Here is a 57,040-nt window from a genome sequence, read left to right on the forward strand (position 1 = left end):
CGCGCCAGCAGAATCGCGCCTCGCTCGATGCCGAGATGCTGCGCCTGGGCGATGCCGTGGGCTTCGGCTTCGTCGGCGGCGACCTGTCGAGGCTGCTCGAGGTTCCTGCCCCCGCCTGATCCAAAGACCGTTCAAGACATCGTAGGCCTGACTCACAAGCAGGCCTACGAAGCGATCTACCTGCTGGCTGTGGTGACGCCGATCCTCACCAACGTGCTGGCCATCGTCGTCGCCATGGCGATCAACTGACCAAGGACCATCATGACCCACGCCTTCATCTGTGACGCCATCCGCACGCCCATCGGGCGCTATGGCGGTTCCCTGTCGTCGGTGCCGTACCCATTCGGTCGCTGATGGCGCGCAACCCCGGTGTCGACTGGGCGGCGGTGGACGACCTGATCTACGGCTGCGCCAACCAGGCCGGCGAGGACAACCGCAACGTCGCTCGCATGAGCGCGCTGCTCGCCGGACTGCCGGAGGACGTGCCCGGGGCGACGATCAACCGCCTGTGCGGCTCAGGGATGGATGCGGTTGGTACGGCCGCACGTGCGATCAGGAGCGGCGAAGCCGAATTGATGATCGCCGGCGGGGTCGAGAGCATGAGCCGGGCGCCCTTCGTGATGCCGAAGGCCGATTCGGCCTTCAGCCGCAGCAACGCCGTCTACGACACCACGATCGGCTGGCGCTTCGTCAACCGGCTGATGAAGGAGCAGTACGGCGTCGACTCGATGCCGGAGACAGCTGAGAACGTCGCCACGGACTATCGCATTGAACGGACGGCGCAGGATCGCATGGCGCTGGCCTCGCAGCTCAAGGCGGTCGCGGCACAAGAGTGCGGGTTCTTCGACGCGGAGATCACGCCTGTGACGATCGCGCAGAAGAAGGGCGACCCGCTCGTGGTCTCGCACGACGAACATCCGCGCGAGACATCGTTGGAGGTGCTGGCAAAGCTCAAGGGCATCGTTCGTCCTGATGGCACGGTGACCGCCGGCAATGCCAGCGGCGTCAACGACGGCGCCTGCGCGCTCCTGCTGGCGAGCGACAAGGCCGCTTCCCGCCATGGCCTGACCCCTCGGGCACGCATCGTCGGCATGGCCACTGCTGGGGTCGCGCCGCGCATCATGGGTATCGGCCCGGCACCCGCGACGCGCAAGGTGCTCGCGCTGACCGGCCTGACGCTTCAACAGATGGACGTGATCGAGCTGAACGAAGCCTTCGCGGCGCAAGGCCTCGCCGTATTGCGCGAACTGGGGCTGGCTGACGACGACCCGCGCGTCAACCCCAACGGCGGCGCGATTGCGCTCGGTCATCCGCTGGGCATGAGCGGCGCGCGTCTGGTCACGACTGCGATCAATCAGTTGCACCGCATCTCCGGCCGCTATGCCCTGTGCACGATGTGCATCGGCGTCGGTCAGGGCATCGCCATCGTCGTCGAGCGTGTCTGACGCGTGTCTGTGCCAGCGCACAGGCGGTCTACGATCCGGACTTCAGCATTTCAGGTTACTTCACGATGGCAGGCAGCGCGCCCTGGGTGTTGAGTCAGGTTCAGGTGGTCGCTGAGGCCATTGCCACCGTCGCCTTTGCACTCTCGGGCGTCATCGAGGGAGCGCGAAAGCGGCTTGATGCAGTCGGCATCTGCGTGGTCGGCGGCCTGGCCGCATTCGGTGGCGGCACGGTTCGCGACGTGATCCTGGACCGTCGCCCCCTATTCTGGGTCCAGCATGCCGGCTGGCTGTGGGCTTTGCTGGCCTTGTGCATTGCCGCGATGATCTTCATGCGGGCACGCCATCTCGAACCGACAGAACGTGCGATGCAGTGGCCTGACGCGATCGGCCTGGGTCTCTTCACCGCGAGTGGTACCCAAATAGCGCTTGACGGTGGAATGCCCACAATCGTCGCCGTTCTTCTTGGCATGGTGACTGCTGTGTTCGGAGGGGTGTTGCGCGATGTCGTCTGTAACGAGATACCGCGCGCCTTCAATGATCATCGGCCCTATGCGATTTGTTCCTTTGCCGGTGGATGGGTGTTGGTTGCGGCGCAATCAGTTGCCATGCCCGGTTGGGTCGCGCTCACCGTCGCTGCCTTGGTGACGACTGGTTTGCGCGCCGCTGCGGTCAGGTGGAATTGGCACCTGCCGGCATGGCAGGCATCTCGAGGTCGCTGAGCGTTGCTCGGAGGACATGGTTCCGCTTTGGGCTTGCACGAAGGACTGCGTTGGGTCGCGAAGAGCCGATCGCCTTGGCGGGTAGGAGTCGTTCGGCCCCTCGCCTGGGCCATCGTTATTGAGTGGCCGCTGCTGAGGGTGCAGCGGTCGGTCGCCTCGCAAGACGACGAATGGCAGGTTCCGACGGCGGCTGTCATTGGGCCGCAAAACCTGACCGGCTGCAGTCAGTCTCTACCGGGCGCACTGACTCTTAGCCAGTTTTCCTTAGCCCGGCTGGTCCTGGGGCCCCGACGTACCAATCAGAGCCACGGGCAGGGGCGGCACAACTGCAGTCTTGGAAGCGTCTGTTCTATATGGGGTGGGTAAGGGGTTTCGGCAACGTGGTTCCCGTAAGTTGTTGTCGGAATTTGAATCTCGGAAGACTCCTTCTCCGCCAGCAGGCGCCCGGTTCGCAGGACGTTCGCGGATCGGGGTGCACAGACAAAGGCCACCCTCGGGTGGCCTTTTTCCTGGGTGGTGCGTTGTCCGATGCTGGGAGCTTGGCCCCGGTGCGGCACCGGCGACACGCGGCCGGCGCTTCACGGCGCCAGCACCGCCCGGATCTCGCGCAGCAGCAGGTCCGAATCGATCGGCCGCCGAACGTAGCGCACGGCACCGAGGGCCAGGCCGCGCGTGCGCGACTCGGTGTCCCAGTGGGTGGACGACAGGAACAGCACCGGGATGTGCCGCAGGGCCGGGTCGGCCTTCAGCGCGGTGATGAACTCGAAGCCGTCGCCTTGCGCCATGCCCACGTCGGAGAGGATGAGCTGAGGCAGGCGTTCGCGCGCCAGCGCCAGGGCATCATCCATCGTGGTGGCCGTCAGCACCTCGTAGCCATGCGGTTCGAGCAACCCGCGTTTCAGCTCGAGGTTGATCCGCGTGTCGTCGAGCGCCAGCACCGTGGCCAGCCGCGGGCGAGGCACGGTGGCGGCCGGCACCGCGGGCGGTACCGATGTCTGGCCGACCCGGTCGCCATCGGGCAAGTGGCGCCGGATCAGCGCGATGAAGCCCGTCGGGTCGATCGGTTTGGAGATGTAGCCGTCGAACCCGCGGCCGAGGATGCGGTCGTCGTCGCCGGTCATGGCAGATGCGGTCAGCGCCACCAGCGGCACGCCCCGCAGTGCGTCCACCTCGCGCAACTGACGCACCACCTCGAAGCCATCGATGCCGGGCAATTGAAGGTCGCACAACACCAGATCCGGCCGCTCGGCGCAGGCCATCGCCACGCCGGATTCGCCGTCGAACGCGGTCAGTGCGCGGCAGCCGGATGATTTCAACAGGTACACCACCAACTCGGCGTTGGCCAGGTTGTCCTCGATGACCAGCACGCACGGCTTCATGGCGCCAGGCATGCCCCCGCCCACGCTCGGCCGGACCGCGCGACGGCGGCCCTGCGGGGCGTCCAGGGCGTCATGGCCGGGGCTCCCGGTGCAACACCAGCGTGAACCGGCTGCCTTCGCCGAAACGGCTGTCGAACTCGATGCGGCCGCCCATCAGTTCGGCCAGCCGGCTGCACAGGTACAGCCCGAGGCCGGTGCCTTCGACCCTTGGCCGCCCGGCCGGTGCAACGATCTGCGAGAAGGCCTGGAACAGCCGGTCCTGGTCTTCAGCGCGGATGCCGGTGCCGGTGTCGATGACCGAGAGGCGAACCTCCCCCGACGATCCGCTCCCATCGGCCTCGAGCACCAGCGTCACCCGGCCCTGGTCGGTGAACTTGATGGCGTTGTTGGCCAGGTTGATCATGATCTGCTGCACCGCGCGACGATCGGACCACACGGTCACTTCCCTGGAGGGCACCTCGAGTCCGAGCACCAGGCCTTTGGACTCGGCAGACAGTCGCAACGTGGACGCCACCTCGTCGAGCAGCGGCTGCAGCGCCAAGGGCGCGAGTTGCATGTCCACCTTGCCCGACTCGATCTTTGCGACGTCGAGCAGGTCATTGATGAGCGACAGCAGGTGCTTGCCGCTGGACTGCACCATGCCCAGCTGGTGCTCTTGCTCGGGCGTCAGCGGGCCGGGCAATTTCATCAGCAGCACGCCGGTGAATCCGATGATCGCGTTCAGGGGCGTGCGCAGTTCGTGGCTCATCGTGGCCAGGAAATGGTCCTTGGCGCGGTTGGCGCGCTCGAGTTCGATGTTCTTGTCGTGCAGGGCGCGCTCGACGCGGCGCCGCTCGGTGATGTCGCGGATCGAACTGCTGACCAGGGTACCGCCTTCGTTGCGCAACGGGCTCAGGCTGATCTCCACCGGAAACTCGGAGCCGTCCTTGCGCCGGCCCAGCAGTTCACGTCCCGCGCCCATCGGCCGCACCCGGGGATCGTCGAAGAAGCCGGCCCGATACTCGGGGTGGCGACCCCGAAAGCGCTCGGGCACCAGGATCTCGATCGGATGCCCCAGCAGTTCGTCCCGCGGATAGCCGAACAGCCGCTCGGTCTGCACGTTGACGAGCACGATGCGCCCGGCGGGGTCGGCGATCACCATCGCGTCGGGGGCGGATTCGAGCAGGCTGCGGAACTTCTCTTCGGCGCGGCGCCGTTCGGTGATGTCGCGCACGGCCGACATCACCAGCGGACCGACCTCGGTCTGCAGCGGACACAGGCTGATCTCGACCGGGAACTCGCGCCCGTCGCGGTGCCGGCCGTGCAGTTCGAGGCCGTTGGCCATGGCCCGGATGTGCGGCTTGGACACGTACTTCAGGCGATGCTCGACGTGACGCTGGCGCAAGGCGCCCGGCAGCAGCATTTCCACCTGCTCGGCCAGCAGTTCGTCGCGGCCGTAGCCGAACAACGCCTCCGTCTGGCCGTTCACCAGCACGATGCGGCCGGTGTGGTTGACGATGACCACGGCATCGGGCGTGGGCTCGAGCAGTTCACCGTAGCGCGACTCGATCAGCCGCGCGTCGCGCGACAGCTTGAAGTGCGTCACCTCGGTCAGGCTGATCGCGATGCGCGGTTCGCCATCGTGCGGGCCGGGCACTTCGCGCGACGCCATGTTGACGTAGATGAGTGCGCCATCCTTGCGCCTGCGCACCACCTCGTGGCGCAGCAGGCTGCCGTCGTAGTGGTTGCGGCGCGGCTCGGGTTCGCGCTCGAACTGGCCCGGCGCGCCGATCACGTCGTCGAGCCGGCGCCCGACGGTCTCGGCGTCGGTGTGGCCGAAGGTGGCTTGTGCCGCCTGGCTCCAGCCGAGGATGTCGCCGTGGCGCGACACGACGATGAGCACGCCAGGGGCTTCGGCCAGCAGCAGCCTGGACAGCTCGGTGTTCATTCAGGGGGCGCGGCCGGCCAGTCAGGTCAGACCAGGCCGCTCGCCGAGCATCGAGGTGCACTCGTCGGCCGGCAGCGGGTGGCTGAACAGGAAGCCCTGGATCTCGCAGCCGCCCGGGCCGGCGTCGACGGCGTGCTCGCGCAGGAAGGTCACCTGCTCCTCGGTTTCGACGCCCTCGGCCAGCACCTGGATGCCCAGGTCGTGCGACAGGGTCAGCACCGCCGCTGCAATGGCGCGGTTGGTGGGGTCGCTGCCGATGTCGCGCATGAACGACTGGTCGACCTTGATGCGGTCGAACTGGAACGTCTTCAGGAAGCTCAGGCTCGAGTACCCGGTGCCGAAGTCGTCGATCGAGATGCTCACGCCGATGGCCTTGAGCCGGCGCATGCGCTCGATGCAGTCCTCGTCTTCGAGCACGGCGGACGACTCGGTGATCTCGAGCTCCAGCCGCTGCGGATCGAGCCCGCTGCGGTCCAGCGCGTCCTGCACCGCCGTGACGATGGCGTCGCTCTTGAGCTGCCGTGGCGACACATTGACCGCCATGGTCTTGCATTCCAGACCGGCCTCGAGCCACTGCTTCGCCTGATGGCAGGCACGCTGCAACACCCATTCGCCGATGGGCACGATCAGGCCGGTGTCCTCGGCCAGCGGGATGAATTCGGTCGGGCCGACCAGCCCCAGTTGGGGGCTGCACCAGCGCAGCAGGGCCTCGAAGCCGCACAGGCCGCAGTTCGGCAGCACCACGCGCGGCTGATAGTGCAGCACGAACTCGTCGCGCTCCAGGGCATGGCGCAGGCCGTGCTCGAGCGCGAAGCGACGCTGGCTGCGGGCCGCCAGGTCGGCGGTGCAGAAGCGGTGGCCACTGACGCCGTCGCTCTTCACCTGCGCCAGGGCCATCGTGGCCGCCTTGATCAGGCTGGCCGGGTCCTTGCCGTCGTGCGGCGAGGCGGCAATGCCCACACGCGGCGACACCACCACCTCGTGGCCCGCCACGGCGAAGGGTTCCGACAGCGCACCGATGGCCTCGCCGACCGCGCCCACGGCATCGGCCGCGTCGACCAGGTCGGGCAGCACCAGGATGAATTCGTCGCCGTCCAGTCGCGCAATCAGCTCGTTGTCGCGCGACACGCGGCGCAGCCGGGCCGCTGCCTCGCGCAGCAGGGCATCGCCAACCATGTGGCCCAGGGTGTCGACGACGTTGCGGAAGCCTTCGAGGTGCACCATCGCCACCGCCGTGCTGCGGCCGCGGTGCTGGGCGGCGGCCACGGCGTCGGCAACGCGGTGCTCCATCGCCAGGCGGTTGGGCAGGCCGGTGAGCAGGTCGTGCTGGGTCAGATGGGCCAGCTGCTCGGCCAGTTCGGCCTGGGTCAGAAGATCTTGCTCGAGCTGCCGGTTGGCGGCCTCCATGGCCGCCGCCTCGGCGCGCAGCTCGGCGTTGCGGAACAGCGCGACGAAGACCTCGACCTTGGAACGCAGCACCGTGGTGTCGATGGGCTTGAAGAGGTAGTCGACCGCACCGGCCTGATAACCTTTGAGCAGCATGGCACCGTCGGGCGAGTGGGCGGTGACGAAGATGATCGGCGTGCGGCTCGAGCGCTCGCGCTGGCGGATGAGCCTGGCGGTCTCGAAGCCGTCCATGCCGGGCATCTGCACGTCCATCAGGATCAGTGCGAAGTCGCGCTGCAGCGTCTGCCGCAGCGCCTCGGCGCCCGAGCCAGCACGCACCAACTCGACCCCGGTGTGGTCGAGCATGGCCTTCAGCAGGTACAGGTTGGTGGGGTTGTCGTCCACCATCAGGATCGCGGGAAGCGGGTTCATGCGGCAAGGATCCTAAGCGAACGCAACTTCCGGCGGTGCAGTTGGGCGCAAATCGATCGGCTGGAACCTGTGTGCATGACCGCCAGACCGTGGGCGACTCGCCAGCCCTTGCTTGTACCCGTTGCATCCATCGCCTGCAACGGTCGACGGGCCGAACCTGACCCGTCGCAGGGGACTTGGTCGCAGGCGGCCAGGCCGATCAGGCCCACGCTTGGTGACCCCGCCGAACATGGGTCGGCGCGAGCCGCCTGGCGCGATCGGCAGACAGATCGAACAGGGCTGCCGCCACCGAATGCCGGCCGCGTTGCCAGAAGTTCGTCAGCAGGTCGCGCGCGCCGAAGCCCGGCTGCTCCATGCGGGCCAGGCTGTCCATGACCAGCGCATCCTGCCCGCTGGTCTGGGACTGGCCGCACTCGTCCACCACGCGCATGGCCATGGCCCAGTGGCCGAACTGGCGCTGGCCGATCGGCTGGCGGAGCAGGTCGATCACGCCGTAGTGCAGCGGATCGGACTTGATGACCCCATACACCGTGGACAGTCCGGCCGCCGTCCCTTCGATGTACTGCATGAAGGCGCCGCCGGCGTACAGCAGCAGGCCGGTCACCTGCTCGTCGTGGTTGCGCGCCTGGGCGCGCGCCTGCAGGTGCCTCAACTCTGCCAGGGACAGCAGGCGTGCGGCCGTCGAGACATAGAGGATGGCGTACAGGTCCACCGGAGGGGGCGCCTGCCCCCTCGTCGTGTCGTCGTTCTCGGCGTCGGTCATGTCGGTCGGTGTTCGATCGAGTGCAGCGCCTCGAACATCGGTTGGAACAACGGCCGCGCGCGCGGCCTGGCGATCGCGCCCGGGACTACAGCGATTCGGCGTACATGCGGATCTTGTCCGCACGGCTCGGGTGCTTGAGCTTGCGCATCGCCTTGGCCTCGATCTGGCGGATGCGTTCACGGGTCACGTCGAACTGGTTGCCCACTTCCTCGAGCGTGTGGTCGCTGCTCATGTCGATGCCGAAGCGCATGCGCAGCACCTTGGCTTCGCGAGGCGTCAGGCCATCGAGCAGTTCGCCGACCACCGCGCGCAGGTTGGACTGCATCGCCGCGTCCATCGGTGCCACGTTGTGCTGGTCTTCGATGAAGTCGCCCAGCGTGGTGTCGCCGTCTTCGCCCACCGGCACTTCCAGCGACACCGGCTCGCGCGCGATCTTCATGATCTGGCGGACCTTCTCTTCGGTCAGTTCGAGCTTCTGCGCGATGGTGGCCGCATCGGGCTCGTGGCCGAACTCCTGCAGGTGGGCTCGGCTGACGCGGTTGATCTTGTTGATCGACTCGATCATGTGCACCGGCACCCGGATGGTGCGGGCCTGGTCGGCGATCGACCGCGTGATGGCCTGGCGGATCCACCACGTGGCGTAGGTCGAGAACTTGAAGCCGCGGCGGTATTCGAACTTCTCCACCGCCTTCATCAGGCCGACGTTGCCTTCCTGGATGAGGTCGAGGAACTGCAGGCCGCGGTTGGTGTACTTCTTGGCGATGGAGATCACCAGCCGGAGATTGGCCTCGATCATCTCGCGCTTGGCGTCGAGCGACACGCGGTCGCCCTCGTTCATGCGCTTGTGGATGGCCTTGAGCTCGTCGAGCGGGATCACCGCAGCGGTCTGCAGGCCGATGAGCTTGGTCTGCCATTCCTGGATCGCCGGCACATTGCGGCCGAGGACCGCGCTGTAGGGCTTGCCGGCGGCCACTTCGCCCTCGACCCAGGCCAGGTTCAGCAGGTTCGGCGGGAACTGCTCGATGAAGCGCTGCTGCGGCATACCGCACTTGTCGACGACGATCTTGCGGATCTCGCGCTCGCAGCGGCGCACGTGCTCGACCTGCGCGCGCAGCATGTCGCACAGCCGGTCGCTGGTCTTGACCGTGAAGCGCAGCGTCATCATCTGCTCGCTCAGCGCCTGCTGGGCCTTGCGGTAGGCGGGCGAGCCGTGGCCGGTCTTTTCGTGCGCGTGGCGCAGCTTGTCGAAACTCTGGCGCATGGCCGCGAAGCGCTCGAGCGCTGCGGTCTGCATCTCGTCCAGGCGGCGGGTCATGGCCTTGCTGCCGCCACTGCCGTCGTCGTCGTCCTCGGAGTCGTCGAACGAGTCGACGTCTTCCTCGGCCACGTAGTCGTCCGCTTCACCGGCCACGACGAAGCCGTCGACCAGATCGGAGATCTGGATGGTGCCCTTGGCCACCTTGTCGGCGTCGGACAGCACCTCGGCCACGATGGACGGCAGCGCCGACACCGCCAGCATCATGGCCTGGCGGCCGCCTTCGATGCGCTTGGCGATCTCGATCTCGCCCTCGCGGGTGAGCAGGTCGAACGAGCCCATCTCGCGCATGTACATGCGCACCGGATCGGTGGTGCGGCCGAACTCGGAATCGACCGTGGACAGCGCGGCCTCGGCGGCCTCCTCGGCTTCTTCATCGCTCGCAGCCGTACCCGTGCCGCCGGCCACCAGCAGCGTGGCGGTGTCGGGGGCCTGCTCGTACACCGCGATGCCCATGTCGTTGAGCATCTTGATGATCGCCTCGATCACCTCGGCGTCGACGAGTTTCTCGGGCAGGTGGTCGTTGATCTCCTGCTGCGTCAGGAAGCCGCGGGTCTTGCCCATCTTGACCAGCGCGGTCAACTCGCGCCGGCGCTTTTCGATCTCTGCCTCGGTGAGCAGGGTGACGTCGAGGCCGAACTCGCGGATCAGCGCGCGGGCCTTGGACTTGGGCACCTTCACCCGCAGCGGCTTGACCTTGGCCTCGGGGACGTCGGCCTCGGGGATGTCCACCACGTCGGCGGCGATGGCGTCGATGTCGTCGCCCAGCAGGTCGTCGTCACCGATCAGTTCGGGTTCGGCGTCCGGCAGCGCGACCACCGGCTTTGCGCGCGTGGCCGCTGCGCCGCGCTTGGCGGACGCCTTGGCGTCAGGGACCTTGGTGCTGGGGGCCTTCGCAGCGCTGGTCGACGGCTTCACGTTGGCCGCCGCAGCCGGCGCCTTGGCGGACGCCCGCGCGGCCTTCTTGGGTGGCACCACCGCCTGGGGAGCGATGGCCACCTCGGCAACGGACTCAGTGGTTCGACGAACAGGCTTCTTGGTGGTCATGCGGATCCTGAAGGGTGGTGCTGGCCTGGTCGGGACGGTCCGCAAGGCTGGGTGACAGCGGGGCTGTCGGGTGAAGAAGACAAGAGACTGAACGTCAGGATTCACCGTCGGAATCCCACGCTGGCACATGGGGGCTGAAGCCCGGAAGAAAAGGCCGCCATCTCGGCAGCCGAGGCTGCGTTGGAGTCGGAGGACACGGGCCTCGCGACCGGGCCGACCGCGGCTGGCTTCGAACGTCCGGATGGCCCCACCGGACCTCACAGCCTGGCCCGCGGCGCTCGAGGTTGGCCGAACGGTCTGTTCGGATTCCCGCGCGCGCGGAAAACCGACAATCATACGGCAGTTGCGATCCTGGATGTTGCCCTTGTCGCCGTCCGCGCGGCAAATGACCGGGGTGTTCGCGCAAATCAGGGTGCTGCCGCACGGGGCCGTCGGCGTGCCCCCTTGGCTGTTTACGGATCTTTACCGCGGTGACCCAGCCCCGATACGGGGGCTGCCCAGAATCCTCCTTACCCTGTTTCCCTTCCGAGGACATCATGACCAAGACACCCTACGCCCACACCTGGATTTCCCTTCGCCGCACCGCCGTGGCCTGCGCAGTGTTGCTGGGCGCGGTGACCGCGGTCCAGGCGCAGCCTGGCATGCACGGCGGCCCTGGCATGCACGGCGGTCCCGGAATGCATGGTGGCCCGGGCATGCGCGAGCCCGGCATGATGGGCATGGCCGGCCCTGGCCGGCACCTCGAACGCATGCTGTCGGGCGCGGGTGCCAGCGCAGAGCAGCGCGCCAAGGTGCGCGACATCATGGCCGCCGCCCGCGACGAGGTGCAGCGCCAGCGCGAGGTCGGCCGCGATGCCCGCCAGCAGATGATGCAGTTGATGCTGGCGCCGCAGGTCGATCCGGCAGCGGTTGAGGCCGCGCGGCAACGCATGTCGGTGGCGCACGATGCGACGAGCAAGCGCATGGCACAAGCCATGCTCGACGCGGGCGGGGTGCTCACCCCCGACCAACGGGCGAAGCTGGCCGAGCGCATGAAGGCCCGTGGTGAAATGATGGAACGCCACCAGCGCGAGCGTGAAGCGCTGCAACCGAAGGGCTGACGGCCCGGGTGGCGCTGGTCCCTGCGGCGTCGGCCGCAGGGCAGATCTCAACGACACACGGATGACATGAGCGCTCGACTGCTGTTGATCGACGACGACGCCCGGCTGGTGGCCATGATCGGTGACTACCTGCGTGCCAATGGCTACGACGTCGACACGGCCGGCACGCTGGCAGCCGGCCGGGACAGCCTGAGAGTGGGCAGCTACGACGCCTTGCTGCTCGACCTGATGCTGCCCGATGGCGACGGGCTCGACCTGACGCGCGAACTGCGCTCCGACCACCGCCTGCGCCGCCTGCCGCTGCTGATGCTCACGGCGCGCGGCGAGCCGCTCGACAGGGTGGTGGGGCTCGAACTGGGGGCCGACGACTACCTGCCCAAACCCTTCGAGCCGCGCGAACTGCTGGCCCGAGTCAAGGCCTTGCTTCGGCGCGCCCACCCGTCGCCGTTGGCCGACGACGTGCTGCAGTTCGGCCGCCTCGAGATCGACCTCGCGGCTCGCCAGGCCCGAATCGACGGCAAGGTCTGCGACCTCACCAGCCACCAGTTCGAGTTGCTGGTGGTGCTGGCGCAGAGCGCTGGTCGGGTGCTCACCCGAGACCAGATCATGGACACGCTCAAGGGCCATCCGATGGAGGCCTTCGACCGCAGCATCGACGTGCACGTCTCGCGCATCCGCGCCTGCATCGAGGATGACCCCAAGAACCCGCAGCGGGTGCTCACGGTGCGCGGTTCCGGCTACGTCTTTGCCCGAAAGCAGGACGCCGAGTGACCAGCGGCGGCCTTGCCACCGTGCACTGCCGGCCGTCACGCGGGGCAGCGCTCGAGTCAACGAAGGGGCGTCCCCGAGTCGACTCACCCGCCCGGCCTGCGGGCGCACTGCACGGGCACTGAGTGCGTTCGCTCTACCTGCGCATTTGGTTGACCGTGGTGCTGGCGCTGGCGGCCTTCGCGCTGGCGTCGGGTTGGCTGTGGCAACAGCACCTCGACCAGGAGCGCGCACGCTTCGAGGTCTCCGCCGGCGAACGCATCGCCGCCTGGGCCGAACTGGTGCAGCGCTCGATGCCCTCGGCCGATGCGCCCGCGGACGAGCAGGCCGATGCGCTGCGCGACTGGTCGGTGAGGCTGCGTGTGCCGCTGGCCCTGGACGACCGGCAGGGGCAGCGTGTGGTGGCTTCGGACAGTTTCCTTCGGCGCGAAAGCGATGGTGGCCCGCCGGCGATGTCGGTCAAGCTCGATGACGGCCGCACCCTCTGGATTGCACGTCGCGTGCCGCGGCGTGGGCCCGGCATGGTCGGTGGTGCGCCGCCGCGCGACGGGGGTGGCCCGCCGGGCGTGATGCCGGCGCCCATGATGCCGATGCTGGGCTTCGGCCTGCCCTCGGCCGTCGGCCCGGTGCTGCTGATGCTGTTGGTCTTCGTGGCGGTGGCGGCCGGCGCCTACCCGGTGGTGCGGCGGCTGACCAGCCGGCTCGAGGCGCTGAAGAAGGGCGTCGAGGTCTTCGGTGGTGGCGCGCTCGGGCACCGGGTCGACGCGTCGGGCCGCGACGAGGTGGCCGCCGTGGCCTCCACCTTCAACCGCGCTGCCGACCGCATCGAGACGCTGGTGCGCTCGCACCAGAGCCTGCTGGCCAATGCCAGCCACGAACTTCGCTCGCCGCTGGCGCGGTTGAAGATGGCCGTGTCGATGTACCCCGACGCCACCGGCGCCCAGCGCGACAGCCTGCGCCACGAGATCGAGACCAACGTCGGCGAACTCGATGCCCTGGTCGAAGAGGTGCTGCTGGCCAGCCGGCTCGATGCCGCGCAGGCGCTCGACACGGACGAGCCGGTCGACCTGCTGGTGCTGGCCGCCGAGGAGGCTGCCCGTGTGGGTGCCGAGGCTGGTGGCGTCGCCCTGGTGGTGCAGGGCAGCGAACGCCTGCTGCGCCGCGCGATGCGCAACCTGCTCGAGAACGCCCGCCGCTACGGCCAGAAGGACGTGGAGATCACCGTGGCGCGAGAGGCCGACGGCCGCGCCGGCTGGCGTGTGTGCGACCGCGGGCCGGGCGTGCCCGAGGCCCACCGCGAGCGCATCTTCGAGCCTTTCTTCCGCCTGCCCGGCCATGCCGAGCGCGAGGGCGGCGTGGGCCTGGGTCTGAGCCTGGTGCGCCAGATTGTCGAGCGCCACGGTGGGCAGGTGCAGTGCCAGCCGCGCGCCGGCGGTGGCACCTGCTTCGTTGTGTCGCTGCCCGGCGATCGCGTGCGCTGAACCGCGGTCAGCGCGCCTCGGCAGCCGATTCGTTTGCCTGTTGCCGCAGCACCCAGGCCAGGAACAGCGTCAGTCCGGCGGCCGCGCAGACCAGGCCGACGGTGGAGGCGGTCCAGAACCCGACCGCGCCACGCCAGGCCAGTGGCACGGCCTCGAAGCCGCCGAAGGCCATCGCGTAGCCACCACCCAGCCCGACGCCCCACAGCGCCACCGCGTAGATGACCAGTGGCACGGTTGCGATGTGCCAGGCCCGCAGCACGAAGGCCGACAGCGTCTGCGCCGCATCGGCGGCATGGAACAGCGCCACCCAGGCCAGCAGCGGCATGGCCGCGCCGATGACCGCCGGGTTGTCGGTGTACAGCCGCAGCACCGGCTCGCGCGCCAGGTACACCGCGGCTCCCAGGGCCGTGGCCAGCCCCACGGTGAACTGCCAGCCGTGCCAGCACAGCCGGCGCGCATCGGCCAGGTCGCCCGCACCGATGCGCTGGGCCACCAGCGTGCTGGTGGCATTGGACAGGCCCAGCGGCATCATGAACAGCAGCGACACCAGGTTGGCCGCCAGCTGATGGCCGGCCACGGGCGTCTCGCCCAGGCGGGCGATGAAGATCGCCATGAAGGCAAAGCCCGTCACCTCGACCAGCACCGAGGCACCGATCGGCAGGCCCAGGCCCAGCAGGGCCTTCAGCGAGCCCAGGTGCAGGGGCCGCAGGCGTGGCAGGCCCAGTTCGAAGCGGGCATAGAACGGGTCGCGCCACAGCAGCACGCCGCCGGCCAGCACCTGTGCCCACATCGCCACCAGCGTGGCGATGCCACAGCCCACCACCCCGAGCGCCGGGATGCCCAGCAGCGGCACGCCGCCGACCAGCGCGAAAGACAACGGCACCTTCAGTGCCAGCGCGGCCACCTGGATCACCATCACCGCCTTGGGCCGCGACACCGCGGTGTTGAAGGCGCGGAACACCGTGAACAGCAGCGAGCCCGGCAGCGAAAAGGCCAGGGCCAGCAGGTAGCCGCTCACCTTGTCGGCGACCTCCGGGCTGGCCCTCGACAGCGACAGGAACGGCGCCGGGAACGCCAGCAGGCCGCTGCCGACGAGCGTCAGCCCCAGCGCCAGCCACAGGCCCTGGTGGAACTGCTCGCCAGCCTCGGCATGGCGGTGCGCACCGTGCAGGCGGCCGACGATCGGCCCGATGGCCAGCACGATGCCCATCAAGCCGATGAACACGGTGATGTAGGCCGCCGAGCCGACGGCCAGCGCCGCCAGGTCGGTGGCCGAATGGCGCGCCACCAGCATCGTGTCGACGGTGGCGAAGGCCAACACTGCGATCTGCCCGACGAACACCGGCCAGGCCAGCGGCACGATGCGGCGCACGCTGTGCGAGAGGCTGCCGGCGCTCATCGGCGGCTCATGGGTCCGGGCCCCAGGCTGTCCGGCGGGGGGTGGTCTTCGCCGCTGGCCTGACGGGCGCGTTCGGCATAGCGGTTGAAGCGCCAGGCCGTGGCCTCCAGCGTGATGCGGCGCCACACCAGCCGCTTTTCGCCGGGGCTCATGCGCGGCCAGTGCTGCACCTCGTCTTCGGTGCGGCCACAGCCCTTGCACAGCGCATCGCCCTGGGCGGTGGAGCAGATCGCGATGCAGGGGGCGTCGGGGGTGTGCGCATACCAGGCCAGCCAGGCCGCCCGGGCGGCGGCGGGCAGTGTGTCCTCGTCGGCCAGCGGTTCACGGTAGTACACCATCAGCGCGTACACCTCGGCCAGCGCCAGCACCTCGGCGCAGGCGGTGATGCCGTCGATGGACGGTGATCGAGTGCGCCACCAGTTGATGGCGGACTCGATGTCGGTGATGTGGAGGCCGGCCATTGGGGCGGGGCAGGGCGGGGCTGCACCGTGGAAGGGCCGCAAGGATAGCGCGACGGCGGCCGGCGGCGCGGCAAGAGGTCGGGTTCAGCGCTGCGGTGGACGCGCCAGGCGGACCTGCACGGCGCCGCCGAGCAGTTCGCGGCGCGCGTCGGCCGCGATCCACCGGGCCGACGGCGTGCCGCGTGCCGCGATGCGCCCGGCCGCTGCCAACGCTTCGGCGTTGAGGGCGGCATTGCGTTTGCCGATTCCGCGCAGCGCCCAGTTGACCGCCTTGCGGACGAGGTTGCGCCCATCGTCGCTGGCCGCCTCGACAAGTGCCAGTGCCGCGACGAAGCGGGCGTCGTCGGTCGACTTGTCGTGCACCGCCAGGCAGGCCAGCAGCGCGAAGGCGGCGCGGCGCACGAACTCGTCGCGGCGGTCGGCCCACGCGTCGACCCGTCCCCAGGCCAGTGGCGACCGCCGGTAGGCGTTGTTGCAGGCCTGGTCGCACACGTCCCAACTGCGCGCGGTGCGTGCCCAGGCGTCCATCTGGCGCACGGCGAAACGCGCGGGTTCGGCCACCATCGAGGCCAGGATTTGCGCATCCGGCACGCCGGTGTCCCACAACGCGCCGGCCAACGCGTGGTCGGGGCCGAACCGCCGGCCCAGGCGACGCAGTTCTGGCACCGACACCCCCAGGCGGTTGTCGCCGGCCATGCCGAAGCGGGCCATCGCCGGCAGTTGATCGGGGCGGGCATGCTGATGCAACGCAGCCAGTGCATCGTCGAGGCGGGCCATGGACCGCATTCTGCGGGAGCCGACAGGGCGTCGACCGGGCGCCGTCGATGCCGCGGCCGGGTCCCGGAAACGGCGAAGGCGGACATCGAGTCCGCCTTCGGGTGCTTCAGTGGGTGCCGGTGTGACCGAGGCGGTCACCGGGCACCGCCGCAGGCCGTGTCATCGGCCCGCGGTGCGCTACGCGCAGGTCAGCGCGGCGTGCGGCGCGGGCCGAACGCCGGCTTGCCGGCGAATGCGCGCGCGGGCCGGGGGGCACCGCCGCCATGGCCGCGCTCGTACGGCGCACCGGCCGAACGGCTGTCGTCGCGGAAGGCGCCCTGGCCACCGCCGAAGCCGCCGGGGGCACGGTCGCCGTGCGGGCGGTCACCCACCGGGCGGTCGTTGAAGCTGCGCTCGCCGAACTGGCGCTCGCCACCATGGCGATCACCGCCATTGCGATCACCCTGGTAGCCGCCCTTGAAGCCACCCTGCGGGCCGTGGCCGCCACGGCCACCGAAGCTCGGCTTGCCGCGGCCGAAGGCCGGGCGGCTTTCGGTCGGCGTGGGCATCTTCGGCTCGAAGCCGGCCACCACCGCGATGGCGATCGGCTGCGTGGTGAATCGCTCGATGCGGCGGATCATGCCGACGTCGCGGCGCTCGGCCAGCGTGATGGCCAGGCCGGTGCGACCGGCGCGGCCGGTGCGGCCGATGCGGTGCACGTAGTCCTCGGCCTTCATCGGCAGGCCGTAGTTGATGACGTGCGAGATGGTGGGCACGTCGATGCCGCGCGCGGCCACGTCGGTGGCCACCAGGACGCGCAACTGGCCTTGGCGCAGGCCCTGCAGCACGCGATTGCGTCGGCCTTGCGGCATGCCGCCATGCAGCGCCGCGACCGAGTGGCCGATCTCGCCCAGCTTCCAGGCCAGGTCGTCGGCATCGCGCTGGGTGCTGGTGAAGACCAGCGCCTGGTCGACGCCGCGGTCGGTCAGCAATTGCTCGAGCATCGCATGCTTGTGGTGCTGGCTGTCGGCCCAGTGCAGGCGCTGCTCGATCGAGGCGTGGGTGTCGGTGTGGGCGTCGACGCTGACCCGTTGCGGGTCACGCGTCAACTGCTTGGCCAGCTGGCCGACATTGCCGGCGAAGGTGGCCGAGAACATCAGCGTCTGGCGCTTCTCGGGCAGGGCCTTGGCGATGAGGGTGATGTCGTCGATGAAGCCCATGTCGAGCATGCGGTCGGCTTCGTCGAGCACCAGCATCTCGGCCTGCGCCACGATGGCGGCGCCCGAGCCCATCAGGTCGAGCAGGCGGCCGGGGGTGGCGATCAGCACGTCGAGCGGGCCGCGCAGGGCCTTGAGCTGGGCGTGGTACGGCACGCCGCCGACGACGTGCGCCACCCGCAGGCCGGCGACGCCATGGCCGTACACCGTGAAGGCGCGCGAGACCTGCATCGCCAGTTCACGCGTCGGGGCCAGCACCAGCACGCGGGGGCCGGCGACCTGGCCCTTGGCGCGGCGCTTCTCGGGGTCGTTGCGGGCATCGATGATGCGTTGCAGCGCGGGCCACACGAAGGCGGCGGTCTTGCCGCTGCCGGTCTGCGACGAGACCAGCAGGTCCTGGCCGGTGAGGGCCAGCGGCACGGCGCGGGCCTGCACGTCGGTGGGGCTGGGGTAGCCGGTGTGCGTGATGGCGCGCACGATCTCGGGCGCCAGGCCCAGGCTGTCGAAGGACGAGCCGGCAGGGATCTGCTCGGGGGATTGCGCCGGCATCTGGTCGGCGTGGGTATCGAAGCTCATGAAAGTCTTTCACTCGAACGCGCTGCGCCTCGCGGCCCGCATGGGGGCACGACAAGACACAACCGCGGCGCCACGGAACGCGGCCACCGCAGGTGGAGTCGCCATAGGGAGCGGATGACAGCGCGCGAGGAAGGCGCCGACGGGCCCGAACGTCTGGAGCGACGGCATCGCCGCCAACCAGGTGCCGAAACGCGGTGGGTGCCCTGCACTGTGGCAAGGCCCGGCTCGACGAGGGTCAGAGGGGATGAACGAAAACGCTGAGCTACCGGCACACCGGCAGTTCAGCGTTAACCCGGATCATAGCAGAGGACGGCCGAGCGTGCCGGGCGAGAAGTGCGCGTTGTCACGCCGCGCGTGCGGCGGTGCGGACCAGGTCGGCCGCCTTCTCGCCGATCATGATCACCGGCGCGTTGGTGTTGCCGCCCACGATGCGCGGCATGATCGAGGCGTCGACCACGCGCAGCCCCTGCACCCCGTGCACGCGCAACTCGGCATCCACCACGTCGTCGGGGCCAGGCCCCATGCGGCACGACCCCACCGGGTGGTAGATCGTGTCGGCGTACTGACGGATGAACTGGGCGATCTCGGCGTCGCTCCTGGCCTGGGCCGAGGCGCTGAATTCGCGACCACGCAGGCCGTCCAAGGCCGGCTGGCCAAGCACCTGGCGCATCTTCTTGACGCCGACGACCATGCGCTCGAGGTCCTCGGGAGCGCCGAGGAAGTTGGGGTCGATGCGCGGCGCAGCCATCGGATCGGCACTGGCCAGTTGCAGGCTGCCGCGGCTGCGCGGGTGCAACAGGCACACGTGGCACGAGTAGCCGTGGCCGAACACCGTCTTGCGGCCATGGTCCACCAACTTGCCGATGACGAAGTGCAACTGCAGGTCGGGCACCGGCTCGTCGGCGCTGCTGCGCAGGAAGGCCCCGGCCTCGGCGAAGTTGGTCGTCAGCATGCCGCTGCGGCTGCGTCGCCATTCGGCGATGCCGTGGAGCGCCCGCCACGCGCCCGCCAGCGACAGGCCGAACAGGTCTTTCAAGTGCGGGGCATCCACCACCTGCACCACGTCGACGTGGTCGTGCAGGTGCTGGCCGACGCCGGGCAGATCGTGGACGATGGCAATGCCGTGCTGCTTCAGGTGGGCGCCCGGCCCGATGCCGCTGAGCATCAGCAACTGTGGTGATTGCAGCGCGCCGGCGCTGAGCAGCACTTCGCGGCGGGCGCGCACCTGGCGCAGTTCGCCGCCCTGGCGGTATTCGACGCCGACCGCGCGGCGGCCTTCCAACAGCACGCGGGTGGCTTGCGCGTCGGTGATGACCTGCAGGTTCGGTCGCGCCAGTGCGGGCGTCAGGTAGGCCTTGGCAGCACTGCAGCGCTCGCCGTTGCGGTGGGTGACCTGGTAGAGGCCGGCGCCTTCCTGGTCGGGGCCATTGAAGTCGGCGTTCCTCGGCAGGCCGGCCTGCACCGCGGCGTCGACGAACACCGAGGCGAAGCGGTTGGGGCTGCGCAGGTCCATCACGTTCAAGGGCCCACCCACACCATGCAGTGCATCTGCGCCGCGCTCGTTGTGCTCGGAGCGCTTGAAGTAGGGCAGCACCTCGTCGAATGACCAGCCCGGGTTGCCGGCCGCGGCCCAGCCATCGTAGTCGCTGCGTTGGCCGCGCACGTAGATCATCGCGTTGATCGAGCTCGATCCGCCCAGCACCCGCCCGCGGGGCTGGTAGCCGCGGCGCCCGTTCAGGCCCGGCTGCGGTTCGGTCTGGAATCGCCAGTTCATCGCGGCGCCGGCCTTGGCCATCAATGCCAGACCGGCGGGGCAGTGGATCAGCACGCTGTCGTCGCGGCCGCCGGCCTCGATCAGGGCCACGCGCACGGCGGTGTCCTCGCTCAGTCGGGCAGCGAGCACGCAACCCGCCGATCCGCCGCCGATCACCACATAGTCGAACATGCCAGTCTCCAACGATGGCTGCCCGCCGCATGCATGGCGTCCGGGCTCGAAAGCCATCTTATCGACGGGGCCGCCGCGCAGGCGTGAGGCGAAGGGCGCTTAGGTTCGGCGCCCGCCTCTAATCGATCCTGCCGCCGCGGCAACGGCCTGCTGCAGAGGGGCCGAGGGGCCCATGGCGCAGCGGCCGCGGTGCGAATGAGGAGATCTCCCCACGCACGGCCAGCATCTTTGCGCCACGCGAAGACGCGAATGCTGCTACATTCGCATCACAGACATGCACGAGGCCGTTTCCACAAGGTCTTACTCCCGATCCGCCAGAGAGCGCCTTGCGCCCGAAGGCCGGCCTGGTTTGAACTCCCGGTTCGACGTTTCTTGAGTGTCTCTGTCCGCCTGCGGCATGGTGCCGCGTGCGGGTTCATTACTTTTTTCGACAGGGACTCTCAATATGAGCACCACCCAAACTGGCACCGTCAAATGGTTCAACGATGGCAAGGGCTTCGGCTTCATCACCCCCGATGACGGCGCCAAGGACCTCTTCGCCCACTTCAGCGAAATCCGCAACAACGGCGGTTTCCGCAGCCTGGCCGAAAACCAGAAGGTCGAATTCGAAGTGAAGCAAGGCCCGAAGGGCCTGCAAGCCTCGAACATCCGCCCGCTGTAAAGCGCACGGTTCGACAAGAAGCCGCAGCCCGCAAGGGTTGCGGCTTTTTTCATGGCCGCGCACTGGCGATCGCGTGTCCTTGGTCGCTCAGAATGCGGTGTAGCGACCCGGCTTGTGGTTCACGGCCAGTGCGAAGTTCATGGCCAGGGCGCCGGCGATCGACAAGGCCAGGTGGCGCACGTCCAGCCAGGGCACCGAGGCCAGCAGGATGGTCACATCGATGCCCATCTGCATCCAGCCGGCGCGCCAGCCGAAGCGGTCCTGCAGCCACAGCACCAGCACGTTCAGGCCGCCCAGACTGGCGCGGTGCCGGAACAGGATGATGAAGCCGGCCCCAAGGAGCAGACCGCCTCCCAGCGCGGCGAACAGTGGCTCGATGTGGCTCAGGCCGATCCAGCGCGGCATCCATTCGGACAGCAGTGCCAGCAGTGACACCGCGGCAAAGGTCTTGAGCGTGAAGCGCGCGCCCATGCGGCGCCAGGCCAGCCAGTAGAACGGCAGGTTGATCGCGAAGAACAGCGCGCCGAACGGCAGGCCCATCGCGTAGTGCAGCACGAGCGCAATCCCGGCCGTGCCGCCCGTCAGCAGACCCGCCTGGCGGAACAACATCAGTCCGAAGGCCACGAACAAGGTGCCGGTGGCCAGCCCCTGCACATCGTCGAACAGGCTGTGGCGCTGCGGCTCCAGCGCCTGCGCCGCGGGCCCCGGGCTCATTCGACGATGCCGCCGATGAAGTACTTGATCAGGCCCTTCGCGGCGAAGCCGACGAGGCCGAAGCCCAGCGCAAGGAACAGCACGAAGGCGCCGAACTTGCCAGCCTTGGATTCACGCGCCAGCTGGAAGATGATGAAGACCATGTAGAGCATGAACGCGCTGACGCCGAACGTCAGCCCGAACCACGCCACCTGTTCTTCGGTGAATCCGAACATGCGTCAGTCCAGTTCGGCCATCGCCGAGGTGTCCACCAGGTCGCGATAGGCATGCCAGCTGGCGTGCGACAGCCAGGGCGCGATGATCACCAGGCCGAGCAGCGCGGTGGCCATGCCCAACACGGTGAGCACCATCAACAGGCCGGCCCAGAGCGCCAGCGGCAGCGGATGGGCCTGAACCACGCGCCAGCTCGTCAGCACGGCCGCCAGCACGCTGACTCGACGGTCGAGCAGCAGCGGGATGGCCACCACGCTGCTGGCGAACACCGGCGCGGCCAGGAATGCGCCCAGCGCCAGCCAGATCTCGAACAGGTGACCGGTCTCGGCCAGCACCACGACGCGCAGGAAGTCCATCGGACCGCGCACCGGCGCAGGTGCGAAGCCGGTGATCAGGGAAGCCGAGGTCAGCACCCAGCCGGTGCCGGCCAGCGCCAGCAGCAGGCCGAAGACGACCAGCCGGCCATCCCGCGGCTTCCAGGCCGCCAGGGCCACGGCCAGGTCGGCGCGCTGCTGGCGTTCCAGCGCGCGGCTCACGGCGTACAGGCCGGTGGCCAGGATGGGGGCCACCAGCAGGAAGCCGGTGAAGGCACCGGCCAGCAGCCAGAAGTGCTGGTGTGCCACGGCGATCAGCAGGGCGCCAAAGGCCGCCAGCGCCAGGCCATGCAGCAGCCCCGGCAACGGGCAGCGCATCAGATCGGTCCAGCCGCGGGCGAGCCAGCCCAGGGGCCGCAGCATGGGGATGTGTCGCACGCCGAAGCGGCGTGATTCGATCAGGGCAGGGCTTTCGCGCATGAGTCGTCCATGTTGCCCGTTGAGGTGGGCGGTGTGCTTGACAAAGAGCAAGGCCGCTATCCTATGGGGTGCAGCGCCTGCAGGGCCCATGGGGAGGCCGGTTGGATGGCCGGTTCGATGGCCAGCCAGGTGCGTCGGGCGCGGTCGGTGCGTCGGGCCTGGTCGGTTGGGGCCGGCCGGTCAGGCCCCGGGGTGTCATGCCATCAGCGCCCGGGCCGCGGCCAATACCGTGGCCGGCTCGCCATCGGCCAGCGGCACCACGCCCGCCTGGGCATAACCGCTGTAGTGACGGTCCATCGAGCGCTGGTACAGCGGATCGTAGTGATCGCGCATCAGTTGGCCGAAGACGGTGGCCCAGTCGCCCGCCCGGGCCAGCGCCTGCCAGCGGCCGACCGCCTCCTTGCCGCGCAGCACCACCAGCCCGTCGAGCAGGTCGCAGAAGCGTTCGGGCTCGTCCGCGAAGAAGCCGTACTCCTGCAGCAGCAGCGCCACACGCGCCTCGTCGGGCATCTGCACATGCAGCACGCGGCCCTTCGCATGCATGTGCTCGATCAGTGCCTCGGGCACCTGCAGCCGGCCGATCTTGCGGCTCTCGCTCTCGACATAGACCGGGCGCGCCGGGTCCAGCCGCTGCAGCGCGCTCCACAGCAGCGTGTCGAAGCGCTTCTGCGTGGGTTGCGGGTGCCCAGGCACGCCACCGAGGATGGAGCCGCGGTGGCTGGCCAGCGCCTCGAGGTCGAGCACCTGCGCGCCGGCGGTGGCCAGCGCCTGCAGCAGGCGCGTCTTGCCGCTGCCGGTGCGCCCGGCCAGCACGCAGAAGTCGAAGCGGGCCGGCCACTCGCCCAGGTCGGCGCGCACCACCGTGCGGAAGCCCTTGTAGCCGCCCGCCAACCGGGTGCAGCGAAAGCCGATCTGATCGAGGAACCAGGCCAGCGAGCCCGAGCGTTGCCCACCGCGCCAGCAGTACACCAGCGGCTGCCACTCGCGCGGCTTGTCGGCGATCCAGCGGTCGAGGTGGTCGGCGATGTTGCGCCCCACCATCGCGGCACCCACCTTGCGCGCGGCCAGCGGCGAGTCCTGCACATACAGCGTGCCGACGATGCGGCGCTGCTCGTCGTCGAGCACGGGCCAGTTGATGGCGCCGGGCAGGTGGTCGTCGGCGAACTCGGCCGGCGAGCGCGCATCGATGATGGCGTCGTATTGGTCGAGCTCGCGCGCGATGGCCGGGCCGTCGGTGGAGCGCAGGGCCATGGTCGATGTTCAGCGCGGCGCGGCCGCGTCGAGCAGTTCGCTTTCGATCTGCAACTGCGCCCGGGTCTGCTGCAGGGCGGGGCCATCGACGAGGAAGGTGTCCTCCACGCGCTCGCCCAGCGTCGTGACCTTGGCCAGTTGCAGGTTGACGTGGTGACTGGCCAGCACGCGGGCGATGGCGTAGAGCAGGCCGGAGCGGTCGCTGGTGCTCACCGACAGCAGCCAGCGCTGCGCGCGCTCGTCGGGGCGCAGCGAGACGCGGGGCGTGACCGGGAAGGACTTGACCCGGCGCGAGAGGCGGCCGCGGCTGGGCTCGGGCAGCGGGCCGGTGCTGTCCAGCGCCAGCGCCAGCTGCGTTTCGATCAGCGAGATCAGGTCGCGGTAGCCGCTGCTGTCGCCGGCCTCGCAGCTGGGGTGCACCACCTGGAACGTGTCGAGCGCGTAGCCGCTGCGGCTGGTGTGGATCTTGGCGTCCTGGATGGAGAATCCTGCGCCGTCGAAATAGCCGCAGATGCGGGCGAACAGGTCGGGCCGGTCGGGCGAATACACCAGCACTTGCAGGCCATCGCCGACGGGCGATGGGCGGGCACTCACGACCGGCTCGGAGGTCTCGATGTGGCGCCACAGCGAGCGGGCGTGCCAGGCGATCTCGGTGGCGTCGTGGCGGGCGAAGTAGCTCACCTCGAGCGTCTTCCACAGCGGGCCCTCAGTGCCGGGCAGCGCCGAGTGCAGCGCAAGGATCTGGATCGCCTCCTGCTTGCGGGCCTCGAGGTCGGCGACCATGTTGGGCTGGGCGCCGCCCAGCGCGCGCAGCGTGACGCGGTACAGGTCTTCGAGCAGCTTGCCCTTCCAGGCATTCCAGACCTTGGGGCTGGTGCCGCGGATGTCGGCCACGGTGAGCAGGTACAGCGCGGTCAGGCGACGCGGCGTGCCCACCTTGTCGGCAAAGGCGCGCACGACGTCGGCGTCGGACAGGTCTTCCTTCTGCGCGACGGTGCTCATCGTCAGGTGCTGGCGCACCAGGAACTCGATCAGCGATGCGTCGTCGCGATCGATACCATGGTCGCGGCAGAAGTGGCGCACCTCGCGGGCACCGAGCTCGGAATGGTCGCCGCCGCGGCCCTTGGCCACGTCGTGGAACAGTGCCGCCACGTACAGCACCCAGGGCTTGTCCCAGCCGCTGGCCAGTTGCGAGCAGAACGGGTATTCGTGCGCATGCTCGGGGATGAAGAAGCGGCGCACGTTGCGCAGCACCATCAGGATGTGCTGGTCGACCGTGTAGACGTGGAACAGGTCGTGCTGCATGCGCCCGACGATGCGGCGGAACACCCACAGGTAGCGGCCCAGCACCGAGGTCTGGTTGAGCAGCCGCATCGCGTGCGTGATGCCCTGCGGCTGGCGCAGGATGTCCATGAAGGTGGCGCGATTCACCGGGTCGCGGCGGAAGCCGGCGTCCATCAGGTTGCGGGCGTTGTACAGGGCACGCAGCGTGCGCGCCGAAAAGCCCTGGATGCCCGGCGATTGCTCGAAGATCACGAAGGTCTCGAGGATGGCGTGCGGGTCCTGGGTGTACAGATCGTCGCGCGCCACTTCGAGCATGCCGCCACGGTCGAGGAAGCGGTCGTTGATCGGACGCATCGGCGCGGTTTCGCTGGCGTTGATGCGCTCCTCGATGTTGAGCATCAGGATCTGGTTGAGCTGCGTCACCGCCTTGGCCGCCCAGTAGTAGCGGTGCATCAGCACCTCGGACGAACGCTGGGTGCGGCTCGAGGTGTAGCCGATGCTCTCGGCCACCGCGGTCTGCAGGTCGAACACCAGGCGGTCCTCGCGGCGGCCCGCCACGGCATGCAGGCGGGCGCGGATGAGCTGCAGCGTGCCCTCGTTGCGCTGCAGCTGCTTCACCTCGAAGGGCGTGATCAGCCCGGTGGCGGCCAGTTCGCTCCAGCTGCGGCCCAGGCCCGCGGCGCGGGACACCCAGATCACCACCTGCAGGTCGCGCAGGCCGCCCGGGCTTTCCTTGCAGTTGGGCTCGAGGGAGTAGGGCGTGTCCTCGTACTTGGTGTGGCGCTGCCGCATCTCCAGCGTCTTGGCGCGCAGGAAGGCGGCGGGTTCGATGGCGTCTTCCGCGGCGCGGCGAAAGGTGGCGAACAGCCGCTTGGTGCCGCAGACGAAGCGCGCTTCGAGCAGTGCAGTCTGCACGGTGACGTCGGCCCGCGCCTCGGCCACGCATTCGTCCACGGTGCGCACCGACGAGCCCGGTTCCAGGCCGATGTCCCAGCAGGCCGTGATGAAGCCCTCGACCGTGGCGCGCATCGCGTCGTTCGGGGCGCCGTCGGGCAGCAGCACCAGCACGTCGACGTCGCTGTGCGGGTAGAGCTCGCCGCGGCCATAGCCGCCCACGGCCACCAGCGCCGCAGCCGGCGGCATGCCGGCGTTGCGCCACAGTTCGGCCAGCGTGGCATCGACATGCCGGGTGAGCGCACGGATCAGCCGCGTGGCCGCCGGCGCCGAGGCGCGCGACTGCAGGAAATGATCGATCAGCGCGCGCTTGCCGTCGCGGAAGCGTGCCCTCAGCGCTGCAACACTGCCGCCGGCGGTGGCGTCGGGCTGCGTCTGCGCCAACATCGGCTCATGCCCCGGCGAAGGCCGGTGGCTTCGGCGTGCCATCCGACACCGTGAGCACCTCGTAGCCGGTGTCGGTGACGAGCACCGTGTGCTCCCACTGCGCCGACAGCGACCGGTCCTTCGTGACGATGGTCCAGCCATCGCCCAGTTCGCGGATCTCGCGGCGGCCGGCATTGATCATCGGCTCGATGGTGAAGATCATGCCCGGCTGCAACTCTTCCAGCGTGCCGGGCCGGCCGTAGTGCAGCACCTGCGGCTCTTCGTGGAACTTGCGGCCGATGCCATGGCCGCAGAACTCGCGCACGATCGAGAAGCCCTGGGTCTCGGCGAAGGTCTGGATGGCGTGGCCGATGTCGCCGAGGCGGGCCCCCGGCTTCACCTTGACGATGCCCTTCCACATGGCCTCGAAGGTGAGGTTGCACAGCCGGTTGGCGGCGATCGAGCCCTCGCCGACCACGAACATCCGGCTGGAATCGCCGTGCCAGCCGTCCTTGATGACGGTGACATCGATGTTCACGATGTCGCCGTTCTTCAAAGGCCGGTCGTTCGGGATGCCGTGGCAGACCTGGTGGTTGATCGACGTGCAGATCGACTTGGGGTAGGGCGTGTAGCCGGGCGGGGCATAGTTCAGCGGCGCCGGGATGGCCTTCTGCACGTGCACGATGTGGTCGTGGCAGAGCTTGTCCAGGTGGTCGGTGGTGACGCCCGGCTTGACGTGCTCGGCCAGCATGTCCAGCACCTCGGACGTGAGGCGGCCGGCGATGCGCATGCCGTCGATGTCGGCGGCGGTCTTGAGGGAGATCGGCATGGGGCGAAATTATCCCACCTCAACCTAAAATCCCTGGTTTGCCCTCGGAACGTGTCGCCCATGCCGCCTGTCGCCCCACATCTGATGCATTTCGAGGGTGGCCGAGCGCTGTCCGATTTCCGTGCCCGCGCGCTGCTGCCGGCCCTGCAGGCGGTGAGCCCGCGCATCGTCGGCCTCAGCGCGCGCCATGTGCACTGGGTGTGGACCGACCAGGCCCCCGACGTCGACAAGCTGGCCGGGCTGCTGCGCTATGGCGAGCCCTTCACGGGCGGCGACGAGGGCACGCTGGTGGTGGTGATGCCCCGGCTGGGCACCGTGTCACCCTGGGCCAGCAAGGCGACCGACATTGCCCGCAACTGCGGCGCCGCGGTGCACCGCGTCGAACGCGTCACCGAGTACCGCCTGCAGCTCAAGACCGGCCTGCTCGGCGGCGCCGGCAAGCCGCTGGCGGCCGACGAATGGCAGGCCTGCGCGGCGCTGCTGCACGACCGCATGACCGAGAGCGTGGCGGCCGAGCGCGAGGCCGCGCGCCACCTCTTCGATGCGCAGCAGGCGCCGCCGCTCGAGCATGTCGACGTGCTGGGCCAGGGCCGTGACGCGCTGCGGCGCGCCGACGCCGAGTTCGGCCTCGCGCTGTCGGACGACGAGATCGACTACCTGGTGGACGCCTTCACCCGGCTCGGGCGCAACCCCAGCGACGTCGAGCTGATGATGTTCGCCCAGGCCAACAGCGAGCATTGCCGCCACAAGATCTTCAATGCCGACTTCACGATCGACGGCGAGCGCCAGCCGCTGTCGATGTTCGGCATGATCCGCCACACCGAGAAGACCTCGCCACAGCACAGCATCGTGGCCTACAGCGACAACTCGGCGGTGATGGAGGGCGGCCCGATCGAGCGCTGGCTGCCCCAGGGCTTCACCAACGCGCCGGCCTACGGCGCCCGCGCCGAGGTGGCGCACGTGCTGATGAAGGTGGAGACGCACAACCACCCCACGGCCATCTCGCCGTTTGCCGGCGCGGCCACCGGCGCCGGCGGCGAGATCCGCGACGAGGGCGCCACCGGCCGCGGCGCGCGGCCCAAGGCGGGGCTCACGGGCTTTTCGGTGTCCAGCCTGCAACTGCCCGGCCTGGCCGCCCCCTGGGAGGCCCAGGCCGCCGGCCGGCCCGGCCACATCGCCAGCCCGCTGCAGATCATGATCGACGGGCCCCTCGGCGGCGCGGCATTCAACAACGAGTTCGGCCGGCCCAACCTGGGCGGCTACTTCCGCGTCTTCGAGCAACCGGTGGCGGGCGTGCACCGCGGCTACCACAAGCCGATCATGATCGCCGGCGGCATGGGCACCATCAGCGCCGGCCAGACCCACAAGCTGCCCTTCGGCGCCGGCACGCTGCTGGTGCAGTTGGGCGGGCCGGGCATGCGCATCGGCATGGGCGGCGGCGCGGCCAGTTCGATGGCCGCCGGCACCAACACCGCGGCGCTCGACTTCGACTCGGTGCAGCGCGGCAACCCCGAGATCCAACGCCGCGCGCAGGAGGTCATCAACCACTGCTGGGCGCTGGGCGGGGCCAACCCGGTGCTGGCCATCCACGACGTGGGTGCAGGCGGCATCAGCAACGCCTTCCCCGAACTGGTGGACGGGGCCGGCAAGGGCGCCCGCTTCGACCTGCGCAAGGTGCCGCTGGAGGAAACCGGCCTGGCGCCGAAGGAGGCCTGGTGCAACGAGAGCCAGGAGCGCTACGTGCTGGCCGTGAACCCCGATCTGCTGCCCTTGTTCGAGCAGATGTGCGCCCGCGAGCGCTGCCCCTTCGCCATCGTCGGCGTGACCACCGACGAGCGTGAGCTGATCCTCGAGGACGGCCCCGGCGGCGACCGCCCGATCGACATGCCGATGGACGTGCTGCTGGGCAAGCCGCCGAAGATGCACCGCGACGTCAGGCGCGTGGCGCGCACCGAGAAGCCGCTCGATCTCAACGGCGTGCGACTCGACACCGTGGCCTTCGACGTGCTGCGCCACCCCACCGTGGCCAGCAAGCGCTTCCTGCTGACCATCGGCGACCGCACCGTGGGTGGCCTGAGCCACCGCGACCCGATGGTTGGCCCCTGGCAGGTGCCGGTGGCCGACTGCGCGGTGACGCTGGCCGACCACCGCGGCTTCCGTGGCGAGGCGATGGCCATGGGCGAGCGCACGCCGCTGGCCGCGCTGGATGCGCCGGCCTCGGGCCGCATGGCGGTGGGCGAGGCCGTGACCAACCTGCTGGCCGCGCCCATCGAGCTGTCGCGCATCAAGCTCAGCGCCAACTGGATGGCCGCCTGCGGCGAGCCCGGCGAGGACGCCGCGCTGTACGACACCGTGCGCGCGGTCGGCCTCGAGCTGTGCCCGGCGCTGGGCATCGGCATCCCGGTGGGCAAGGACAGCCTGTCGATGCGCACCCGGTGGACCGAGGGCGGGCAGAGCCGCCAGGTTACCGCGCCGGTGAGCCTGATCGTCACCGCCTTTGCCAGCCTGGACGACGTGCGCGGCACGCTGACGCCGCAACTGCAGCCTGGCGATACCAGCCTGATCCTGGTCGACCTGGGCCAGGGCCGGCACCGCATGGCCGGCTCGATGCTGGCGCAGGTGCTGGGCCAGTTTGGCGACGTGGTGCCCGACCTGGACGAGCCGGCACAGCTGAAGGCGCTGGCCGCGGCGCTGCAGCAGTTGCGCGCCGACGGCCACCTGCTGGCCTACCACGACCGCAGCGACGGCGGTCTGTGGGCCGCGGTGTGCGAGATGGCTTTCGCCGGGCATGTGGGCGTGAGCCTCAACGTCGACCTGCTGGTGACCGAGGGCGACGGCATCGCCGACAGCCGCGCCGAATATGGCGACACCAAGAACTGGGCCACGCAGGTGAGCGAGCGGCGCAACCAGCTGATGCTCGAGGCGCTGTTCAACGAGGAACTCGGCGTGGTGCTGCAGGTGCCGCGCGGCGCCCGCGACGCCACGATGGCGGTGCTGCGCCAGCATGGGCTCAGCCGCCACAGCCACGTGGTCGGCCGCACCAACGACAAGGCGCTGGTCGAGGTGTGGCGCGATGCGAAGCCGCAGTTCAGCGCGCCGCTGCGCGATCTGCAGCAGGCCTGGGACGAGGTCAGCTGGCGCATCGCGCGCCTGCGCGACAACCCCGACGGGGCCGACAGCGAGCATGCCGCCGCGGGCGCCGAGGCCGACCCCGGCCTGCACGTGCACCTGAGCTTCGACCCCGTCGACGACGTGGCCGCGCCCTTCGTCCACACCGCCCGACCGCGGGTGGCGATCTTGCGCGAGCAAGGCGTCAACTCGCACGTCGAGATGAGCTACGCGCTGGCCCAGGCCGGCTTCGAGACCTTCGACGTGCACATGACCGACCTGCAGTCGGGGCGCACCAGGCTCGACCAGTTCACCGGCCTGGTGGCCTGCGGGGGCTTCAGCTACGGCGACACGCTGGGCGCCGGCGAAGGCTGGGCCCGCTCGATCCTGTTCAACCCGGCGCTGGCCGAGCAGTTCTCGGCCTACTTTGCCCGGCCGGGCAGCTTCGCACTGGGCGTGTGCAACGGTTGCCAGATGATGGCGGCGCTGGCCCCGATCATCCCGGGGGCGCAGGCCTGGCCGCGCTTCGTCACCAACCGCAGCGAGCGCTTCGAGGCGCGTCTGAGCCTGGTCGAGGTGCTCGACTCGCCGTCGATCTTCTTCCAGGGCATGGCCGGCAGCCGCCTGCCGATCGCGGTGGCCCACGGCGAAGGCTTTGCCGACTTCTCGCAGCGCGGCGATGCGGCCACGGTGCACCGGGCGATGCGCTTCGTCGACCACCACGGCCAGGCCACCGAGGCCTACCCGCTCAACCCCAACGGCAGCCCCGGCGGCCTGACGGCGGTGACCACGGCCGACGGCCGCTTCACCGCACTCATGCCGCACCCCGAGCGGGTGTTCCGCAACATCCAGATGAGCTGGACCTCGGGCGATGCCTCGGCGCACAGCCCTTGGATGCGCATGTTCGGCAACGCTCGGCGTTGGGTGGGCTGATCCTCAGGACGCCCCGGCCAGCTGCGACAGCAGTTCGTAGGAGCGCAGCCGCGCGGCGTGGGAATGCACGGCGCAGGCGACGATCAGTTCGTCGGCCTGCGTGGCCTGGACGATGTCGGCCAGCTGCCGGTGCACCGTGTCGGGCGAGCCCACGGCGGTGGCGGTGAGCATGCGCTGCACGGCGGCCTTCTCGTGCGGGCTCCACATCGCGTCCATCTCGGCGGGCGTCACCGGCCTCGGCAGCGGCCCGCGCACGCCGCGCTGCATGCCCAGGAAGCGCTGCTGCAGCGAGGTGAAGGCCTGGGCGGCCGCGTCGTCGTTGTCGGCGACGATGACGTTCACGCCGACCATGGCGTGGGGCTTGGGCCAGTCTGCCGACGGGCGGTAGGTGGCGCGGTAGACCTCCAGCGCCTGCATCAGCTGCTCGGGCGCGAAGTGCGACGCGAACGCGTAGGGCATGCCCAGGTAGGCCGCGAGCTGCGCACCGTACAGGCTGGACCCCAGGATCCAGATCGGCACCTTGGTGCCCGCGCCCGGGATCGCACGCACCGCCTGACCGGGTTGCGCCTCGGCGAGGTAGGCCTGGAGTTCGAGCACGTCGTTCGGAAAGCTGTCTTCGTTGCCCGGCGTCATCTGTCGGCGCAGGGCGCGCGCGGTCATCTGGTCGGTACCCGGCGCGCGGCCCAGGCCCAGGTCGATGCGGCCGGGGTACAGCGTGGCCAGCGTGCCGAAGGCCTCGGCCACCACCAGCGGCGCATGGTTGGGCAGCATCACGCCGCCCGAGCCGACGCGGATGCGGCGGGTGCCGCCGGCCACGTGGCCGATCAGCACCGCGGTGGCCGAGCAGGCCACGCCGTCCATGTTGTGATGCTCGGCGAGCCAGTAGCGGTGGTAGCCCCAGGCCTCGGCATGTTGCGCGAGATCGAGTGTGTGGCGCAGCGATTCGGCGGCATCGCTGCCTTCGACGATGGGCGCCAGATCGAGGACGGACAATGGGATCATGGGCTGAATGATGCCTTGCCGTGGCGCCGCGCGGGCGCCGGTGGGCATCGCCGGTCGATCATCGAAAGGACAGAGCCATGCCACACCGTTCAGACACCCCGTGCGATGCCGATCGACGCGCAGCGAGTCGACCTTCGTGCGGCGACCGGGCCCTCGCCGGAGTCCGCATCCTGTGTGTCACGCTGCTGGTCTCTGCCTGCCAGGCCCAGACGCCGCCCGGCCCCCCAACGGGCGAGCCCGCGGTGTCGAGGGCGGCCACGGTGAAGGCCAGTCTCGAGCTCGAGGCGGCGCAGCGCCGCCGCATCGAGGCCGAGATCGGCGACGCGGCCTGCACCAGCGATGCCCAGTGCAGGACCCTGCCGATCGGCGCCCGCTCGTGCGGCGGCCCGGAAAGCTGGATGGCCTGGTCTGTGGCCTCCGGCAAGGCCGATGTGCTGAAGGCGCTGGCCGACGATCTGGCCGTGATGCAGCGGCAGCGCAATGAGCGCTTCGGCATCATGTCGACCTGCCAGGTGATCCCCGATCCTGGTGCGGTGTGCCGCGATCGGCGTTGTGTGCTGCGGCCTCGGCCTCTGGCCAACTGATTTGGTGCTGAATGGACAACGGGCCACGCATGCGTGGCCCGTTGGGAAAGACGACGACCGGCCCGACAGGCCGGCCGGTGCCGGACAGGTTCAGCGTTCGGCCAACTTGGCAGCCTTCTGCATGCCTTTGCTGCTGCTGGCCGGGGCCGGAGTCAAGACGGCCGCGCTATCGATGTACAGCGCGGTGCTTCCCACAGGCGTGCTGGCACCGTCGAGGAACTGCACCGTGGTGAAGTAGCGCTGACCAGCGGCCACCGCCCAGGAGAATGCCACCGAGCCAGTGCCCGCGGTGACCACCGTCGCCGGGGTGCTGACGCGCAGCGTGTTGGCCAATCCCTTGCCCGGGGCCACGACCCAACTGGACAGGGTGTAGTTCGAGCTGGTGGCATTGGTTCCATCGGGATTCTTGCGGCTCGTGCCGAAGCCGATGACGCAGACCCAGTACTTGCCTGCGGCAGGCGAGGCGATGCTCACCGTTTCATCTGCTGTGGTGCCACCGCTGCTGCCAACCAGCGTGGCCGTGGCCAGCGTGGCCCCGCGGTAGACCTCGAGGTCGAGGTCGTCATCACCGTTGCCGGTGGTTTCTCCGTCGAACAGCGCAATGCGCAAGGCAGTGGCGCCCGCCGGTACGTCGAACGAGGCTGTGCAGTTGTCGGCACCGAAGTTCACCGATCCTCCCGTGCGCGTGGACGGCACCAAGCCGACAGTGCTCGAACGCAGCGTGCCGTCATAACCCGTGCCCACTGTGAAGATGTGGCTCGCGCGCAGACGTCTGTCGGCGATGATCGCTGGCGCGGCCAGTGACAGCGGCTTCAGCGTCAACGGGCTGCGAACCGTGCTGCTGCCATCGCTCCAGTCGAGGTTGCCGAAGCCCCAGGCGCCGAGCGGTGCATTCGTGCGCTGCGCGGTGAGTGTGAAGCTACCACTGCCGCCGGCAGGAAGGGCCAGCGTAGCGGGCGACACCGAGACCGAGAAGCCGGGCATCGTGACCGATGCCGTATAGCTGGCCGGATTGGCGCTCACGTTGGTGACCGTGCGGCGGAATGTCTGGCGCCCCACCACTTCGGAGGTCAAGGAGGCCAGGTTCAGATCCCACGGCGCGATGAAGCCGAAGGCATTGCACAGGGCGCCGGTCGGGTTGACCAGGCCTTGTCCGCACAGGAAGGCCGCGTAGTCCGGGAAGCCCGCGTCGTAGACCAGGCCCACGCCGGCCGCGGCGTTCGGGTTGGCATGGCCGGCTCCATAGCCGAATCGATCGGTGTCGGGTGCGCCATTGCCCAGCTTCACGCCGGTGGCCGTGGTCATCAGTGCCGACTTGATGGCGGCTGGCGACCACGACGGCTTGGCCTGCTTCAGCAGTGCGGCCATGCCGGCGATGTGCGGGCTGGACATCGACGTGCCCTGCAGGTAGTTGAAGGACGGCGCCGGGTAGTTGCCCAAGGCGATCTGGGCATCGGTCTGGGCGGCATTGGCCAGTGGCGGCGCGTACGCGGCCAGGATGTTCACGCCAGGCGCCGTGATGTCCGGCTTAAGGATGTTGGGATTGGCCAGGTTCGGGCCACGCGAGGAGAAGGCAGCCATCTGCGGGGCGATCACGCTCGGGTCGAGCACCGAGCCGCTGAGGCTGGCTGTGCCGGCGCCGCCAGCGGCATAGGTCCGGACGGTCGTGCGGAACAGGTGAGACAGGTGGACCGTCGGCACGAAATGCGCGTCATCGTTGAGCGTGTTGGCGGCCGTGTTGATCACGATCGTGCCTGCGCCGCCGGCCTCCTTCGTGGCGAGGCTCTTGTTGACGCGGGCGTTGGCGCCGCGGTCGCAGACGACGATCTTGCCGGCGACCTTTGCCGGGTCGAGGGCGGCGGCCGGGCCGGCGGCTGCGCCCAGCAGCGTGGCGTCGGCCAGGTCGGCGTTGGAGAAGCACAGCCGCAGCGCAGCCTGTTGCAGCGCAGTCAGACCGGCGAGCGGCGTGACGCCTGCCTCGGTCGACAGGATCAGCGACTTGCTGGGCAGACCGGCGGCTTGCAGGGAGGGGCCGGTGAAGGTGCTGCCGTTGCCAAGCGTGACGGTGGCGACGTTCAGGCGATCGTGCGTGGACGCGGCCACTGTCGTGAGCCAGGGGCTCATGTGCGCCACGGTGTTGCCCGGGCCTTCGTTGCCGGCCGAGGCCGCCACGAAGACGCCCGCATCCGCGGCAAAGAGGAAGGCCACTTCGACGCTGTCAACGAAGTTGGTGCGCGTTCCGCTGATGGAGAAGTTGATGACATCCACGCCGTCGGCGACCGCGGCGTCGATGGCGGCGACGCTGTCGCTCGAGAAGCAGGTGGCCAACGCCGAGCCGTTGTAGAGCCAGCAGACCTTGTAGGCCGCGATGCGGGCCCGCGGCGCCATGCCGCTGATGATGCCGCTGGGCGAGCCGTTGACCACCGACTCGACACCGGCGTTGCCGCCAGCAGTGGAGGCGGTGTGGGTGCCGTGGCCGTCGGCGTCGCGCGGCGACAGGAACTCGACTGACTGGCGTGTGCGCCCCGACTGGTCGAAGCCGGCATGGAAGTGGCGCGCGCCGATCAGCTTGTTGTTGCAGGCGCTGGCCGGGAACCCGGGACCGGTCTGGCAGGTGCCGGCCCAGGGGCGGCTGTTGATGATCGGGTTGTAGACGACGGTGCCCGGCAGGTGGCTGGATACGGGCTTGCCGGCGCCGTCGACCTTGTCGGAGAACGCCGGATTTTCGGGCGTGATGCCGCCATCGACGATGCCGATGATCACGTTCTCGCCGGTGACGCCGTTGGTATGCAGCCCACCCGATCCGGTGAGGCCCAGGAACCCTGGCGTGCGGCTGGTGTCGACCGTGCGGGGCGTGTCCTCGGACACGGCCGCCACGCCGGCATTGGCTTTGAGCTTGGCGACGTCGGTGTCGGTCAGTAGTGCCGTGAAGCCGTTGAACGCCACGCTGTAACGGTGCGTGACCGGCACGTTGCCCAGCGAAGCCAGCACGGTGGACTGGCGGCCGCTCAGGTAGTTGCGATAGGCCAGCACGTTGGCCGCACGTGCATTGAACTTCTGGCCCAGCACCGGCCTGGTCGCGGCATAGCCCTGCACCGAGCCGGTGTAGCCGGCAGCGGGCTGGTCAACCAGCTGCACGATATAGGACTTGCGCGCGGCCTGCTGCGCACTGGCGGCACCCGCGGCCATCAACAGTGCGGCGGCCCAGATCCATGGGGTTTTCGTCATCGATTCTTCTCCTCCTGCGTTGTGCGCAGCGGGGTTATCGGGCAGAGCGGCGGCGGGTGAACGCCAGGCCGCCCAGACTCAGGGCCACCAGCCACAGGGCCGATGGTTCGGGGATCGTCAGCGACAGGTTGTCGATCGCGAACTGCAGGTCGTTGAACAGGTAGCCGGCGGCATCGAAGTCGACACCGCTGCGCACGCAGTCGGCTCCGATGAAGACGCAGGCCCCCAGGGTCATTGAACGGAGCAGCGGCGAACCCGGGAGGCCGTAGCTGCTGAACACGAAGTCACCGGGAACGCCCGGAGCCTCGAGCAGCGAGAGCGTGGTTTCGATCAAGCCACCGTCCCACAGCGTGCCGACCAGCTTCAGTCCCATCGGTGAGTTGGCGAAGATGCCCGCCGGCGTTGGCAGCGGGAAGAACGAGGCGTCGAGGGCGTCGATCGAGAAGGCGCGCTGCGTCGTGATGGTGACTTCCGCACCATTGAGGGCCGTGAGGTAGACGCTGAGGAAGTTGTTGCGGATGCAGGATTCGCCGAGCGCTGGCGCGCAGGATGAAAGATCGACGATGGCGTCGCTGCCCGTCGGAGTGAAGGTCACGCCCGATTCGGTGTACGAGGCGTCGGGCTGGCCCGGTCCGACCACGGTCAGGGGCGGCGCTGACTCGAAGTCGACGAGCGCCGCCGAGGCGATCGTCGGTACGGCGGTGGCGGCCAACAGCGCGGCGCTTGTGAGGCACCTGGCCCAGGAGGGGTTGAACATGGAGCTAGCCCTTTCGTCGGATGGAGGAGACGGCAGCCGGGCGGTGGGCCCGGATCGCACGACTGTGGAATGCGGCCTGCGGTCGATTCGGGATGTCCGAAACGACCGGTACTGCGCCACGAACAGGGTAGCAACATCGGGGCCTGCCACACCACCCTGAATGCCCTGTGTTGGCCCCCTCGAACGAGGGGGCTCCCCCGCGATTCAGGCGGGAGGACGCGCGCGGTAGAACTGCAGCGGCTGCTCGACCACCTGCTGCAGCACATTGCGGCGCAGCCGCCCGACCACATGCATCTCGCAGGGCTTGCAGTCGAAGCGCAGCGTGAGCGTGTCGTCGCCGTGCGTCAGGGTCAGCGGCTCGGCGCGCAGGGTGCCCTGCACGCCGGTCACGCCCTTGGCCTGCTTGGGGCACAGGCTCAGCGAGTAACGCACACAGTGCTTCGTGATCATCAGGCTGGCTTCGCCCAGGGTCTCGTGGCTTTCGTAGGCCGACTCGATGACCCTCACGCCATGGCGGGCATAGAAGTCTCGCGCCCGGTGGTTGTACACGTTGGCCAGGTAGCTGAGCGTGTCGTCGGGATACCGCACCGGCGGGTCCACCGCTGTCGCGCGCGGCAGCCGCTCGAACGCGGCTGCACGCGCGCTCTCGAGGGCGGCCACCGCGTCACGCCGCAGGCCGTTGACGGCCGCGGCCGGCAGGAACCAGGCCTGCGAGGTGGCGATGTCCAGCTCCCGCGCCTCGAACACGGTGGCGCCGAGCTTGCCCAGCGCGTCGCGCAGCGCGGCCTCGGCGCGCGCCGCGTCGCGTGCTGGTGTCAACGGCAGGTGGGCTTCGGCCTGGCCGACGTGGCCGTCCTCGTCGGTCAGCGTCAGCAGCAGGCCGTCGGGCAGTTCGTCCAGGCGCAGGTCCACCGCGAGGCGGCGCTCGGCGGTCTTGCGGTCCATCGCGCGGTCCCAGGCCATGTCGCGGTTGCGGTGCACGGCGGTGTGCCGGCGCAAGTCGTGCAGGTCGGCCATCGGCTCGTTGGGCCACACCCGCCACTGACGTGCGGCGGCGTCCAGCGCCTTGGCCACGTTCACCTGCACGCCGTTGAGTTCGCCCTGCAGGTCCCACCAGGTCAGGCCGTCGCCGTTGGCCAGGGCCTCGGTGCCATCGGCCAGCACCACGTCGAAGTGGTCGGTGCCGCAGCGCAGCACCTCGCCCACCGCCAGGCCGGCGTGCTTGGGCGTGTCGAAGGCGCCGATGTCCTCGAGGCGGCCATTGACGAAGTAGTCGGTGGCGCCACGGTTGAAGTTGCGCGCCGGGTCGGGCGTGAAGAAGAAGGTGCAGCGGCCCGACGAGGCCCGGTGCAGGCCCGGCGCACCGTCGAGCAGGTCGTCGACCAGGCGGCGGTAGTGGGCGGTGACGTTCTTGACGTAGCCGAGGTCCTTGTAGCGGCCCTCGATCTTGAAGCTGCGGATGCCGGCGTCGACCAGCGCGCGCAGGTTGTCGCTCTGGTTGTTGTCCTTCAGCGAGAGCACGTGCTTGTCGTGGGCCACGATGCGCCCCTGCGCGTCGGTCACCGTGTAGGGCAGCCGGCATTCCTGCGAGCAGTTGCCGCGGTTGGCGCTGCGGCCGGTGTGGGCATGGCTGATGAAGCACTGCCCGCTGTAGGCCACGCACAGCGCGCCGTGGATGAAGAACTCGAGCGTGGCCTGCTGCACCTGCGCGGCCACCGCGCGGATCTGCGGCAGCGACAGCTCGCGCGCCAGCACCATCTGCGAGAAGCCCACGTCCTGCAGGAAGCGCGCCTTCTCGGGCGTGCGGATGTCGGTCTGCGTGCTGGCATGCAACTGCAGCGGCGGCAGGTCGAGTTCGAGCAGGCCCATGTCCTGCACGATCAGCGCATCGGCACCGGCCTCGTGCAGCTGCCAGGCCAGCCGGCGGGCGGGTTCGAGCTCGTCGTCGCGCAGGATGGTGTTGAGCGTGACGAAGATGCGCGCGCCGTAGCGGTGGGCATGCCGGCACAGCCGCTCGATGTCGGCCACCGTGTTGCCGGCATTGGCGCGGGCGCCGAAGTCGGGGCCGCCGATGTACACCGCGTCGGCGCCGTGGTCGACCGCGGCAATGCCGATGTCGGCGTCGCGCGCCGGGGCCAGCAGTTCGATCGCCTGGCGCGAGGCCATGGCCGCGTGCCGCCCGTCAGGCCGCGGCCAGCAGCCTCGCCGCGGCGCCGTCGATCGACGCCTTCAGCTCGGCATAGCTGCGGTTCACCGGGAACTGCGGGAACTGCGCGACGATGCTTTCGGGCGGGTGGATGAAGAAGCCGGCGTCGGCCGCGCCCAGCATGCCGGTGTCGTTGTACGAGTCGCCGGCCGCGATGACCTGGAAGTTCAGGCCCTTCAGCGCATTGACGGCATGGGCCTTCTGGTTGGGCTGGCGCAGCTTGTAGTCGGCCACGAAGCCGGCCGCGTCGATCACCAGCTTGTGGCAGAACAGCGTGGGCCTGCCCAGCTGCCGCATCATCGGGTCGGCGAACTCGTAGAACGTGTCCGACAGGATGATCACCTGGAAGCGCGAGCGCAGGTCGTCGAGGAAGGCCTTGGCGCCGTCCATCGGCGCCATGCCGCCGATCACGTCCTGGATGTCGGCCAGCTTGAGCTTGTGCTGGGCCAGCAGGCCGATGCGGAAGCGCATCAGCTTGTCGTAGTCCGGCTCGTCGCGGGTGGTGCGCATGAACTCGGCGATGCCGGTGCGCTTGGAGAATTCGATCCAGATCTCGGGGATCAGCACGCCTTCGAGGTCGAGGCAGACGACTTGCATGGGGGCTCCAGGTGCAGCCGGCGGCCGGGCCGGTGCTTCGGGCGCGGATCGTAACGCACCGCGCCCGGCGCGGCCCGCTGGGCGGCCGGTTTCAGCGCACCTGCACCACCTTGACCAGGCGCCCTGGCGTCACCGCCTGGCCGCTGTAGCTGCCGTTGAGCAGCAGCAGCTGGGCGCGGGCATGCGGGCCCAGCGGCGAGCGCCGGGCCAGTTCGTCGAAGCCCCCGGCCGGCAGCGGCACCAGGCGGATCTCCCACGACCGCGCGGCGGCACGCTCGGCTTCGCCGATCAGGCGGAAGCTGGCCTCGGCCTCGCGCAGGCCGGCGCGCGACCGCTCCAGCGCCGCGGCGTCCTTGGCGGCGTAGGACATCAGGTAGTGGCGGTTGCCCGGCCCGGTGGCGAGGGTGAGCTCGAAACCCTGCGCCTGGCCCTGCGCATTGCGGCGGCTGCCGGTGAGGTGCGTGGCCGACAGACCGCCGCCCAGCGTGCGCCGCTCGCTGCGCACTTGCTCGGGCTTGATCAGGTTGCGCACGATTTCGTCGTGCGTGGCGCCGGCCTGGGACGGCACCAGGCGCACCACCAGCGCCGCGTCGCCGGCCGCATTGACCAGCGTGATGGCCTCGGTGTCGTTCTGGATGCTCCACTGGGCCGGGGCGGTCAGCGCCACGCCCAGCGGCTCGTGGAAGAAATGCCGGCCGCGGGTGACGCCCTGCTCGCGGCTCTCGCCGAAGGGGATGGCCTCGATGGCCTTCAGGTAGCGCGCCCGGCCGTCGTCGTCGTAGCTGCCCTTGTAGGCCGCGGCGCGCCGGGCGATCTCGGCCAGCCGCTGCTCGCCGCTGGGGTGCGACGACAGCCAGTTGGCCTGTTGCGGCGCGGGCCGGCCTTCGGCCTTGGCCACGTCGGCACGGAACAAATCCTGGTCGCGCAGCGTGCGGATCACGTCGACCATGTTGCTCGGGTCGTACCGGGTGCGGGCCAGGTACTCGGCGCCGAGCTGGTCGGCCTGCAGTTCCTGGTCGCGGCTGTAGCTGGCGATGAAGCCGGCCGCGGCGGCCTGCGACAGCTGCCCGGCCATGTTGCCGGCGCCGGAGACCCCGCCGCTCTCGAGCACCGCGCCCAGCACGGTGGCGGCGAACACGCCGATGCCCGCGGCCTGGGCGCGCGTCGCCCGCTGGGCACCGTGGCGCGCGGTGACGTGGCCGATCTCGTGGCCCAGCACGCCGGCCAGGTCGGCCTCGCTGTCCAGGTAGGCCAGGATGCCGCGGGTGACGTAGACATAGCCGCCCGGCAGCGCAAAGGCATTGACCTCGGGGCTGTCCAGCACGGTGAAGGTCCACTTCAGGCCGGCCCGGTGCGACTGGCGAGCCAGCCGCTGGCCGATGTCGTCGACATAGGCCTGCAGCGGCGGATTGGACAGCAGCGGGTACTCCTTCAGCACCTCGGCGTGGCCCTTGGCGCCTTCGGCGATCTCGCTGCGCTCGTCCATCACCGTGCGCTCGTCCTGGCCGGTGACCGGGTTCTTCACGGTGCTGCAGGCGCCCAGCAGGGCGGCCACGACGAGCAGCAGGGCGAGGCGGTGTCTGGGCATGGGCTTGTCTCTCCTGGGCATTGGGGCGGTGCATCGGCGCGCGGGGCCGGATGCGGGGCGAGCGTATCTCAAGTGCGGTGCGCCCCGGTGCGCCGGGCTTCGCCTAACATCCCGTCCCCATGTGGGACGCCCTCGTCACGGCCCTGAAGGCCCAGCTGGACAACCAGGTGGTGGCCGGCGCCGTGGCACTGGGCCTGATCGGTGTGGTGGCCGCCTCGCTGCGCAGCGTGCCGGCGGCGCTGTGGTCGCAGCTGCAGCGGGCCTTCGTCGTCACCGCGGTCATCGACAGCCGCAACGACCTGTTCCCGGCCTTCGTCGCCTGGCTCAACGACCAGCGCTTCGGCCAGCGCAGCCGCTGGTTCACGGTGATCCAGGCCGCGCCGCCGGTGGCCGATGCGGCCGAGGGCGAGGACGGCTCGCCGCAGCTCGCGTACAGCCCGGCGCCGGGCTTCCACCTCTTCTGGCACGACGGCCGGCTGATGTGGCTGCAGCGCGAGATCGCCATGAACCTGCAGGTCATCGAGACGGTGCGCATCGGCGCGCTGTTCGCGCCGCGCCGCGCGCTGGAGGCGCTGTTCGAGACCGTGCTGCAGCATGCCGGTGCACGCCGCGCCAACCGGCTGGCGCTGTACACCGTGGACCGTTGGGGCGAGCAATGGCACCTGGCCGACACCAAGCCGCTGCGCAGCCTGGACTCGGTGGTGCTGGACCCCGGCGTGGCGCGGCTGCTGCACGACGACATCCACGAGTTCTTCGACCGCCGCGAGTGGTACGCCGGCCTGGGCATCCCGTGGCGGCGCGGCTACCTGCTGCACGGGCCGCCGGGCACTGGCAAGACGAGCGTGGCCTACGCGCTGGCCGGTGAGCTGCGCCTGAAGCTGTGCGCGCTGTCGCTGACCAACCCGAAGCTCAACGACCACACGCTGGCCGACCTGCTGCAGCGCACGCCAACGCGGTCGCTGATCCTCATCGAGGACATCGACGCTTTCTTCAGCGCGCGGCGCACGCTCGACCAGCGCATCGAGGTCAGCTTCTCGGGCCTGCTCAATGCACTGGACGGTGTGGCCGCGCAGGAAGGCCGCATCGTGGTGCTGACCACCAATCACCGCGAACAACTCGATGCGGCGCTGATCCGCCCGGGCCGCATCGACCTGGAACTGCGCCTGGGCAACGCCACCGCCGCCCAGTTGCGCGCGCTGTTCCTGCGCTTCCACCCGAGCGCGGTGGCCCAGGCCGATGCGCTGGCGGCAGGCTACCCGGATGGCGCGCTGTCGCCGGCCCAGATCCAACAGGCGCTGCTGGCGGCCGACGATGCGGGCGACGCGGTGGCGCGGCTGACGGCCGCGGCGGCCGAGTCCTCGGCCACGGCCGCCTGATCGGGCGTCAGCCGCCGGGCGGCGCCGGCATCACCTCGACCGCCACGCCGGACAGCACGGCGTTGCCCGACAGCGGGTCCATCTGCGACTCGTCGAGCACCGCATTGAGGTTGGCGCCGGGCCGCTCGGCGGCCAGGCCCAGGCGCACCCCCGGCAGGTCGTGCCCCCAGCCGTGCGGCAGGCTCACCACGCCGGGCATCATCGCGGTGCTGAGCGCCACCGGCGCCTCGATGTGCGCATCGCCGCGGCGGATGCGGGCCAGCGCGCCGTCGGCCAGGCCCAGGCGGGCCGCGTCGTCGGGGTGCACGAGCAGCGTGCAGCGCTGCGGCCCCTTGGCCAGGGTCGGCAGGTTGTGCATCCAGCTGTTGTTCGAGCGCACGTCGCGCCGGCCGATGATGACCATTGGTGGGCTCGGAGCGTCCAGGTCGGCCAGCGCCCGCGGCAGGTCGGCCAGCAGCAGCGGCGGGGCCAGCTCGACCCGGCCGCTGGGCGTGCGCAGCACCTCGGGCAGGCGCGGCTGCAACTCGCCCAGGTCGATGCCGCCGGGCGTGTCGGCCAGCCTGGCCAGCGTCAGGCCGTCGGGCACGACGCCGAAGCGGTCGCCATGCGGGCCGCTGCGCAGCGCCAGGTCGACCAGCCGCTCGGGGCCGGTCCAGCGGCCCACCGACTGCAGCACGCTGTCGGCCTGGTCACCCGCCATGCGCCGCACGTCGTCGGCTGCCAACTCGTCGTCCAGGGCCTGCACATCGGCGCCGGCCCCACGGCCGCGCACGATGGCCGTCAGCTTCAACAGGCTCTGCCAGTCGGGCAGGTGCCCGACCGGGGGCTCGAACACCGCCGCGCTGTAGCGCGCCTGGTTGCGCCAGCTCAGTTGCGGGAAGGCGATGTCGTAGTGGCCTTCCTCCAGCGGCGACAGGCCCGGCAGCACGACATCGGCGTGGCGCGTCGTCTCGTTGAGGTAGATGTCCAGGCTGACCATGAAGTCCAGCCCGTCCAGGGCCCGGGCCAGGCGGGCACCGTTCGGCGCCGACAGCACCGGGTTGCTGGCCACGGTGATCAGCGCGCGCACCTGGCCGGGGCCGGCCGTCTCGATCTCTTCGGCCAGCGCGTTGATCGGCAGTTCGCCGAACACCTCGGGCGCGCCGCTGACGCGGGCGCGGTGGCGGCCGGTCGATACGCCACGACCGCGGCCCGGGGGCCCGGCGGTGTTGGCGGCGAACGCGGGCGCCTTGGCGAACATCACGCCGCCGGGCTCGTCGAGTCGGCCGGTCAGCACGTTGAGCACGTCGATGAGCCACGAGGCCAGCGTGCCGTAGGCCTGGGTGCAGGTGCCGATGCGGCCGTAGACGCAGGCGCGCGGCGCCGCGGCCAGTTGGCGTGCGAGCCGACGGATCGTGTCGGCGCCGATGCCGCAGCGCGCAGCGGCGCGCTCGGGCGTGAAGCCGGCCACCGCGTCGCGCACTGCGTCGACGCCGGCCACGTGATCGGCCGCCCGGCCCAGCCGCACCAGGTCCTCGTCGAACAGCGTGCGCACCATCGCCGCCAGCAGGAACACGTCGGCGCCGGGGCGGATGAAGTGGTGCTCGTCGGCGACCTCGGCGGTCTCGGTGCGGCGCGGGTCGATCACCACCAGGCGCCCACCCCGGGCCCGCAGCGCCTTGGCCTTGCCGCGGAAGTCGGGCACCGTCCACATGCTGCCGTTGCTGGCCATCGGGTTGGCGCCGATCACCAGCATCAGGTCGGTGCGCGGCAGGTCGGGCAGGGCCACCGACAGCCAGTGCCCGTACATCAGGCCCGACTGCAGCTGCTTGGGCATCTGGTCGAGCGTGCTGGCCGAGAACACGTTCTTAGTGCCCAGCGCGCGTGCCAGTCGGGCGAAGTACAGCAGCAGCCCCATCTTGTGCGCCGCCGGGTTGCCCACGCTCAGCGCCACCGCGTCGCGGCCGTGCTCGGCCAGCAGTGGCGGCAGGCGGCGATCGATCTCGGCGAAAGCCTCGTCCCAGGTGGCCGGCACACGGCGCCCATCGCGCTTGATGAGCGGGGTCCGCAGGCGGTCGGGATCGTCGTGCAGGTCCTTCAGCGCATAGGCCTTCGGACAGACATAGCCGGCGCTGAACGGGTCGGCGTCCAGGCCCCGGATGCCCACCACCCGACGGCCCTCGGTGCGCACCTCGAGGCCGCAGCAGGCCTCGCACAAGGGGCAGATGCGGTAGTGGGAGCGGACGGTGTCGGGCGTGGGCATGGGCGTCTCCGAGGGGGCCGCGGGGCGGGAGGGACGGCTCAGTCGCCCGCGGCCAGTGTCGCGTTCTGCTTGCGGGTGCGGCCGCCGCGCGACAGCGTCAGGCTGACGGTGTCGCCGGGCTGGTGCCTTTCCAGCACGGTGAGCATGTCGTCGAGGCTCTTCACCGGCTCGTTGTCGATGGCGGTGATCACGTCGCCCGGCACGATGCTGCCGTCGGCCGCGCGCGCGAACGGCTGCAGCCCTGCCTTGGCCGCCGGGCTGCCCGGCGACACGCGCACCACCGCCAGGCCATCGGGCAGGCGCAGCGCACGGTGCACGGCCTCGTTGGCCGACGAGATGCCCAGCGACGGCCGGGTGATGCGGCCGTCGCGGATCAGGCGCGGCACGATGCGGTTGACCTCGTCGACCGGGATGGCGAAGCCGATGCCGGCGCTGGCGCCCGAGGGGCTGTAGATCGCGGTGTTCACGCCGATCAGGCGGCCGGCAGAATCGAGCAGCGGGCCGCCGGAGTTGCCGGGGTTGATGGCGGCGTCGGTCTGGATCGCGCCGCGGATGGTGCGGTTGTTGGCGGAGTCGATCTCGCGGTTCAGCGCGCTGACGATGCCGGTGGTCAGCGTCTGGTCGAGCCCGAACGGGTTGCCGATGGCATAGACCCTCTGCCCGACCACCAGGTCGCGGCTGGTGCCGATGGGCACGGGTGTGAGCTTGTCGCGCGGCGCATCGATCTTGAGCACGGCGAGGTCACGGTCGGCGAACACGCCGACCAGCGTGGCCCGGTGCACGCTCTGGTCGGCCAGTGTCACCGTGGCGCCGCTGCCGCCCTGGATGACGTGGAAGTTGGTGACGATGTGGCCCGCCGTGTCCCACATGAAGCCGGTGCCGGTGCCACGCGGCACCTGCTGCACGTTGCGCGAAAAGAAGTCGCGCTCGAGTTCGAGCGTGGTGATGTGCACCACGCTGGGGGACAGGCGCCTGAACACATCGATGTGGGCCACCTCGTCGGCGGCCAGTGGCGCACGGGGCGTGACGGCGCGCTGGGCGATCGCCGGTGCCACCGCCGAGGCGAGGGCGATGGCCGCGGCCAGGAACGCGGTGGTGCGCATCGTCAGCTCACGATGTAGGCCGCCGCCGCCGTGGCGATCAGCGTGCCGTCGTCGGAGACCAGCTGCATCTGCGTCGAGCCGACGCGGCCGCCCAGCCGGGTCACCTCGGCCGACGCGATGAAGTGCTGGCCCATGCCTTGGCGCAGGAAGTCCACCCGCAGGTCGATGGTGCCGACCTTCAGGAAGCGGTGCATCACCTGTTCGGCGCTGTCCGACGGGTGCCGCTCGGCCACGGCCAGCATCAGCGCGCAGCCGCCCATGGCATCGAGCGCGGCCGAAATCACGCCGCCGTGCAGGCGGCCGTAGTGGAAGTGCCCGATCAGTTCGGGGCGCATGTCGAAGCGCACCAGGAAGCGCGGCCGCAGCGCCTGCACCTTCAGGCCCAGCACCTCGTTGAACCTGATCTTGTGTTCCACCAGGTCGGTGAGTTCGGCATCGAGCCGCGCCTGCTCGTCGGGCGTGCGTGGGGGCAGTGAAGGGGTCATGGTCGGCAAGGATAGCCGCTCAAGATTTGCCCGGCGGCGCCGAAACCAAGGGTCATGACACGCCTGGACACCTTCCTGCTCCTGCTGCTGGCCGGCATCGGCTGGGGCTGCGGCTTTGCGCTGATCGGCTTCGCCGTGTTTCGCGGCGTGCCGGGCAATGCGTCGCTGGCGGCGATCTTTGCCGGCTTCGGGTTCGCGGCCGGCGTGACCATCGCCGCGATCCGTCTGGCGCTGGAGCGGCAACTGCCGCGCTCGCTGGCGATGGGCCTGCGCTCGTCCGAAGTGCAGCCAGACCGCGCCAGGATCGATGCCGTGGCCCCCGCCTCGGCCAGGGTCAGCGTCTTCGGTGCCTGAGCCGCTCCTGACGAGCCACCATGATCCACATCCAGATCGCCAACACACTGAGCGAAGACGGCGTCGGCGACATCCGCTGGGTGCTGCTCGACCCGAGCGAGTCGCCAGCCGCGGCACCGGCGATCGCCGAGGCCACGACCGCGGAGGCCGCCGGGGCGGCGCCGCGCGACCCCGATCCGTCTCCGCACACCGGCCGCGAGGCCGACTGGACCTACCAGGTGTTGCGCGTGCTGGTGCTTGCCTCGGCCCTGGCCGGCGCCCTGTGGCTGGCGTCGTCGACGCTCGAACGGCGCGGCCCGATGGTCAAGGCACCGATGGCCGCGGCGTCTGCGCGGCCCTGACGCCAACGGGCTGAACCAGGGGAACCCGATGAGCGACGACCTCAAGTCCGGTGCGCTGGGCTGGCACGACACCCGCGTTCAACTCGGCATCGAGATGCGCGTGCACTTTTTCGACCCGGACGAGGTCGATGCGCGCGTCAGCTTCGTGGAACGCTATCTCCCGGTGTTCACCCGGGCGCGACCCCGGCTGATCGGCGAGCCGCAGCAACGGCAGTCGTTCGTGGCGGGTGACCTGTCCGCGGTCGTCGACGCCGTGCTCGAGCACGGCAACGGGCTGCTGTGCCTGACCTACCGCCACACCGAGCGGCAGTTCGTCGAGCGCGAACGCTGGTCTGCGCAGGTGCGGGTGGATGCCATGCTGCAGTCGATTGCCGGCGCGATGGCGGTGGCCGGTGCCCGGCAGCAGCCCACGGTGGCCCTGCTGCGGCTGGGCAATGCGCTGCTGCATTTCTCGCCAGGGCCACCCGTGCTCGAATGCCTGGCCACCAGCGTGGGGGCGGCCCGGCGTTACTGGAACGCGCCCAAGGCCGTCACCACCGCGCAGTTGGCCAGCTTCTGCGAGCCGCGCTTGCGGTCGCTGCCCGGCATCGGCCTGTCGGCGCCTCCGGCGTCGTGGCAGACGGTCGCCGGCACCTGAACCCGGCCTGAAGTCGCGAGCGCCCAGCCGTCGGTGGCGTGGTCGAGGCTCAGCCAGGTGGCCCCTGGGGTCGCCAGATCGCGCGACGCCGCCCGCTGCAGCAGCCGTTCGCAGTCGGCCGAGGTCAGGCGCAGTGCCAGCCGCTGCCAGCGGCGATGGACGAGCGGGTCGGCCCAACTGTCCTCCAGCGCCTGCCGCAGTACCGTGCGGTCGGCGGCCTGTCCCGCCGACAGCCGCCGGGCCAGCAGCGTGTGCATGAACACCTGGAAGGCCTGGCGCAGCTCGCTCGTGGGCATCAGTGCGGCCAGCGTCACCAGCCGGCGCGCATAGCCCGCGTGCAAGAACTGCAGGGTCAGCATCACCTGCACGGCCTGCACCGGGTTGAGCACGCGCACGCGGTTGGGCGGCAGCAGGCGCAGCGGCACCGTGGCGGCCACGTGGTGCGGCAGCGGCGTCGCGAAGCTCATCAGCACGCCCAGCCGGGACCATTCGGCGGCGGCCAGCGTGTCGGCGCTGCCCGCGCCATCGGCCGCCAACCGATCGGCGACCGCCAGGGCCTCGTCCCAGCCGAGCGTGGCCTTGGCGCCGGCCGCCCGTGCGCTCAGCGTGGCCAGGTTGCCCGCCGCCACACCGGCGCGGTCGCACAGGCGCACGACCCGGGCCCCGTCGTCGGTGATCGGCTCCCGGGTGACCGGGCAGGTGTCGACGGCGATCTGGCGCAGGAACTGCGGCGTCACCTGCACGTCCTCGAACACGCGACCGTCCATCCAGGCCGCCAGGCGCAACTGCAGCCAGCGGCGCACCCAGGGCGTGGCGGGCAGGGTGCGCCCGCCGAACACCGCACGGCCGTTGCGCCAGCCCTGGTGCACGGGGCTCTCAGCCTGCAGGTGGGCCATCGGCGGGGTGAGGCGATGACGGGCGTGGTCGCGGCCGATGGCCCAGGCCACCGGGTCGACCGGCGTGCCGGCGTCGGGGGCGTGAAGGCGCAGCGCCACGGTCGGGCGGTGCGCGGCGACGGGGGTGTCGAAAGGAAGGGCGGCTTGGGCCATGTCGAAGCTCCTGGGGGCGCGGCGCCGGGACACCCCGGCTGAGCGAAGTCTCCGGGCCAGGTGGCTCAAAGCGTGAGCCACCCGCGCGCGATCGCGTGCGCGGCTCGCGGGGTGGCTGGGAAACCCCTGTGGCAGACTGCGGCGACGGCAAGTCGCCGTCCCCGGAGCGTTTCCCTGGCCAACACCGCCCGCCTGTACAAGATCGAGATGCTCATCCGCCACAAGGGCCTGGTGAGCTTCGCGAGCCTGTTGCAGGAACTGGAGGTGTCGGCCGCCACGCTCAAGCGCGACCTCGAGTACCTGCGCGACCGGCTGGGCGCCCCCATCGTCTACGACCGCGAAGGCAACGGCTACCGCTTCGGCAGCGAGTACCGCAGCCAGAAGCATGAGCTGCCGGGCCTGTGGTTCAACGAGCGCGAGCTGTATTCGCTGCTGATGGCGCACCAGTTGCTGAGCGAACTCGACAGCGATGGCCTGCTCAGCCGCCACCTGCAGCCGCTGCTCGACCGCATCCACGACCTGCTGGGCCCGGGCGGCGAAGACGACGCCCACGCGTTGATGCGGCGCGTGCGCATCGTCAGTGCGCTGCGCCGTCCGGTGGCCAGCGAGCATTTCGAGCGTGTCGGCGAGGCCTTGCTGCGGCGCCGACGCCTGCACATGCGCTACCTCACCCGCACCCGAGGCGAAGTGAGCGAGCGCGAGGTCTCGCCACAGCGCCTGGTGCACTACCGCAGCACCTGGTACCTCGACGCCTGGTGCCACACGCGCGAGCGGCTGCTGCGCTTCGCGCTCGATGCGGTGCAGGTGGCCAGCATTGGCGACCAGCTGGCCAAGGAAGTGCCGATGCGCCAGGTCGAGGCCGAGATGGACGCCGGCTACGGCATCTACGCCGGCGGACAGAAGCGCTGGGCCGTGCTGCATTTCACCGCCCAGGCCGCTCGCTGGATCAGCCAGGAGCAGTGGCATCCCGAGCAACAGGGCCGTCGCCTCGACGACGGCGGCTATGAACTGAAGTTGCCCTACGTGGACGAGACCGAGCTGGTCATGGACGTGCTGCGCCAGGGCGAGCAGGTCCGGGTCATCGAGCCTGATTCCCTGCGCGACGCTGTGCGCCAACGCCTGGCGCTGGCCCTCCATGCCTATGACTGACACCCCGCCCGACACCTCGCGCAAGCCCGCGCCGCAGCTGAGCCTGCCCAACCCGCGGCATGTGCAGCGCCTGCCGGCGGGCATCGACCCCGCGTCGGCCGAGCGCATCCGCCAGGCCGCCTACCTGCTGCCGCAGACGCTGACACCCCTCGATTGCGACGACCTGCCGCCGCGCGAGGCCGAAGTGCGTTTCGAGGCCGAGGGCCTGATCCTGCTGCAGAAGGCCTTGGCCGAGCACCGGCCCAGCCGCTGGATCGCGCCGGACGCCATGGCGGCGGCGCTGCGCCACCTCGACGAGGTGGGCACCCGACCGGGCGTGCGGCCGCTGATGGCCGAGCGCACCACGGTGCTCGACACGCTGGGCCTGTCGCGCCAGGGCACTCGCTGGGACCGCCTGGTGTCGCAGGCCCTGTCGATCGAGGTGCCGGGCCAGGACGAGCCGTGGTCGCTGGCCGTGGCGTTCCGCGTGCCGGTGGCGGCGCAGCCGGTGTGGGATTTCTACCGCACGGGCGACGGCGTGGCGCTGCGCGCGGCGCTGGGCCCGGTGCCGCCGCACCCGCAGGCCGCCGAGCTGCGGGCACACCTGCAGGGCCTGCTGGCGCGCAGCGCGATGCACAGCCCGCAGCAGCTCGACGCGCTGCTGCCGCGCCTGCAATCCGAGTGCTCGACGCCGCAGCCGCTGGCCGATCTGCTGGCTGCCTGCACCCGCGCGCAAGATCGCTGGGAGCACCAGGTCAACGAGCAGGCCACGCTGGCCGGGCTGACCCGCGAGCTGGCCTTCCAGGGCTACCCCGACAGCTTCACGCTGGCGCGGCAGCTGCAGCGCACGGTGACGCTCTACGTCGGTCCGCCCAACAGTGGCAAGACCCACGCCGCCTTCGAGCGCCTGGCACAGTGCGAGGATGGTGCCTACCTGGCGCCGCTGCGCCTGCTGGCGCTCGAAGGACGCGACCGCCTGGTGGCCCGCGGCGTGCCCTGCAGCCTGCTCACCGGCGAGGAGAACGTGCCGGCCGACGGGGCGCGCGTGGTGTCCAGCACCATCGAGATGGTCAACACCCGCCGGGCCATCGACGTGGCGGTGATCGACGAAGCGCAGATGGTGTTCGACAGCAGCCGGGGCTGGGCGTGGACGCAGGCCATCGTCGGTGTGCCGGCCAACGAGGTGATCGTCATCTGCTCGAGCTTCGCGGTGTCGGCGATCGAGAACCTGCTGGGCCTGTGCGGCGAGCGCTGCACGGTGCGCCAGTTCGAGCGCAAGCAGCATGTGGAACTGCTGCACGCCGCGGTGCCGATCGCCGCGCTGCGCGAGGGCGATGCGGTGGTGGCCTTCAGTCGGCGCGACGTGCTGATGCTGCGCGACCAGGCGGCGGCCAACGGCAAGTCGGTGTCGGTGATCTACGGCGCGCTGCCGCCGGAGGTGCGGCGCCGCGAGGCCGAGCGCTTCGCCGGTGGCGAGTCGCAGATCCTGGTGGCCACCGACGCCATCGGTATGGGCCTGAACCTGCCGATCCGGCGGGTGCTGTTCAGCACGCTGGTCAAGTTCGACGGTGAGGCCGACCGGCCGCTGTCGGTGTCCGAGGTGCACCAGATCGCCGGCCGCGCCGGCCGCTTCGGCATCCACGAGGAGGGCTTCGTCGGCGTGTTGCGCGAGGCCGAGGCCAGCGCCGCCCGCACGCTGAAGGACCTGCTGCCGCGCAGCCCGCGCGCGCCCCGCGACTTCAAGGCCCCGGTGGCACCGAACCCCTGGCATGTGGAGACCATCGCCGACCGCCTGGGCAAGCGCAAGCTGCGCGAGGTGCTGGAGGTGTTCCGCGACCAACTGGCGCTGGACAACGCCCACTTCGCGGTGGCCGACCTCGACGCGATGATCGAACTGGCCGGTGCGCTGGACGAGCAGGCCGCGGCGCTGCCGCTGCGCGAGCGATTCATCTACTCGCAGGCGCCGGTGGACTCGCGCACGCCGGCGCAGGTGACGCAGTTCCTCGACTGGGCGCATTCCCATGCGCGCACGGGCAAGGCCGGCACGCCGTGGTTCCTGGATTCGGTGGACGGCCACAGCCGCCTCGACCGCATGGAGCAGGCCCTGCGCTCCTGCACGCTGTGGCTGTGGCTCGACCTGCGCTTTCCCGGCATCTACGGCGAGGTGCCCGAGGTGCTGGCGATGCGCGCACAGCTCAACGACGGCATCGAGCGCCAGCTGAAAGGCCAGCGGCCGCTGTGGCAGGCGCGCGGGCGCCCACGCCACTGACGGTCGGGCGGCACCCGCCGGCACCGTCGAACACGGCACTGGCATCGACGCCATGCGACATCCCACCGCCATGGTGGCCCTCACCCTGCTGATGTCCTCTGCCCCTGCCGGCGCCGACAGCTCGAGCCCCGGGCTCGCGTCGTACTACGACCGCCACATGGCCCTCGTCGATGGCGTGGCCCATGGCTGGACCGGCACCGGCGTGCCGAGGCGCCTGCTCGACGGCGTGCGTCAGGTGGGGGTGTCGAAGGACGCGTACTTCGTGCTCCAGCGCGACGGCACGCTGGCCACCTTCACCGACCCGGCCACGCCGGCCGTGGTGCTGATGCGCGGCGTGGCATCGTTTGCCGCCGGCGCGTCCGGCTGGCGCGCCATCGACGCGCACCGGGTGCTGTGGCACGGCGTCGGCATCGCGGCGCCGCGGCGCGTGGCCGAGCCGGTGGTCGATGCCTGCGTCGGCGACAGTGCCGACTACCACGTCACCGCCGACGGCCGGCTGTGGGTGCAGGGGCTGGCCCACCGCGGGCAGTACGGCGATGGGCGGCTGCAGGCCACGGCCGAGCCGGTGGCCACGGCCGACGGTGTGGTGGCCGTGCGCGCCCACACTGGCCATGCCCTCCACCTGCGGCGCGACGGCACGGTGATGGGCACCGGCGGCAACCGCTTCGGCCCCTTGTCGTCGCATGGCCTGGGCGACAAGGCCGACCGTTGGGGGCCGATCTTCGAGCGCGCCGTGGCCATCGCCACCGGTTCTCGGCATTCGGTGGCCCTGCGCGCCGATGGCAGCCTGTGGGGCTGGGGTGAAGGCTTCGGCATCGTGCCGACCCAGCTGATGGACGGGGTGGCCGAGGTGGCCGCCGGCGACACCGCGACCATCGCGCGGCGCCGCGACGGCAGCCTGTGGCAGTGGAACGGCGGCGGCGCGCCGCGGCGGCTGATGCCCGAGTGACGCGTCAGCGTCGCCGCAGCCCCAGCGCCATCACCGCGCCGACGACCAGCAGCGCGCCCACGCCCTGCACCGGCGTCACCGCCTGGCCCAGCACCGGCCAGGCCAGCGCCAGCGCGGCCACCGGTTCCACGTTGAGGATCGGTGAATTGCCCACCACGCCCAGCTTGGGCAGCAGCGTGAAGAGCACCGTGAAGGCGGTGCCGTAGAGCAGGCTCAGCAGGGCCAGGCCCCACCAGCCGGCGCTGGCGTCGGGCCAGTGCAGGCCGCCTTGCGTGGCGGTGCCGGCCAGCGCCAGCAGGCCGACCATGGCCATGGTCATGGTCGTGCGCCAGCGGCCGTCGAGATCGGCCACCTCGTGTTGGGTCAGCGCCAGCACCAGGCCGAAGGCGGCGGCGGCGACGATGGCGAAGGCCACGCCGGCGCCCATGCGGCCCCACTGGGCCTGGGCGCCCAGGCCCGACGCGGCCCCGGTCACGTCCAGCGCCAGGCCCAGCCCGACCAGGATCACCGGCATGGCCAGCAGCACCGCGCGCTCGGGCCGATGGCGGTACAGGGCCCAGGCGGCCGCGGCTGTCCACAGCGGGTAGGTGTTGAAGGCCAGCAGCGCCAGCCCGACGGGGATGCGCGCCACCGACGAGTAGATGCAGGCGCTCTGCAGGGCCACCAGCAGGCTGATCGCCGGCATCACCCGCAGGTGGCGGGGCTTCATCGCCAGCGGCAGTCGGTTCACCCACACGATCAGCCCCACCACCAGCGCGGTGGACAGGCTGCGCACCGCCACCGCGGTGGCCACGTCCACGCCGTGGTCCAGCGCGACGCGTGCAGCAACGTGGTTGCCGCCGAACATGCACGCCAGCAGCAGCAGCGTGACGAAGGCCTGCGGCGTCAGCGCCTGGGCGGCCATGGCGGCGCGTGCGAAGGGTGGGGCGCGCGGATGGCGCGGCTCACAGCCGCCGGACCTTCACCGATTTGCCCTTGACGCGGCCGGCGTTCAGGCCGCGCAACGCGTCCGCGGCGATCGACCGGTCCACCGCCACGTAGGTGGAGAACTCGTTGACGTTGATCTTGCCGATCTTGGCGGCGTCGAAGCCCAGGTCCTTGGTGAGCGCGCCCAGCACGTCGCCGGCGCGGATCTTTTCCTTGCGGCCGCCCAGGATCTGCAGCGTCACCATCGGCGGGCGCAGCGGCTCGCCGGCGGCCGGCACCAGTTCGGCCAGGGGGTGGAACTCGCTCGGCGTGCCCTGCATCTCCTCGATGCGGCCGACGCGGCCCATCTCGTCGAGGCTGGCCAGGCTGAAGGCCCAGCCGGCTTCGTCGGCACGGCCGGTGCGGCCGACGCGGTGGGTGTGCAGTTCGGGCTCGGGCGTGATGTCGACGTTGATCACGGCCTCGAGCTGGGCGATGTCCAGCCCGCGCGCGGCCACGTCGGTGGCCACCAGCACCGAGCAGCTGCGGTTGGCAAACTGCACCAGCACCTGGTCGCGGTCGCGCTGGTCGAGATCGCCATGCAGCTCGAGCGCCACGATGCCGGTGGCCTGCAGCACCGCCACCAGGTCGCGGCACTGCTGCTTGGTGTTGCAGAAGGCCAGCGTGCTGACCGGCCGGAAATGGTCGAGCAGCAGGCCCACGGCGTGCAGGCGCTGCGATTCCGTCACCTCGTAGAAGCGCTGGCGGATCTTGCCGGCCGCGTGGCGGGCGGCCAGCCGCACCTCCTTGGGATCGCGCATGTGCTTGCGCGCCAGCGTGGTGACGCCATCGGGGTAGGTGGCCGAGAACATCAGCGTCTGGCGCTTGGCCGGGCACAGCTTCAGGATGGCCGAGATGTCGTCCGAGAAGCCCATGTCCAGCATGCGGTCGGCCTCGTCGAGCACCAGGGTGTTCAGCGCATCGAGCTGCAGGCTGCCGCGCTGCAGGTGGTCGAGGATGCGGCCCGGCGTGCCGACGACGATGTGCGCGCCGTGCTCCAGGCTGGCCAGTTGCGGCCGCATCGTCGCGCCGCCGCAAAGGGTCAGGGCCTTGATGTTCTCCTCGGCGCGGGCCAGGCGGCGGATCTCCTGCGTCACCTGGTCGGCCAGTTCGCGCGTCGGGCACAGCACCAGCGCCTGCACCGCGAAGCGCCGCACGTTCAGGTTGGCCAGCAGCGGCAGCGCAAAGGACGCGGTCTTGCCGCTGCCGGTCTTGGCCTGCGCGATGATGTCGTGGCCTGCCAGTGCCAAGGGCAGGCTGGCGGCCTGGATCGGCGTCATGCGCTCGTAGCCCAGGTGCTGCAGGTTGGCCAGCACCTGGGGGGCCAGCGGCAGCTGGCTGAAGGAATCGCCTGGGGTCTCGGTCATGCCGGATTGTCGGCGACCGGCTCCGGCAGCCGCGCCAGGCGGTCTTGCAGCAATGTTTCGAGGCACTGTTCGCGGATGCCGTAGAAGGCCTTGACCTCGGCGATCTGGGCCAGCACGGGCTGCGCGGAGTTCGGCTGGGCGCGCTTGACGGCCAGGATCATCTTGTTCTTGTTGGTGTGCTCCAGCGAGATGAACTCGAACACCTGGGTGTCGTAGCCCATCGCCTCGAGCAGCATGGCGCGCAGGCCGTCGGTCAGCATCTCGGCCTCCTGGCCCAGGTGCACGCCGTGCTGCAGGATGGGCCGCAGCGGGTGCGGGCTGAGCAACTGCGGCCGGATCTGCTTGTGGCAGCAGGGCGAGCACACGATGATGTCGGCGCCGCCGCGGATGCCCAGGTCGATGGCGTGGTCGGTGGCCATGTCGCAGGCGTGCAGGGCGATCACCACGTTGACGTCGCGCGGGTGCCAGCTGCGCACGTCGCCCTGCTCGATGCGCAGGCCCTGCAGCCCGAGCCGGTCGATCACCCCCTGGCACAGGCTCACCATGTCGGGCCGCAGTTCGACGCCGGTCACCTGCGCCTGCACGCCCCGGGCGTGGCGCAGCCAGTCGTGCACGGCGAAGGTGAGGTAGCCCTTGCCGCAGCCGAAATCGACGATGTGCAGCGCCGGCGCCGTGGCCAGCCGCGAGGCGTCGAGCGCGCTGCCGATGACCTCGATGAAGCGGTTGATCTGCTTCCACTTGCGCGCCATCGCCGGCACCAGCGCGTGCTGCGCGGTGGTGACGCCCAGCTCGGCCAGGAAGGGCCGATCGAGCGACAGCGGGCGGCGCTTCTCGCGGTTGTGGGCCTCGTCGACCGGGGCTGGGACGTCGGCCGACGACTCCGCCGGCCGCGGGCGCTGGCGCAGGTGGGCCGTGCCGCGCTGGCCGATCGTCAGCTCGGCATGGCCGTCGCGGGTGTCGAGGTGGGCGCTGCGGAACCCCTCGGCGCCGAGTTGCGCGCGCACCTGGGCCGCGGCATCGGCCAGCGGGGTGTTGCGGGTGAGGTCGCGGGTGCTGTGGTGCAGCACCCACTGCAGGTGCGGCTCGTCGCGCAGGCGCACGCGGCGCAGGTCGATGCGCTGCAGCCCGGCCTCCGTGCCGTGGTAGCGCGACAGCACGGCCTTGACGAAACTGCCGTCGGTCAAGGCGGCCGCCAGGGCGTCGGCAAAGGTCTGGAGCGGGTCGGGGGCGGTGGGCATGGGTGGTCTGCAGTGCGTGGCCGGATTGTGGCGCGCCCCCTTGTTCAGGGTGTGCCGCCCATACTTTTGGGGGGCAGACAGCGCGCCATTCGGCTGTTACCGTGAGTCATCATGATGCTCTCCGGCTTGGTTTTCACCCTCCAGTTGATCCTGCTCGCGGTCATCCTCTGCTTGTGCGTGATGGCCTGGAAGACCTCCCGGCGCCATCGATCCCAGCAGCGGTCCTATCTGGCGCTGGCCGTCGTGCTGGGTGGCATGGCCGTCCTGGGCGCCCTGGCCACGGTGGTCCATGCGATCTCGGTGGACGAGGTCGAGTTCTGGCTAGACCTGTGGCTGCCGGCCCTGTCGATC

Annotated in this window: 44 protein-coding genes and 1 pseudogene (2 of these 45 only partly in view); 16 read left to right on the forward strand and 29 right to left on the reverse strand. The window is 70.3% G+C overall.

Annotated elements, in window-relative coordinates:
- The 3 genes and pseudogenes from EOINJALH_RS21445 to EOINJALH_RS21455 form a co-directional block, all read left to right on the forward strand.
- Positions 1-119: the end of a 3-hydroxyacyl-CoA dehydrogenase NAD-binding domain-containing protein gene (locus EOINJALH_RS21445; protein WP_088283917.1), read on the forward strand. The gene continues 1,951 nt to the left of window position 1, outside the view; only the last 119 of its 2,070 coding nucleotides appear in the window; its start codon lies beyond the left edge, outside the window; it ends in the stop codon at positions 117-119.
- A gap of 142 nt (positions 120-261) precedes the next feature.
- Positions 262-1,445 (forward strand): annotated as a pseudogene (gene pcaF / locus EOINJALH_RS21450) (3-oxoadipyl-CoA thiolase).
- Between the two features lie 65 nt (positions 1,446-1,510).
- On the forward strand, positions 1,511-2,164 hold the full coding sequence (locus EOINJALH_RS21455; protein ID WP_088283919.1) for a trimeric intracellular cation channel family protein: 654 nt from the start codon (positions 1,511-1,513) through the stop codon (positions 2,162-2,164).
- A 578-nt stretch (positions 2,165-2,742) separates the two neighbouring features.
- Here the strand turns inward: EOINJALH_RS21455 and EOINJALH_RS21460 are convergent.
- The 5 genes from EOINJALH_RS21460 to rpoD form a co-directional block, all read right to left on the reverse strand.
- On the reverse strand, positions 2,743-3,543 hold the full coding sequence (locus EOINJALH_RS21460; protein ID WP_144290120.1) for a response regulator: 801 nt from the start codon (positions 3,541-3,543) through the stop codon (positions 2,743-2,745).
- A 70-nt stretch (positions 3,544-3,613) separates the two neighbouring features.
- Positions 3,614-5,470 carry a PAS domain S-box protein gene (locus EOINJALH_RS21465; protein WP_088283923.1) on the reverse strand — a complete coding sequence of 619 codons (1,857 nt, stop codon included), beginning with the start codon at positions 5,468-5,470 and terminating at the stop codon, positions 3,614-3,616.
- A gap of 21 nt (positions 5,471-5,491) precedes the next feature.
- The gene (locus tag EOINJALH_RS21470; protein WP_088283925.1) at positions 5,492-7,288 is read right to left on the reverse strand and encodes a bifunctional diguanylate cyclase/phosphodiesterase; all 1,797 of its coding nucleotides are present in this window, start codon (positions 7,286-7,288) and stop codon (positions 5,492-5,494) included.
- A 199-nt stretch (positions 7,289-7,487) separates the two neighbouring features.
- Entirely contained in the window at positions 7,488-8,051 is a 564-nt protein-coding gene (locus EOINJALH_RS21475; protein WP_088283927.1) for a BLUF domain-containing protein, read from the reverse strand.
- A gap of 85 nt (positions 8,052-8,136) precedes the next feature.
- Complete coding sequence (gene rpoD / locus EOINJALH_RS21480; protein ID WP_088283929.1) at positions 8,137-10,413, reverse strand: RNA polymerase sigma factor RpoD; 2,277 nt, start codon at positions 10,411-10,413, stop codon at positions 8,137-8,139.
- Between the two features lie 470 nt (positions 10,414-10,883).
- On the opposite strand from rpoD, the gene EOINJALH_RS21485 reads away from it, so the two are divergent.
- The 3 genes from EOINJALH_RS21485 (at position 10,884) to EOINJALH_RS21495 (ending at position 13,762) form a co-directional block, all read left to right on the forward strand.
- Positions 10,884-11,513, forward strand: a complete 630-nt coding sequence (locus EOINJALH_RS21485) for a Spy/CpxP family protein refolding chaperone (RefSeq protein WP_144290121.1) — start codon at positions 10,884-10,886, stop codon at positions 11,511-11,513.
- A 66-nt stretch (positions 11,514-11,579) separates the two neighbouring features.
- Positions 11,580-12,284 carry a response regulator gene (locus EOINJALH_RS21490; RefSeq protein WP_088283933.1) on the forward strand — a complete coding sequence of 235 codons (705 nt, stop codon included), beginning with the start codon at positions 11,580-11,582 and terminating at the stop codon, positions 12,282-12,284.
- A gap of 122 nt (positions 12,285-12,406) precedes the next feature.
- The gene (locus EOINJALH_RS21495) at positions 12,407-13,762 is read left to right on the forward strand and encodes a HAMP domain-containing sensor histidine kinase (protein ID WP_088283935.1); all 1,356 of its coding nucleotides are present in this window, start codon (positions 12,407-12,409) and stop codon (positions 13,760-13,762) included.
- A 7-nt stretch (positions 13,763-13,769) separates the two neighbouring features.
- Here EOINJALH_RS21495 and EOINJALH_RS21500 read toward each other — a convergent pair whose 3' ends face one another.
- The 5 genes from EOINJALH_RS21500 to EOINJALH_RS21520 all read right to left on the reverse strand — a co-directional run bounded on the left by EOINJALH_RS21500 (position 13,770) and on the right by EOINJALH_RS21520 (position 20,116).
- The gene (locus EOINJALH_RS21500; RefSeq protein ID WP_088283937.1) at positions 13,770-15,161 is read right to left on the reverse strand and encodes an MATE family efflux transporter; all 1,392 of its coding nucleotides are present in this window, start codon (positions 15,159-15,161) and stop codon (positions 13,770-13,772) included.
- Complete coding sequence (locus EOINJALH_RS21505; protein WP_088283939.1) at positions 15,158-15,622, reverse strand: DUF3717 domain-containing protein; 465 nt, start codon at positions 15,620-15,622, stop codon at positions 15,158-15,160. Before EOINJALH_RS21505 ends, EOINJALH_RS21500 begins: the two co-directional genes overlap by 4 nt.
- An 84-nt stretch (positions 15,623-15,706) precedes the next feature.
- A complete protein-coding gene (locus EOINJALH_RS21510) occupies positions 15,707-16,399 on the reverse strand; it encodes a DNA alkylation repair protein (RefSeq protein ID WP_158219846.1) in 693 nt (230 codons plus the stop codon).
- 188 nt (positions 16,400-16,587) lie between these two features.
- Positions 16,588-18,171, reverse strand: coding sequence for a DEAD/DEAH box helicase (locus EOINJALH_RS21515; RefSeq protein WP_234413973.1), 1,584 nt, complete (start codon positions 18,169-18,171; stop codon positions 16,588-16,590).
- A 343-nt stretch (positions 18,172-18,514) separates the two neighbouring features.
- Entirely contained in the window at positions 18,515-20,116 is a 1,602-nt protein-coding gene (locus EOINJALH_RS21520) for a GMC family oxidoreductase (RefSeq protein WP_088283943.1), read from the reverse strand.
- Between the two features lie 445 nt (positions 20,117-20,561).
- Between EOINJALH_RS21520 and EOINJALH_RS21525 the strand changes: the two genes are divergently transcribed.
- Complete coding sequence (locus EOINJALH_RS21525; protein WP_088283945.1) at positions 20,562-20,777, forward strand: cold-shock protein; 216 nt, start codon at positions 20,562-20,564, stop codon at positions 20,775-20,777.
- A gap of 87 nt (positions 20,778-20,864) precedes the next feature.
- Here EOINJALH_RS21525 and EOINJALH_RS21530 read toward each other — a convergent pair whose 3' ends face one another.
- The 6 genes from EOINJALH_RS21530 to map all read right to left on the reverse strand — a co-directional run bounded on the left by EOINJALH_RS21530 (position 20,865) and on the right by map (position 27,182).
- On the reverse strand, positions 20,865-21,491 hold the full coding sequence (locus EOINJALH_RS21530) for a YitT family protein (protein WP_088283947.1): 627 nt from the start codon (positions 21,489-21,491) through the stop codon (positions 20,865-20,867).
- The gene (locus EOINJALH_RS21535; protein WP_088283949.1) at positions 21,488-21,706 is read right to left on the reverse strand and encodes a DUF2788 domain-containing protein; all 219 of its coding nucleotides are present in this window, start codon (positions 21,704-21,706) and stop codon (positions 21,488-21,490) included. Before EOINJALH_RS21535 ends, EOINJALH_RS21530 begins: the two co-directional genes overlap by 4 nt.
- Positions 21,707-21,709: 3 nt before the next feature.
- Entirely contained in the window at positions 21,710-22,498 is a 789-nt protein-coding gene (locus EOINJALH_RS21540) for a DUF2189 domain-containing protein (protein ID WP_088283951.1), read from the reverse strand.
- A gap of 195 nt (positions 22,499-22,693) precedes the next feature.
- Entirely contained in the window at positions 22,694-23,749 is a 1,056-nt protein-coding gene (mnmH, locus tag EOINJALH_RS21545; RefSeq protein ID WP_088283953.1) for a tRNA 2-selenouridine(34) synthase MnmH, read from the reverse strand.
- Between the two features lie 9 nt (positions 23,750-23,758).
- Positions 23,759-26,374 (reverse strand): [protein-PII] uridylyltransferase, encoded by a 2,616-nt coding sequence (locus EOINJALH_RS21550; RefSeq protein ID WP_088283955.1) that lies wholly within the window; start codon positions 26,372-26,374, stop codon positions 23,759-23,761.
- A gap of 4 nt (positions 26,375-26,378) precedes the next feature.
- Complete coding sequence (gene map / locus EOINJALH_RS21555) at positions 26,379-27,182, reverse strand: type I methionyl aminopeptidase (protein ID WP_088283957.1); 804 nt, start codon at positions 27,180-27,182, stop codon at positions 26,379-26,381.
- A gap of 60 nt (positions 27,183-27,242) precedes the next feature.
- Between map and purL the strand changes: the two genes are divergently transcribed.
- Complete coding sequence (purL, locus tag EOINJALH_RS21560) at positions 27,243-31,223, forward strand: phosphoribosylformylglycinamidine synthase (RefSeq protein ID WP_088283959.1); 3,981 nt, start codon at positions 27,243-27,245, stop codon at positions 31,221-31,223.
- A gap of 3 nt (positions 31,224-31,226) precedes the next feature.
- Here the strand turns inward: purL and EOINJALH_RS21565 are convergent, their stop codons facing one another.
- On the reverse strand, positions 31,227-32,225 hold the full coding sequence (locus tag EOINJALH_RS21565) for an LLM class flavin-dependent oxidoreductase (protein WP_088284132.1): 999 nt from the start codon (positions 32,223-32,225) through the stop codon (positions 31,227-31,229).
- A 242-nt stretch (positions 32,226-32,467) separates the two neighbouring features.
- On the opposite strand from EOINJALH_RS21565, the gene EOINJALH_RS21570 reads away from it, so the two are divergent.
- Positions 32,468-32,809 (forward strand): hypothetical protein, encoded by a 342-nt coding sequence (locus EOINJALH_RS21570; protein ID WP_144290122.1) that lies wholly within the window; start codon positions 32,468-32,470, stop codon positions 32,807-32,809.
- Between the two features lie 90 nt (positions 32,810-32,899).
- Here the strand turns inward: EOINJALH_RS21570 and EOINJALH_RS21575 are convergent, their stop codons facing one another.
- From EOINJALH_RS21575 to EOINJALH_RS21595, 5 genes are all read right to left on the reverse strand, one after another.
- Positions 32,900-36,037 carry a S8 family serine peptidase gene (locus EOINJALH_RS21575; protein ID WP_088283963.1) on the reverse strand — a complete coding sequence of 1,046 codons (3,138 nt, stop codon included), beginning with the start codon at positions 36,035-36,037 and terminating at the stop codon, positions 32,900-32,902.
- Between the two features lie 34 nt (positions 36,038-36,071).
- Positions 36,072-36,749 carry an NF038120 family PEP-CTERM protein gene (locus EOINJALH_RS21580; RefSeq protein WP_158219847.1) on the reverse strand — a complete coding sequence of 226 codons (678 nt, stop codon included), beginning with the start codon at positions 36,747-36,749 and terminating at the stop codon, positions 36,072-36,074.
- 249 nt (positions 36,750-36,998) lie between these two features.
- Complete coding sequence (locus EOINJALH_RS21585) at positions 36,999-38,960, reverse strand: U32 family peptidase (RefSeq protein WP_088283967.1); 1,962 nt, start codon at positions 38,958-38,960, stop codon at positions 36,999-37,001.
- Between the two features lie 16 nt (positions 38,961-38,976).
- Positions 38,977-39,597: a bifunctional phosphoserine phosphatase/homoserine phosphotransferase ThrH gene (gene thrH / locus EOINJALH_RS21590; protein ID WP_088283969.1), complete on the reverse strand. Its 621-nt coding sequence runs from the start codon at positions 39,595-39,597 to the stop codon at positions 38,977-38,979.
- A gap of 91 nt (positions 39,598-39,688) precedes the next feature.
- Entirely contained in the window at positions 39,689-41,185 is a 1,497-nt protein-coding gene (locus tag EOINJALH_RS21595) for a M48 family metalloprotease (RefSeq protein ID WP_088283971.1), read from the reverse strand.
- A 119-nt stretch (positions 41,186-41,304) separates the two neighbouring features.
- Between EOINJALH_RS21595 and EOINJALH_RS21600 the strand changes: the two genes are divergently transcribed.
- The gene (locus EOINJALH_RS21600; protein WP_088283973.1) at positions 41,305-42,561 is read left to right on the forward strand and encodes an AAA family ATPase; all 1,257 of its coding nucleotides are present in this window, start codon (positions 41,305-41,307) and stop codon (positions 42,559-42,561) included.
- Positions 42,562-42,568: 7 nt separating this feature from the next.
- Here the strand turns inward: EOINJALH_RS21600 and EOINJALH_RS21605 are convergent, their stop codons facing one another.
- From EOINJALH_RS21605 to EOINJALH_RS21615, 3 genes are read right to left on the reverse strand one after another with little or no spacing between them, the layout of a single operon-like run.
- Positions 42,569-44,803, reverse strand: coding sequence for a molybdopterin-dependent oxidoreductase (locus tag EOINJALH_RS21605; protein WP_088283975.1), 2,235 nt, complete (start codon positions 44,801-44,803; stop codon positions 42,569-42,571).
- A gap of 38 nt (positions 44,804-44,841) precedes the next feature.
- A complete protein-coding gene (locus EOINJALH_RS21610) occupies positions 44,842-45,906 on the reverse strand; it encodes a S1C family serine protease (RefSeq protein ID WP_088283977.1) in 1,065 nt (354 codons plus the stop codon).
- 2 nt (positions 45,907-45,908) lie between these two features.
- Positions 45,909-46,391, reverse strand: a complete 483-nt coding sequence (locus EOINJALH_RS21615; protein WP_088283979.1) for a thioesterase family protein — start codon at positions 46,389-46,391, stop codon at positions 45,909-45,911.
- 54 nt (positions 46,392-46,445) lie between these two features.
- On the opposite strand from EOINJALH_RS21615, the gene EOINJALH_RS21620 reads away from it, so the two are divergent.
- Both EOINJALH_RS21620 and EOINJALH_RS21625 read left to right on the forward strand, forming a co-directional pair.
- Entirely contained in the window at positions 46,446-46,745 is a 300-nt protein-coding gene (locus tag EOINJALH_RS21620) for a hypothetical protein (RefSeq protein ID WP_088283981.1), read from the forward strand.
- A 20-nt stretch (positions 46,746-46,765) separates the two neighbouring features.
- Positions 46,766-47,086 (forward strand): hypothetical protein, encoded by a 321-nt coding sequence (locus EOINJALH_RS21625; RefSeq protein WP_088283983.1) that lies wholly within the window; start codon positions 46,766-46,768, stop codon positions 47,084-47,086.
- 507 nt (positions 47,087-47,593) lie between these two features.
- Here EOINJALH_RS21625 and EOINJALH_RS21635 read toward each other — a convergent pair.
- Positions 47,594-48,772, reverse strand: a complete 1,179-nt coding sequence (locus EOINJALH_RS21635) for a hypothetical protein (RefSeq protein WP_088283988.1) — start codon at positions 48,770-48,772, stop codon at positions 47,594-47,596.
- Positions 48,773-48,964: 192 nt separating this feature from the next.
- Here EOINJALH_RS21635 and EOINJALH_RS21640 point away from each other — a divergent pair, with 192 nt between their 5' ends.
- The 3 genes from EOINJALH_RS21640 to EOINJALH_RS21650 are packed head-to-tail and all read left to right on the forward strand — an operon-like array spanning position 48,965 to position 53,118.
- The gene (locus EOINJALH_RS21640) at positions 48,965-49,921 is read left to right on the forward strand and encodes a YafY family protein (RefSeq protein WP_255407134.1); all 957 of its coding nucleotides are present in this window, start codon (positions 48,965-48,967) and stop codon (positions 49,919-49,921) included.
- On the forward strand, positions 49,914-52,169 hold the full coding sequence (locus EOINJALH_RS21645; protein ID WP_088283990.1) for a helicase-related protein: 2,256 nt from the start codon (positions 49,914-49,916) through the stop codon (positions 52,167-52,169). The genes EOINJALH_RS21640 and EOINJALH_RS21645 overlap by 8 nt, the downstream gene beginning before the upstream one ends.
- Positions 52,170-52,221: 52 nt before the next feature.
- Positions 52,222-53,118 carry a hypothetical protein gene (locus EOINJALH_RS21650; protein ID WP_088283992.1) on the forward strand — a complete coding sequence of 299 codons (897 nt, stop codon included), beginning with the start codon at positions 52,222-52,224 and terminating at the stop codon, positions 53,116-53,118.
- 4 nt (positions 53,119-53,122) lie between these two features.
- Here EOINJALH_RS21650 and EOINJALH_RS21655 read toward each other — a convergent pair whose 3' ends face one another.
- Genes EOINJALH_RS21655 through EOINJALH_RS21665 form a run of 3 tightly spaced genes read right to left on the reverse strand, consistent with a single transcriptional unit; the run spans position 53,123 to position 56,689 of the window.
- The gene (locus tag EOINJALH_RS21655; protein ID WP_088283994.1) at positions 53,123-54,022 is read right to left on the reverse strand and encodes a DMT family transporter; all 900 of its coding nucleotides are present in this window, start codon (positions 54,020-54,022) and stop codon (positions 53,123-53,125) included.
- Between the two features lie 40 nt (positions 54,023-54,062).
- Complete coding sequence (dbpA, locus tag EOINJALH_RS21660; protein WP_088283996.1) at positions 54,063-55,451, reverse strand: ATP-dependent RNA helicase DbpA; 1,389 nt, start codon at positions 55,449-55,451, stop codon at positions 54,063-54,065.
- Positions 55,448-56,689: an SAM-dependent methyltransferase gene (locus EOINJALH_RS21665; RefSeq protein WP_088283998.1), complete on the reverse strand. Its 1,242-nt coding sequence runs from the start codon at positions 56,687-56,689 to the stop codon at positions 55,448-55,450. The genes dbpA and EOINJALH_RS21665 overlap by 4 nt, the downstream gene beginning before the upstream one ends.
- A gap of 111 nt (positions 56,690-56,800) precedes the next feature.
- On the opposite strand from EOINJALH_RS21665, the gene EOINJALH_RS21670 reads away from it, so the two are divergent.
- Positions 56,801-57,040 carry the 5' portion of a hypothetical protein gene (locus tag EOINJALH_RS21670; protein ID WP_088283999.1) on the forward strand. Its footprint extends 93 nt past the window's final position, so 240 of the gene's 333 nt are visible here — the first part of the coding sequence; its start codon is at positions 56,801-56,803; its stop codon lies beyond the right edge, outside the window.

Source organism: Ideonella sp. A 288, assembly GCF_002198735.1.
Lineage (GTDB): Bacteria > Pseudomonadota > Gammaproteobacteria > Burkholderiales > Burkholderiaceae_C > Pseudaquabacterium.

Bases quoted from the DNA above. Each gene is read 5' to 3' on its own strand.
- EOINJALH_RS21455 (WP_088283919.1), top strand. From the start codon at position 1,511: ATGGCAGGCAGCGCGCCCTGGGTGTTGAGTCAGGTTCAGGTGGTCGCT.
- EOINJALH_RS21460 (WP_144290120.1), bottom strand. From the start codon at position 3,543: ATGAAGCCGTGCGTGCTGGTCATCGAGGACAACCTGGCCAACGCCGAG.
- EOINJALH_RS21465 (WP_088283923.1), bottom strand. From the start codon at position 5,470: ATGAACACCGAGCTGTCCAGGCTGCTGCTGGCCGAAGCCCCTGGCGTG.
- EOINJALH_RS21470 (WP_088283925.1), bottom strand. From the start codon at position 7,288: ATGAACCCGCTTCCCGCGATCCTGATGGTGGACGACAACCCCACCAAC.
- EOINJALH_RS21475 (WP_088283927.1), bottom strand. From the start codon at position 8,051: ATGACCGACGCCGAGAACGACGACACGACGAGGGGGCAGGCGCCCCCT.
- rpoD (WP_088283929.1), bottom strand. From the start codon at position 10,413: ATGACCACCAAGAAGCCTGTTCGTCGAACCACTGAGTCCGTTGCCGAG.
- EOINJALH_RS21490 (WP_088283933.1), top strand. From the start codon at position 11,580: ATGAGCGCTCGACTGCTGTTGATCGACGACGACGCCCGGCTGGTGGCC.
- EOINJALH_RS21500 (WP_088283937.1), bottom strand. From the start codon at position 15,161: ATGAGCGCCGGCAGCCTCTCGCACAGCGTGCGCCGCATCGTGCCGCTG.
- EOINJALH_RS21505 (WP_088283939.1), bottom strand. From the start codon at position 15,622: ATGGCCGGCCTCCACATCACCGACATCGAGTCCGCCATCAACTGGTGG.
- EOINJALH_RS21510 (WP_158219846.1), bottom strand. From the start codon at position 16,399: ATGGCCCGCCTCGACGATGCACTGGCTGCGTTGCATCAGCATGCCCGC.
- EOINJALH_RS21515 (WP_234413973.1), bottom strand. From the start codon at position 18,171: ATGAGCTTCGATACCCACGCCGACCAGATGCCGGCGCAATCCCCCGAG.
- EOINJALH_RS21520 (WP_088283943.1), bottom strand. From the start codon at position 20,116: ATGTTCGACTATGTGGTGATCGGCGGCGGATCGGCGGGTTGCGTGCTC.
- EOINJALH_RS21525 (WP_088283945.1), top strand. From the start codon at position 20,562: ATGAGCACCACCCAAACTGGCACCGTCAAATGGTTCAACGATGGCAAG.
- EOINJALH_RS21530 (WP_088283947.1), bottom strand. From the start codon at position 21,491: ATGAGCCCGGGGCCCGCGGCGCAGGCGCTGGAGCCGCAGCGCCACAGC.
- EOINJALH_RS21535 (WP_088283949.1), bottom strand. From the start codon at position 21,706: ATGTTCGGATTCACCGAAGAACAGGTGGCGTGGTTCGGGCTGACGTTC.
- EOINJALH_RS21540 (WP_088283951.1), bottom strand. From the start codon at position 22,498: ATGCGCGAAAGCCCTGCCCTGATCGAATCACGCCGCTTCGGCGTGCGA.
- mnmH (WP_088283953.1), bottom strand. From the start codon at position 23,749: ATGGCCCTGCGCTCCACCGACGGCCCGGCCATCGCGCGCGAGCTCGAC.
- EOINJALH_RS21550 (WP_088283955.1), bottom strand. From the start codon at position 26,374: ATGTTGGCGCAGACGCAGCCCGACGCCACCGCCGGCGGCAGTGTTGCA.
- map (WP_088283957.1), bottom strand. From the start codon at position 27,182: ATGCCGATCTCCCTCAAGACCGCCGCCGACATCGACGGCATGCGCATC.
- purL (WP_088283959.1), top strand. From the start codon at position 27,243: ATGCCGCCTGTCGCCCCACATCTGATGCATTTCGAGGGTGGCCGAGCG.
- EOINJALH_RS21565 (WP_088284132.1), bottom strand. From the start codon at position 32,225: ATGATCCCATTGTCCGTCCTCGATCTGGCGCCCATCGTCGAAGGCAGC.
- EOINJALH_RS21575 (WP_088283963.1), bottom strand. From the start codon at position 36,037: ATGACGAAAACCCCATGGATCTGGGCCGCCGCACTGTTGATGGCCGCG.
- EOINJALH_RS21585 (WP_088283967.1), bottom strand. From the start codon at position 38,960: ATGGCCTCGCGCCAGGCGATCGAACTGCTGGCCCCGGCGCGCGACGCC.
- thrH (WP_088283969.1), bottom strand. From the start codon at position 39,597: ATGCAAGTCGTCTGCCTCGACCTCGAAGGCGTGCTGATCCCCGAGATC.
- EOINJALH_RS21595 (WP_088283971.1), bottom strand. From the start codon at position 41,185: ATGCCCAGACACCGCCTCGCCCTGCTGCTCGTCGTGGCCGCCCTGCTG.
- EOINJALH_RS21600 (WP_088283973.1), top strand. From the start codon at position 41,305: ATGTGGGACGCCCTCGTCACGGCCCTGAAGGCCCAGCTGGACAACCAG.
- EOINJALH_RS21605 (WP_088283975.1), bottom strand. From the start codon at position 44,803: ATGCCCACGCCCGACACCGTCCGCTCCCACTACCGCATCTGCCCCTTG.
- EOINJALH_RS21610 (WP_088283977.1), bottom strand. From the start codon at position 45,906: ATGCGCACCACCGCGTTCCTGGCCGCGGCCATCGCCCTCGCCTCGGCG.
- EOINJALH_RS21615 (WP_088283979.1), bottom strand. From the start codon at position 46,391: ATGACCCCTTCACTGCCCCCACGCACGCCCGACGAGCAGGCGCGGCTC.
- EOINJALH_RS21620 (WP_088283981.1), top strand. From the start codon at position 46,446: ATGACACGCCTGGACACCTTCCTGCTCCTGCTGCTGGCCGGCATCGGC.
- EOINJALH_RS21625 (WP_088283983.1), top strand. From the start codon at position 46,766: ATGATCCACATCCAGATCGCCAACACACTGAGCGAAGACGGCGTCGGC.
- EOINJALH_RS21635 (WP_088283988.1), bottom strand. From the start codon at position 48,772: ATGGCCCAAGCCGCCCTTCCTTTCGACACCCCCGTCGCCGCGCACCGC.
- EOINJALH_RS21645 (WP_088283990.1), top strand. From the start codon at position 49,914: ATGACTGACACCCCGCCCGACACCTCGCGCAAGCCCGCGCCGCAGCTG.
- EOINJALH_RS21650 (WP_088283992.1), top strand. From the start codon at position 52,222: ATGCGACATCCCACCGCCATGGTGGCCCTCACCCTGCTGATGTCCTCT.
- EOINJALH_RS21655 (WP_088283994.1), bottom strand. From the start codon at position 54,022: ATGGCCGCCCAGGCGCTGACGCCGCAGGCCTTCGTCACGCTGCTGCTG.
- dbpA (WP_088283996.1), bottom strand. From the start codon at position 55,451: ATGACCGAGACCCCAGGCGATTCCTTCAGCCAGCTGCCGCTGGCCCCC.
- EOINJALH_RS21665 (WP_088283998.1), bottom strand. From the start codon at position 56,689: ATGCCCACCGCCCCCGACCCGCTCCAGACCTTTGCCGACGCCCTGGCG.